Source organism: Streptomyces sp. B15 (genome assembly GCF_018070605.1).
GTDB lineage: Bacteria > Actinomycetota > Actinomycetes > Streptomycetales > Streptomycetaceae > Streptomyces > Streptomyces smyrnaeus.
Genome location: NZ_JAGPXJ010000043.1, coordinates 1 through 57,671, shown reverse-complemented (window position 1 = coordinate 57,671; position 57,671 = coordinate 1). Strand labels below are relative to the sequence as shown.

42 protein-coding genes, 2 tRNA genes and 1 pseudogene are annotated in these 57,671 nt (G+C 70.9%); 14 read left to right on the top strand and 31 right to left on the bottom strand.

Annotated elements, in window-relative coordinates; all coding sequences use genetic code 11:
* Positions 1-88 precede the first annotated feature (88 nt).
* Entirely contained in the window at positions 89-1,237 is a 1,149-nt protein-coding gene (gene proB / locus KBY19_RS20025; RefSeq protein ID WP_099886491.1) for a glutamate 5-kinase, read from the bottom strand.
* 438 nt (positions 1,238-1,675) lie between these two features.
* Between proB and KBY19_RS20020 the strand changes: the two genes are divergently transcribed.
* Together KBY19_RS20020 and KBY19_RS20015 are read left to right on the top strand one after the other, a co-directional pair.
* Positions 1,676-3,769 (top strand): hypothetical protein, encoded by a 2,094-nt coding sequence (locus KBY19_RS20020; protein ID WP_185016835.1) that lies wholly within the window; start codon positions 1,676-1,678, stop codon positions 3,767-3,769.
* A gap of 275 nt (positions 3,770-4,044) precedes the next feature.
* Entirely contained in the window at positions 4,045-5,295 is a 1,251-nt protein-coding gene (locus tag KBY19_RS20015; RefSeq protein ID WP_210966336.1) for a phospholipase D-like domain-containing protein, read from the top strand.
* 72 nt (positions 5,296-5,367) lie between these two features.
* On the opposite strand, the gene obgE is transcribed toward KBY19_RS20015, so the two are convergent.
* From obgE to KBY19_RS19935, 16 genes are all read right to left on the bottom strand, one after another.
* Positions 5,368-6,807 carry a GTPase ObgE gene (obgE, locus tag KBY19_RS20010; RefSeq protein WP_099880748.1) on the bottom strand — a complete coding sequence of 480 codons (1,440 nt, stop codon included), beginning with the start codon at positions 6,805-6,807 and terminating at the stop codon, positions 5,368-5,370.
* 138 nt (positions 6,808-6,945) lie between these two features.
* Positions 6,946-7,203 carry a 50S ribosomal protein L27 gene (gene rpmA, locus KBY19_RS20005; RefSeq protein WP_099880750.1) on the bottom strand — a complete coding sequence of 86 codons (258 nt, stop codon included), beginning with the start codon at positions 7,201-7,203 and terminating at the stop codon, positions 6,946-6,948.
* A gap of 13 nt (positions 7,204-7,216) precedes the next feature.
* A complete protein-coding gene (gene rplU, locus KBY19_RS20000; RefSeq protein ID WP_099880752.1) occupies positions 7,217-7,540 on the bottom strand; it encodes a 50S ribosomal protein L21 in 324 nt (107 codons plus the stop codon).
* Positions 7,541-7,810: 270 nt separating this feature from the next.
* Positions 7,811-12,481, bottom strand: coding sequence for a ribonuclease E/G (locus KBY19_RS19995; protein WP_210966335.1), 4,671 nt, complete (start codon positions 12,479-12,481; stop codon positions 7,811-7,813).
* 250 nt (positions 12,482-12,731) lie between these two features.
* Positions 12,732-13,571 (bottom strand): TIGR03936 family radical SAM-associated protein, encoded by an 840-nt coding sequence (locus KBY19_RS19990; protein ID WP_307843568.1) that lies wholly within the window; start codon positions 13,569-13,571, stop codon positions 12,732-12,734.
* A 171-nt stretch (positions 13,572-13,742) separates the two neighbouring features.
* The gene (locus KBY19_RS19985; RefSeq protein WP_210955333.1) at positions 13,743-15,026 is read right to left on the bottom strand and encodes a hypothetical protein; all 1,284 of its coding nucleotides are present in this window, start codon (positions 15,024-15,026) and stop codon (positions 13,743-13,745) included.
* A gap of 78 nt (positions 15,027-15,104) precedes the next feature.
* Complete coding sequence (locus KBY19_RS19980; protein WP_185016840.1) at positions 15,105-17,030, bottom strand: TIGR03960 family B12-binding radical SAM protein; 1,926 nt, start codon at positions 17,028-17,030, stop codon at positions 15,105-15,107.
* Positions 17,031-17,179: 149 nt separating this feature from the next.
* Complete coding sequence (gene rodA, locus KBY19_RS19975; RefSeq protein ID WP_099880788.1) at positions 17,180-18,379, bottom strand: rod shape-determining protein RodA; 1,200 nt, start codon at positions 18,377-18,379, stop codon at positions 17,180-17,182.
* The gene (gene mrdA, locus KBY19_RS19970) at positions 18,376-20,685 is read right to left on the bottom strand and encodes a penicillin-binding protein 2 (protein WP_185016841.1); all 2,310 of its coding nucleotides are present in this window, start codon (positions 20,683-20,685) and stop codon (positions 18,376-18,378) included. Before mrdA ends, rodA begins: the two co-directional genes overlap by 4 nt.
* 79 nt (positions 20,686-20,764) lie before the next feature.
* On the bottom strand, positions 20,765-21,487 hold the full coding sequence (mreD, locus tag KBY19_RS19965) for a rod shape-determining protein MreD (protein ID WP_210955332.1): 723 nt from the start codon (positions 21,485-21,487) through the stop codon (positions 20,765-20,767).
* Positions 21,488-21,492: 5 nt separating this feature from the next.
* On the bottom strand, positions 21,493-22,428 hold the full coding sequence (gene mreC / locus KBY19_RS19960) for a rod shape-determining protein MreC (RefSeq protein WP_099886492.1): 936 nt from the start codon (positions 22,426-22,428) through the stop codon (positions 21,493-21,495).
* Positions 22,429-22,553: 125 nt separating this feature from the next.
* Positions 22,554-23,573: a rod shape-determining protein gene (locus tag KBY19_RS19955; protein ID WP_099886493.1), complete on the bottom strand. Its 1,020-nt coding sequence runs from the start codon at positions 23,571-23,573 to the stop codon at positions 22,554-22,556.
* Positions 23,574-23,830: 257 nt separating this feature from the next.
* Complete coding sequence (ndk, locus tag KBY19_RS19950; RefSeq protein WP_099880794.1) at positions 23,831-24,244, bottom strand: nucleoside-diphosphate kinase; 414 nt, start codon at positions 24,242-24,244, stop codon at positions 23,831-23,833.
* 142 nt (positions 24,245-24,386) lie between these two features.
* The gene (locus KBY19_RS19945; RefSeq protein WP_210966334.1) at positions 24,387-24,749 is read right to left on the bottom strand and encodes a DUF4233 domain-containing protein; all 363 of its coding nucleotides are present in this window, start codon (positions 24,747-24,749) and stop codon (positions 24,387-24,389) included.
* Positions 24,750-26,279, bottom strand: coding sequence for a folylpolyglutamate synthase/dihydrofolate synthase family protein (locus tag KBY19_RS19940; RefSeq protein WP_099880798.1), 1,530 nt, complete (start codon positions 26,277-26,279; stop codon positions 24,750-24,752). It abuts the gene before it with no gap.
* 186 nt (positions 26,280-26,465) lie between these two features.
* Positions 26,466-29,096 (bottom strand): valine--tRNA ligase, encoded by a 2,631-nt coding sequence (locus KBY19_RS19935; RefSeq protein ID WP_099886494.1) that lies wholly within the window; start codon positions 29,094-29,096, stop codon positions 26,466-26,468.
* Between the two features lie 132 nt (positions 29,097-29,228).
* Here KBY19_RS19935 and KBY19_RS19930 point away from each other — a divergent pair, with 132 nt between their 5' ends.
* Positions 29,229-30,299: a hypothetical protein gene (locus tag KBY19_RS19930; protein ID WP_099880800.1), complete on the top strand. Its 1,071-nt coding sequence runs from the start codon at positions 29,229-29,231 to the stop codon at positions 30,297-30,299.
* A gap of 128 nt (positions 30,300-30,427) precedes the next feature.
* On the opposite strand, the gene KBY19_RS37550 is transcribed toward KBY19_RS19930, so the two are convergent.
* Positions 30,428-30,820 carry a hypothetical protein gene (locus tag KBY19_RS37550; protein WP_307843567.1) on the bottom strand — a complete coding sequence of 131 codons (393 nt, stop codon included), beginning with the start codon at positions 30,818-30,820 and terminating at the stop codon, positions 30,428-30,430.
* A gap of 12 nt (positions 30,821-30,832) precedes the next feature.
* On the opposite strand from KBY19_RS37550, the gene KBY19_RS19925 reads away from it, so the two are divergent.
* Positions 30,833-31,447, top strand: coding sequence for a hypothetical protein (locus KBY19_RS19925; RefSeq protein ID WP_307843566.1), 615 nt, complete (start codon positions 30,833-30,835; stop codon positions 31,445-31,447).
* A gap of 7 nt (positions 31,448-31,454) precedes the next feature.
* Positions 31,455-32,249 carry a hypothetical protein gene (locus KBY19_RS19920; RefSeq protein ID WP_143674866.1) on the top strand — a complete coding sequence of 265 codons (795 nt, stop codon included), beginning with the start codon at positions 31,455-31,457 and terminating at the stop codon, positions 32,247-32,249.
* Between the two features lie 132 nt (positions 32,250-32,381).
* Here the strand turns inward: KBY19_RS19920 and clpX are convergent, their stop codons facing one another.
* From clpX to KBY19_RS19895, 5 genes are all read right to left on the bottom strand, one after another.
* Positions 32,382-33,665, bottom strand: a complete 1,284-nt coding sequence (gene clpX / locus KBY19_RS19915) for an ATP-dependent Clp protease ATP-binding subunit ClpX (protein WP_099880806.1) — start codon at positions 33,663-33,665, stop codon at positions 32,382-32,384.
* A 160-nt stretch (positions 33,666-33,825) separates the two neighbouring features.
* The gene (locus KBY19_RS19910; RefSeq protein ID WP_099880808.1) at positions 33,826-34,485 is read right to left on the bottom strand and encodes an ATP-dependent Clp protease proteolytic subunit; all 660 of its coding nucleotides are present in this window, start codon (positions 34,483-34,485) and stop codon (positions 33,826-33,828) included.
* Positions 34,486-34,555: 70 nt separating this feature from the next.
* Positions 34,556-35,161, bottom strand: coding sequence for an ATP-dependent Clp protease proteolytic subunit (locus tag KBY19_RS19905; protein ID WP_099886495.1), 606 nt, complete (start codon positions 35,159-35,161; stop codon positions 34,556-34,558).
* Positions 35,162-35,408: 247 nt separating this feature from the next.
* On the bottom strand, positions 35,409-36,833 hold the full coding sequence (gene tig / locus KBY19_RS19900; protein ID WP_180289635.1) for a trigger factor: 1,425 nt from the start codon (positions 36,831-36,833) through the stop codon (positions 35,409-35,411).
* A 101-nt stretch (positions 36,834-36,934) separates the two neighbouring features.
* Positions 36,935-37,011: transfer RNA gene (locus KBY19_RS19895), tRNA-Pro, on the bottom strand.
* Between the two features lie 57 nt (positions 37,012-37,068).
* Between KBY19_RS19895 and KBY19_RS19890 the strand changes: the two genes are divergently transcribed.
* A tRNA-Gly gene (locus tag KBY19_RS19890) sits at positions 37,069-37,139 on the top strand.
* A 224-nt stretch (positions 37,140-37,363) separates the two neighbouring features.
* On the opposite strand, the gene KBY19_RS19885 is transcribed toward KBY19_RS19890, so the two are convergent.
* Positions 37,364-37,558, bottom strand: a complete 195-nt coding sequence (locus tag KBY19_RS19885) for a hypothetical protein (RefSeq protein WP_099880812.1) — start codon at positions 37,556-37,558, stop codon at positions 37,364-37,366.
* A gap of 609 nt (positions 37,559-38,167) precedes the next feature.
* Between KBY19_RS19885 and KBY19_RS19880 the strand changes: the two genes are divergently transcribed.
* Positions 38,168-39,364, top strand: a complete 1,197-nt coding sequence (locus tag KBY19_RS19880; protein ID WP_099880814.1) for an acyltransferase family protein — start codon at positions 38,168-38,170, stop codon at positions 39,362-39,364.
* 219 nt (positions 39,365-39,583) lie between these two features.
* Here the strand turns inward: KBY19_RS19880 and KBY19_RS19875 are convergent, their stop codons facing one another.
* Positions 39,584-40,747: a PP2C family protein-serine/threonine phosphatase gene (locus KBY19_RS19875; RefSeq protein WP_099886496.1), complete on the bottom strand. Its 1,164-nt coding sequence runs from the start codon at positions 40,745-40,747 to the stop codon at positions 39,584-39,586.
* A 146-nt stretch (positions 40,748-40,893) separates the two neighbouring features.
* On the opposite strand from KBY19_RS19875, the gene KBY19_RS19870 reads away from it, so the two are divergent.
* Positions 40,894-42,147: a GNAT family N-acetyltransferase gene (locus KBY19_RS19870; RefSeq protein ID WP_210966333.1), complete on the top strand. Its 1,254-nt coding sequence runs from the start codon at positions 40,894-40,896 to the stop codon at positions 42,145-42,147.
* A gap of 4 nt (positions 42,148-42,151) precedes the next feature.
* Here KBY19_RS19870 and KBY19_RS19865 read toward each other — a convergent pair whose 3' ends face one another.
* Both KBY19_RS19865 and KBY19_RS19860 read right to left on the bottom strand, forming a co-directional pair.
* Positions 42,152-43,003 (bottom strand): DNA-formamidopyrimidine glycosylase family protein, encoded by an 852-nt coding sequence (locus KBY19_RS19865; protein ID WP_210955327.1) that lies wholly within the window; start codon positions 43,001-43,003, stop codon positions 42,152-42,154.
* 3 nt (positions 43,004-43,006) lie between these two features.
* Positions 43,007-43,492, bottom strand: coding sequence for a ribose-5-phosphate isomerase (locus KBY19_RS19860; RefSeq protein WP_099886497.1), 486 nt, complete (start codon positions 43,490-43,492; stop codon positions 43,007-43,009).
* 240 nt (positions 43,493-43,732) lie between these two features.
* Here KBY19_RS19860 and KBY19_RS19855 point away from each other — a divergent pair, with 240 nt between their 5' ends.
* The gene (locus KBY19_RS19855) at positions 43,733-45,301 is read left to right on the top strand and encodes an amino acid permease (RefSeq protein WP_210966332.1); all 1,569 of its coding nucleotides are present in this window, start codon (positions 43,733-43,735) and stop codon (positions 45,299-45,301) included.
* A gap of 68 nt (positions 45,302-45,369) precedes the next feature.
* On the opposite strand, the gene KBY19_RS19850 is transcribed toward KBY19_RS19855, so the two are convergent.
* Complete coding sequence (locus tag KBY19_RS19850) at positions 45,370-45,975, bottom strand: biotin transporter BioY (RefSeq protein ID WP_185016847.1); 606 nt, start codon at positions 45,973-45,975, stop codon at positions 45,370-45,372.
* Positions 45,976-46,327: 352 nt separating this feature from the next.
* Here KBY19_RS19850 and KBY19_RS19845 point away from each other — a divergent pair, with 352 nt between their 5' ends.
* A complete protein-coding gene (locus KBY19_RS19845) occupies positions 46,328-47,785 on the top strand; it encodes an amino acid permease (RefSeq protein WP_210966331.1) in 1,458 nt (485 codons plus the stop codon).
* A 155-nt stretch (positions 47,786-47,940) separates the two neighbouring features.
* Entirely contained in the window at positions 47,941-48,588 is a 648-nt protein-coding gene (locus KBY19_RS19840; RefSeq protein WP_099880827.1) for a superoxide dismutase, read from the top strand.
* A gap of 125 nt (positions 48,589-48,713) precedes the next feature.
* Here KBY19_RS19840 and KBY19_RS19835 read toward each other — a convergent pair whose 3' ends face one another.
* Positions 48,714-49,343 (bottom strand): DsbA family protein, encoded by a 630-nt coding sequence (locus KBY19_RS19835; protein ID WP_210966330.1) that lies wholly within the window; start codon positions 49,341-49,343, stop codon positions 48,714-48,716.
* A gap of 170 nt (positions 49,344-49,513) precedes the next feature.
* Here KBY19_RS19835 and pepN (KBY19_RS19830) point away from each other — a divergent pair, with 170 nt between their 5' ends.
* On the top strand, positions 49,514-52,150 hold the full coding sequence (gene pepN, locus KBY19_RS19830; protein WP_210955325.1) for an aminopeptidase N: 2,637 nt from the start codon (positions 49,514-49,516) through the stop codon (positions 52,148-52,150).
* Positions 52,151-52,242: 92 nt separating this feature from the next.
* On the opposite strand, the gene KBY19_RS19825 is transcribed toward pepN (KBY19_RS19830), so the two are convergent.
* Positions 52,243-53,217, bottom strand: a complete 975-nt coding sequence (locus KBY19_RS19825; RefSeq protein ID WP_307843565.1) for a LysR family transcriptional regulator — start codon at positions 53,215-53,217, stop codon at positions 52,243-52,245.
* A 244-nt stretch (positions 53,218-53,461) separates the two neighbouring features.
* Here KBY19_RS19825 and snpA point away from each other — a divergent pair, with 244 nt between their 5' ends.
* Positions 53,462-54,145 (top strand): snapalysin, encoded by a 684-nt coding sequence (gene snpA / locus KBY19_RS19820; RefSeq protein WP_185016850.1) that lies wholly within the window; start codon positions 53,462-53,464, stop codon positions 54,143-54,145.
* Positions 54,146-54,259: 114 nt separating this feature from the next.
* On the opposite strand, the gene pepN (KBY19_RS19815) is transcribed toward snpA, so the two are convergent.
* Positions 54,260-56,890 carry an aminopeptidase N gene (gene pepN / locus KBY19_RS19815; protein ID WP_210966337.1) on the bottom strand — a complete coding sequence of 877 codons (2,631 nt, stop codon included), beginning with the start codon at positions 56,888-56,890 and terminating at the stop codon, positions 54,260-54,262.
* A 179-nt stretch (positions 56,891-57,069) separates the two neighbouring features.
* On the opposite strand from pepN (KBY19_RS19815), the pseudogene KBY19_RS19810 reads away from it, so the two are divergent.
* Positions 57,070-57,671, top strand: a pseudogene (locus KBY19_RS19810) (hypothetical protein); the annotation flags it as partial.

The following is a 57,671-nucleotide window of genomic DNA, read 5'->3' as shown; positions in this document are numbered from 1 at the left end:
CTGGACTTTTTCCTGTCCGGCTTCCTGTCCGGCCCGAATCAGAAGCGCAGCAGACAGCACCGATCAGCCGCGGAGCAGGCTGCGTCGTTCAGCCGCTCAGCAGCACGAGGTCGTCCCGGTGGACGACCTCGCGCTCGTAGGCCGGGCCCAGCTCCTTGGCCAGCTCGTGCGTGGTGCGGCCGAGCAGCCGCGGCAGCTCCCTGGCGTCGAAGTTCACCAGTCCGCGTGCCACCGCCCGCCCCGCGGTGTCCCGCAGCTCCACCGGGTCGCCCGCCGAGAAGTCGCCCTCCACCCCGGCGATACCGGCGGGCAGCAGCGAGGTACGGCGGTCCACGACGGCCCGCACGGCGCCGTCGTCCAGCGTGAGCGCGCCGGTGGGCGTGGAGGCGTGCGCGAGCCACAGCAGACGCCCGGCGGCGCGCCGCCCGGTCGGGTGGAAGTACGTGCCCGTCTCCCGGCCCGCCAGCGCGTCGGCCGCGTGCACGGCGGAGGTCAGCACGACGGGCACTCCGGCGCCGGCCGCGATCCGGGCCGCCTCGACCTTGGTGACCATCCCGCCGGTGCCCACCCCCGCGCTGCCCGCGCTGCCGATGTCGACGCCCTCCAGATCCGCGGGGCCGCGCACCTCGGCGATGCGGCGGGTGCCGGGGGTGGCGGGGTTGCCGTCGTAGAGGCCGTCCACATCGGAGAGCAGGACCAGCAGGTCGGCGCGGACCAGGTGGGCGACGAGCGCGGCGAGCCGGTCGTTGTCGCCGAAGCGGATCTCGTCGGTGGCCACCGTGTCGTTCTCGTTGACGACCGGGACGGTGCCCATGGCCAGCAGCTGGTCCAGGGTGCGGTAGGCGTTGCGGTAGTGGGCACGGCGGCTGGTGTCGTCCGAGGTCAGCAGCACCTGGCCGACGCGGCGCCCGTAGCGCGCGAAGGAGGCCGTGTAGCGGGCCACCAGCAGCCCCTGGCCGACGCTCGCCGCTGCCTGCTGGCGGGCCAGGTCCCGGGGGCGCTTGGCCAGCCCCAGCGGCGCCAGCCCGGCGGCGATGGCGCCGGAGGAGACCAGCACTGTCTCGCGGCCGGGGAGCGCGGTCTGCTCGGTGCCGGCGCGCGTGTCGGCGTGCCGGGCGTCGATGTGCTTGGCGAGGACGTCGACGAGGGCGTCCACCCGGTCGGCGTCCAGCCCGCCGGTCGCGGTGGTCAGCGAGGAGGAGCCGACCTTGACGACGACGCGGCGCGCCTCCCGCACGGCCTGACGGGCCACCTGTGCACTCTCCGTGACCGAATCGGTGTTGCTGCCTCTGCCGCCCTCCGGATGCGCACCCTGCCCCACGGCGTCGGCCACGCGGCCTGCTCCCCTGTCTCCTGTCACGCCCGTACGTACCCCTCGCGCCTGTCCCGCCGCGGCCGGCCGAGGGGCGCCGCTGTGCGCCCGTGACCCGTGACCCGCCGTCTGTCCTGTGTCGCAATCTACGTCAGCGCCGGTCCGCTCCGCTCATCCGTTTCGCGCAACGGACGGGTGCGGATGGGTACCTTTGACCAGGTAAGCACGTATCCGGGGGCGACGAAGATTGTCACTTGACCCACGGGCGTCATACGGTCAGTGGTCGACCACTGGCCACCGCCACCGGCCATCCCTCAAGCCCTGTTCCTTCGAACCACGATCTCCATGCCAGGAGCCCAGCCCGTGCCCTCTGCCGGACTCTCCACACGACGCGCCGTGCAGCTCGCGGCCCTGCTCGCGCTCGCGGTGTTCTACACCGTGCAGCTCGCGGGCGCGCTGCTACCGAACGTGCCCGTCTTCGTCGCCGCCTCGCTGGCGGGACTCGCCCTCGACCTGTACCTGACGCACAAGCAGCCCGGGCTGCTGGCGCTGCTCGGGAAGGTCCGCTTCGACGTCACCACGCGGCAGCTGCTGCGCGACATGCTGGTCGTCATCGGCCTGGTGCGCATCCCCGAGGTCCCGCCGGACATCGAGCGCCCGCTCACCCTGCTGCTGCTGGCCGCGTACGCCGCGCACTTCCTGTGCCAGGCGGTGGCCCAGCTGGTGCGCCGCACCCGCACCCTGCCGGTCGTCACGCGCAACATCGACACCTCGGCGCTGCACCTCACCAACGCGCCGTCCCGGCTGCTGGCCCGCCAGCCCAGCCGCAGGCTGCTGCGCTTCTCGGTTCCCGGCACCCTGGGGCTGATGCTCAGCGCCGGGCTGTCGGCGCAGGAGTGGGGTCTGATCGGCGTCAGCTGCACCCTGCTGCTGTCGCTGAGCAGCGCTGTGTATCTGGGCACCTGGCTGCTGCCGAAGAAGCGCTCCAAGAGCGAGCAGGACGTGCTGGCGTGGCTGGACAAGTGGCTGACGCAGTACAGGCCGACCATCGGGATGTACTTCTCGGGCGGCGCCACCTCCGCGTACCAGGCGAACATGTGGCTGAGCACCCTGGCCCAGCTTGACGGCAGGCCGCTGATCGTGCTGCGGGAGCGGTTCATGGTGCAGAAGATCGATGCCACCGACATCCCGATCGTCTGCATCCCCAAGGTCGCCCACCTGATGCGGCTGGAGCACTCCACGCTCAAGGTGCTGCTGCACCCGGCCAACTCCGGCAAGACCTCTCAGGTGCTGCGCATCCCCACCCTCAAGCACGCCTTCATCAACCACGGCGAGTCCGACAAGCTCTCCTCCTGCAACCCCTACGCCAAGGCGTACGACCAGGTGTGGGTCGCCGGAGAAGCAGCACGTGAGCGGTACCAGCTCGCCGAGGTCGGGGTCGACGACAAGGACGTGGTGGAGGTGGGCCGCCCGCAGCTGAGCCCTATCCAGCACGCCGACGAGCGCGCCGCGGCGCCGAAGAGCGACTACACGACGGTGCTGTACGCGCCCACCTGGGAGGGCTGGGACGGCAACCCGGGCAACACCTCGGTCCGGCTGGCCGGCGAGAACATCGTCAAGGCCCTGCTGGCGGACCCGAAGGTACGGCTGCTCTACAAGCCGCACCCGATGACCGGCTCCGTCGACCCCCGCGCGGGCGCCGCCGACCAGCGCATCCGCGCACTGATCACGCAGGCCAACGCGGCTCGCGGCGGTGCGCGGCGCAGCGCGGAGGCGGTCGCGGAGCTGGAGCGCCGCACCACGGAGCTGGACCGGGTCTCCACCACCGCGTTCCGCCGCAGCGCGGACGAGATGGAGCGGATGAAGATCCAGGGCACGCCCGAGGAGGGCAACGCCGAACGGGTGCGGGCCGCGACAGAGGCGTGGGAGGCGGCCTACTGGGCGTCGTTCCCGGAGTGGGAGCACCAGATCATCGACGGCCCGCGGCCGGCGATCTTCACCTGCTTCAACCAGGCCGATCTGCTGATCTCGGACGTCTCCTCCGTCGTCTCCGACTACCTCAGCAGCGAGAAGCCGTACGCGGTGGCGAACACCAGCGGCATGAGCGAGGAGGAGTTCCGGGCCACCTTCCCGACCGTGCGGGCCGGCATCGTGCTCTCCCCTGACGCACAGCAGATCCCGGCGCTGCTGGAGTCGGTGCGTAACCCGGAGAAGGACGCCCTGGTGCGGGCCCGCAAGGAGCTCAAGACGCACCTGCTGGGCCCCTCCGATCCTCCTTCGCTCGTCCGCTTCAACGCGGCCGGGCTGGAGCTGGCGGCCGAGGCCGAGGCCCGCAACACCCGTGTCGCACGGCGTACGGCCGAGATCCCCGGCCAGCGGGAGCTGGAAGAGGCCGCCGAGGAGGCCGAGATGGAGGCGCCGACCACGGCGGATCCGGAGGACGCGGTGCCGACATAGGCAGCAACGCCCTCGTGTGACCACCGTTTTGGCGGGGGCCACTCGTTCGGGCGGCGCATGCGCGGCACACCGGCGCGCGGAAGCATATGACGGTGCGGGGCCCCGGGAGGAATTCACCTCCCGGGGCCCTTCCGTATGCCTGCGTCACTTCCGTCCCACCCGTCCCAGGACCTGAGGCATACGGCTGAAAGCCCGGCGCCACGTCCTTACGCTCGCTGGCGACCCGGTACGCACCATCCGCCGGGTCCCGCACCACCAGCCAGGAGGGGACGCACGTGACACGCCTGAGAACCGCCGCAACACCACTCGCTCTGCTCCTGGTGGCGGGAGTCCACCTCGCCACCCCCTCTCCCGCCACGGCCGCCTCTCCCGGCACCGGCCCCGTCTTCAACCTGCCCAACGGCACCCCCTCCCAGCAGCGCGCCATCCGCAGCGATCTGCTGGCCCGGATCAAGGCGGCGGCGCCCCGTTCCACGATCAAGCTGGCCCTCTACCACTTCTGGGACGCCGAGGTGGCCCGCGCACTGGCCAAGGCCCACACCTCGGCCAAGCGGCGCGTGAACGTGCGGGTGCTGCTGGACGAGTCGAGCGTGAGCACGATGCCCTCCAGCAGCTCGTACAAGATCCTGCGCAAGGCCCTCGGCACCGACCGGGCGAAACGGTCCTTCGTCGGGCTCTGCCCGAAGGGGAAGTCCTGTCTGGGCAACCCCGGTTCGGGAGCGTCCATCGCGCACAACAAGTTCTGGCTCTTCTCCCGTACCGGCGGCTTACGAAACGTCGTGGTGCAGACGTCCTCGAACCTGTCCACCGGCAACTACACCAAGTTCTGGAACGACGCGATGGTCGTCTCCCAGGCCCGCACCTACCAGGCCTACAGCCGGTACTTCGACAAGATGGCCGCGGCGAACTGGCGCACCTGGCGCTACACCCGGGCCGCCGCGGGCCCCTACACCGGCTACTTCTTCCCCCGGCCGAGCGGCGGCGACACCGTACGAGGCATCCTGGACAACGTGACCTGCCGCTGGAAGGACGCGCGCGGCAGCCACCGCACCAGCGTCCGGCTGGCGATGTTCAAGCTCACCCGACAGGGCGTCGCCGACGAACTCGCCGCGCTGCGCCGGCAAGGCTGCGCCGTCGACATCGTCTACGCCGAGACCGACAGCAAGGACAGCACCGGCTCCCCCGGCACCTGGGAGACGCTGCACACGCCCGGCGGCCCGACCCTCAGCTGTCTGCACCACGACGACGACGGCAACGCCAAGACCGCCCGCGAGGTCGTTCATTCCAAGACGCTGATGATCTCCGGCCGCTACGCGGGCGCCCTCAACAAACTGGTGTGGACCGGCAGCCACAACTACTCGGGCCCTGCTCTCACCAAGAACGACGAAGCCCTGCTGAAGATCGACAACTCCGCGGTCCACAACGCCTATGTGCGCCGCTTCGACCACCTACGGGCCTCCGCCCGGCCCGGCCTCGCCGACGACACCCCCCGCTGCAAGGGAGTGAGTCCCCAGCCGGAGCACTAGCCCGCCCACGCCGCCCGCAGGCACGAGCCCGCACGCACGAGCGCGCACGCACCAGCCCGCGCAGGCGAGTCCTCAGTCGAACGGGTCGAAGTCCTCGTACTCGCCCAGGGCTTCGTCGCGCTCCGCCTCGCGGTCGCGGCGGCGCTGGGCTGCCGGACGGGGGGCGTCCATACGGTGGTCCTCGCCCCGGCGGCCGAGCATCTCGGCACCGGTGACCATGGTGGGCTCCCAGTCGAAGACGACGGCGTTGTCCTCGTCGCCGATGGCGACGCCGTCGCCCTCGCGGGCGCCCGCCTTCAGCAGCTCCTCCTCGACGCCGAGGCGAGCGAGGCGGTCGGCGAGGTATCCGACGGCTTCGTCGTTGTTGAAGTCGGTCTGCCGCACCCAGCGTTCGGGCTTCTCGCCGCGCACCCGGAAGAAGCCCTCCTCGATGCGGGTCACCGTGAAGCCCGCGTCGTCGACGGCCTTGGGGCGGATGACGACGCGGGTGGACTCCTGCGCGGGACGGGCGGCGCGGGCCTGGTCCACCAGACCCGCCAGCGCGTAGGACAGCTCCTTGAGGCCCTGCCGGGAGACGGCGGAGACCTCGAAGACGGGAAAGCCGCGCTCCTCCAGGTCGGGCCGGATGATGTCGGCCAGGTCCTTGCCCTCGGGGATGTCCGTCTTGTTGAGGACGACGACGCGCGGCCGGTCCTCCAGGCCGCCGTAGCGGGCCAGCTCGGCCTCGATGACGTCCAGGTCGGAGACGGGGTCGCGCTCCGTCTCCAGCGTGGCGCAGTCCAGCACATGGACCAGCACGGAGCAGCGCTCGACGTGCCGCAGGAACTCCAGCCCGAGCCCCTTGCCCTCGCTGGCGCCGGGGATCAGCCCCGGCACGTCCGCGATGGTGTAGACGGAACTCCCGGCCGTGACCACGCCGAGGTTGGGCACCAGCGTGGTGAAGGGGTAGTCGGCGATCTTCGGTTTGGCGGCGGAGAGCACCGAGATGAGCGAGGACTTGCCCGCACTCGGGTAGCCGACGAGCGCGACATCGGCGACGGTCTTCAGCTCCAGGACGACGTCCCGTTCCTCACCGGGCTCGCCCAGCAGCGCGAAGCCGGGAGCCTTGCGCCGTGCGGAGGCCAGCGCCGCGTTGCCGAGGCCGCCGCGGCCGCCCCGCCCCGCGATGAAGGTGGTGCCGGCGCCGACCATGTCGGCCAGCACCTCGCCGCGCTTGTTCAGGACGACGGTACCGTCCGGCACCGCCAGCACCAGGTCCGTGCCGTCCTGCCCGGACCGGTGCCCACCCTCGCCGGGCCGGCCGTTGGTGGCCTTGCGGTGCGGGCTGTGGTGGTAGTCGAGCAGCGTGGTCACGTCCGGGTCGACGACGAAGATCACGTCGCCGCCGCGCCCGCCGTTGCCGCCGTCGGGGCCGCCGAGCGGCTTGAACTTCTCCCGGTGCACGGAGGCGCAACCGTGCCCACCGTTACCCGCGGCGACATGCAGCTCGACGCGGTCCACGAAGGTGGTCATAGGGGTGTGCCTCCAAGGCGTGCTGAGGGGGGTGTACTACGCACCGAGGGCGGACCCGTTTCCCGTACGCAGGCATACGCCGAACATACGGGAGAAGGAGGTCCGCCCTCGGGTGTGGAGAGTGTGCCGTCCGGCTGCTTACTTGGCAGCGGGGACGACGTTGACGACCTTGCGGCCGCGGTGGGTGCCGAACTGCACCGCACCCGCGTCCAGCGCGAACAGGGTGTCGTCGCCGCCGCGGCCGACGCCCTTGCCCGGGTGGAAGTGGGTGCCGCGCTGGCGGACCAGGATCTCACCCGCGTTAACGACCTGACCGCCGAAGCGCTTCACGCCGAGATACTGCGGGTTGGAGTCGCGACCGTTCCGGGTGGACGATGCGCCCTTCTTGTGTGCCATCTCTCCTCAGTCCTTACTTCTTGGCCGGGGCGGGGATGTCGGTGACCTTCAGCGCGGTGTGCAGCTGGCGGTGGCCGATGCGCTTCTTGTACCCGGTCTTGTTCTTGTACTTCTGGATCCGGATCTTGTCGCCCTTGTGGTGGTCCACCACCTCGGCCTGGACCTTCACGCCCGCCAGGACCCAGGGGTCGCTGGTGACCGCGTCACCGTCGACGACGAGCAGGGTCGAGAGCTCGACGCTGTCGCCGACCTTGCTGTCAGAAATACGGTCAACCTCGATGACGTCGCCCACAGAAACCTTCTGCTGGCGACCGCCGGTGCGCACGATCGCGTACACGCGGAACTCTCTCTCGCTCGTATCGGAGCTCCTGACGCCAGCCGCCCGCCCGCGCGAGAGCGCGGATCTGATCCGGAAGGATTGAGCGGCCTCTCCCGGGAACCGGGAGGGATTTGCTCAGGAGCGGCGCGCCCGGGTGAGGACACGCCGACGGTCAAGGGTACCCCATACGGACCTGGGGTTCTTTCGGAGGCCCCGTAGGCCGGGCCCGAGCCGGGCGGGGAGGGACGGGCCCTCCCCGCCTGACGGGTCACTGCCCGGAGGTGCGGGTCACTCCTCGGGGGTGGCGGCGGACACCGAGGTTCCGGCTCCACCCTCCTGCTCGGCGGCGGCCGTCTTCTTGGCCGCGAACTTCTTGGCGGTCTTCTTCGCCGCCGTCTTTCCCGCCGTCTTTCCCGCCGCCTTCGTCGCCGACTTCGCCGCCGTCTTCTTGGCGGCGGTCTTCTTCGCGGCCGTCTTCTTGGCCGGGGCCTTCTTCGCCGCCTTCTTCGCGGCGGTCTTCTTCGCCGGGGCGACGGCTTCGCCCTCCTCCGCCGGAGCGGTGGTGGTGATGGTCCGCGTCACCCGCCGCCGCGGCCGGACCGGCGCGACATCGGTGACGACCTCGCCGACCACCGGCTCGGGCTCGGCGGCCGCAGCCGGAGCGGCCGCCTCGTCCGACGGGACGACCAGCACGGCGGCGGTGTCTTCCCCGGTACGCGGCGCCCCGGCCGGAGCGCTGACCTTGCGCGTCACCCGACGGCGACGCCGGGCGCCGGTGGCGGGTTCGGTGGCCGCCTCGGCCTGCTCCGCGCTCGGTTCGGCAACCGGCGCGGCCACGTCGGCCGCGGGCCCGGCCGGTGCCGGGGCGGTGGGCTCGACCGCAGCGGGCTCGGCGGTGACGGCCTCCGGGACCGCGGGCTCCGACACTGCGGGCTCCGAAGCGGCGGGCTCCGGTGTCGCCGGCTCGACCACCTCGGCGGTCTCACCCGCCGTCGCCCTCGGCGAGCCCGCGGGCGCACTCGCCTTGCGGCTGCCCCGCCGGCGGCCACGTCCACCACGCGCGGCAGCCGCTGCTGCCTCCGCCTCGGCGGCGCTGTTGAACAGCTCGTCGTCCGGTACGAACTCCACCGGCGCGGGGGCCGCCGTCGAGACGTCGGCGGACTCGGCCGCCATCTCGGAGGGCTCCACCGCGGCAGCCGCCGGCGCGGTCGCGGGCGAGGGCTCGGGCTCCGCCGGGACGGGCTCGGCAGGAGCCGGGTGCGGCTGTGCGACCTGCTGGCCGCCGCCCTTCGCCTCGCCCTTGTCCGCCTTGCCCTTGCCCTTCTTGCCCTTCTTGCCGCCGCCACCCGCACCGGCGGCCACGGCCTGGTCCATGTGCACGATGACGCCGCGCCCGTTGCAGTGCACGCACTGCTCGGAGAACGACTCCAGCAGCCCCTGTCCGACCCGCTTACGGGTCATCTGCACGAGGCCCAGCGAGGTGACCTCCGCCACCTGGTGCTTGGTACGGTCCCGGCCCAGGCACTCCAGCAGGCGGCGCAGCACCAGGTCCCGGTTGGACTCCAGGACCATGTCGATGAAGTCGATCACGATGATGCCGCCGAGGTCGCGCAGCCGCAGCTGGCGCACGATCTCCTCGGCCGCCTCCAGGTTGTTCCTGGTGACCGTCTCCTCCAGGTTGCCGCCCTGGCCGGTGAACTTGCCGGTGTTGACGTCGACGACGATCATCGCCTCGGTCCTGTCGATCACCAGCGAACCGCCGCTGGGCAGCCACACCTTGCGGTCCAGCGCCTTGGCCAGCTGCTCGTCGATGCGGTACGTGGCGAAGACGTCCACGTCCGAGGTCCACTTCTGGAGCCGGTCGCCCAGATCGGGAGCCACGTGCGAGACATAGCCGTGGATGGTCTCCCAGGCCTCGTCACCGCTGATGATGACCTTGGAGAAGTCCTCGTTGAAGATGTCGCGCACCACGCGGACGGTCATGTCCGGCTCGCCGTACAGCAGCGTGGGCGCGTTGCCCTTCTGGGCCTTCTTCTGGATGTCCTCCCACTGCGCCTGCAGCCGCTCGACGTCGCGGCGCAGCTCGTCCTCGCTGGCGCCCTCGGCCGCCGTACGGACGATCACGCCGGCGCCCTCGGGCACCACCCGCTTGAGGATCTGCTTGAGCCGCGAGCGCTCGGTGTCCGGGAGCTTGCGGCTGATGCCCGTCATGGAGCCCTCGGGCACATAGACCAGGTAGCGGCCCGGCAGCGAGACCTGGCTGGTCAGCCGGGCGCCCTTGTGGCCGATCGGGTCCTTGGTGACCTGCACCAGCACCGACTGGCCGGACTTGAGCGCGGTCTCGATCCGGCGCGGGCCGTTGCCCATGCCCAGCGACTCGAAGTTGACCTCGCCCGCGTACAGCACGGCGTTGCGGCCCTTGCCGATGTCGACGAAGGCGGCCTCCATCGACGGCAGGACGTTCTGCACCTTGCCGAGATAGACATTGCCGACGTACGAGGTCGACTGCTCCTTGTTGACGAAGTGCTCGACCAGCACATCGTCCTCCAGGACGGCGATCTGCGTACGCTCACCGCTCTGCCGCACGATCATCTCGCGCTTGACGGCCTCGCGACGGGCGAGGAACTCCGCCTCGGTGATGATCGGAACCCGGCGACGGCCCTGCTCGCGGCCCTCGCGGCGGCGCTGCTTCTTGGCCTCCAGCCGGGTGGAGCCCTTGATGGCCTGCACCTCGTCGGAGGGCTCGTCCTTCTTCTTGCGGGGCTCACGGACCTTGACGACGGTGCGCTCGGGGTCCTCCGAGGCGACCGTCTCACCGGCCGGGGCCTCCGTGTCACCGGAGCGGCGGCGGCGACGGCGGCGACGGCGCGAGCTGCTGGAGGAGGTGCCACCGGTGGCCTCGCCCTCGTCCTCGCCGGCCCCCGCTGCGTCCGCTGCGTCCGCAGCGGCCCGCCCGGCGGCCTCGGTCTCCTCGGCGGCCTCGGGGCGCTCCTCCGGCTCGTCGGCCTCGTCGGACTCGGCGCCCTCGGCCTGCTCGGCGCTCTCGCCGCGGCGCCGACGGCGGCCGCCCCGACGGCGGCGGCGTGCGGGACGCTCGTCCGCCTGGGCGCCCTCCTGCTCCTCGCCCTCGGTGTCCTGGTCGCCGCCCTCGCGGTCCTCGCGGTCCTCCCGCTCGTCCCGACTCTCGTCGCGGGCGGCGGGCTGCTGCTCGGCGGCGTGCTGCTCGGCCGACTCCGCGCGGCGGCGACGGCGACGGCGCGGAGTGGCGGCCTCCTCCTCGATCGCGGCCCCGGTCTCGGTCTCCGGCTCCGGCTCGGTCTCCGCCTCGGCCTCGGCCTCGGCCCGGCGCTCGGCCTCGGCGGCAGCGGCGGCGGACTGCGGGGTCTGGAAGGCCGGCTCGGTGAAGACGGGCGGCTGGAACATCGCCACGGGCGGCGCGGGACGCTTACGCCGTCCGCCACGCGTCTCGGACTTCTCGCCCTGCTCGCCGGTCCGGGGTGTCCCGGTCGGGGGGGCTTCGAAGCCCCTGGCGACCTTCGGCTCGGCCTCCTGCGGCGCCTCGGCCGTCCCGGCTTCCTCGGTCGCCTTGGCGGCCTTGGCAGCCTTGCCCTTCGAGCCGGTCCTGGCGGCCTTGCCGCTGTCGGAGGCGGGGCGGTCGGAATCGGCGGTTCCGGCCGACTCCGCGGCCTCGGTGCCCTTACGGGTCGCCCGGCGACGCGTACGGGCAGGAGCCGACGTCTCGGTGGCCGCACCCTGCTCGGGGGCCGCTGCGGCCTCGGTGGTCTCGGCGGGCGCGGAGGCCTCGACGGTCTCCGTCGCCTCGGTGGCGGCGGGCGCGGAACCCGCACGGGTCGCACGGCGCCGCGTACGTCCGCCGGAGGCGGGTTCGGCGGAGGTCTCGGTCCCCGTCCCGGTCCCGGTCTCCGGATCGGCCGCTGCGTCGGCGGCAGCGGCGGCCTTGCGGGTGGCGGTACGGCGACGACCGCGCGTCTTCGGCGCCTCGGCGCTCTCGGCGGCCTCAGCCGTCCCGGCGGACGCGGAGGCCTCAGCGGTCTCGGGGGACGCGGAGGTCTCAGCGGGTGCGGAGGTCTCACGAGTGCTGCGACGACGCGCAGCCGCGGGCTTCTGCTCCTCGGGCGACTGCGCCGTCTCCTCGGCCGGGGCGGCGTCGGCGGCCTTGCGGCTGGTGGCACGACGGCGGGTACGGGCCTTCGGCGCCTCGGGCGTCGCCGCCTCGGACTCGGCCGCCTCGGGCTCGGGGGTGGACTCCGCCGGAGCGGGCGAGCCCGCGGGAGCGGTGGCCTTACGGGTGGCGCGGCGGCGGCTGCCGGTCTTCGGCGGCTCGGTGCCCACCTCGACGGTGCCACCGGCGGTCTCCGGCTGCGGGGCGGCCTCGGTCTGTTCGGCGGCCCGGGTCTGTTCGGCTGCCTCGGCCTGTTCGGCGGGCTGGGCCGGCGGCGGTGAGCCGGCCGGGGCGGTCGCCTTGCGGGTGGCGCGGCGGCGGGTGCGGGCGGCGGGCGCCGGAGCGATGTCGGCGGGGGCCTGAGGAGCGGTGTCGCTCCCCGAGTCGTCCGGGGCCGGGCCGTTCTGGGCTCCGGCCTCCCCCGAGGTGTCCTCGGCGCTGTCGCGCACGGTCGGCGTTCCGGCCCCGGCGGTCGCCGAGCTTCCGGTCCCACCGGTGTCCGTGCTGCTCACCGGCTCCCCGGTGTCCGCCGTGGACGGCGGTCCCGCGGGACGGCTGGCGGCGCGGCGGCGGCGCGGGGGCAGGTTGTCGCTCGGCGTGCTGAGCGCACCACCGGCGGTCTCGGGCGCTCCGGCGGCTCCGCCGCCGACAGTGGTTCCACTGCCGACGACCGACCCGCCGGACGCGGTGGATCCGCCGGAGGCGGGGGCTTCCGCGGAAGCGGCGGAACCGGCTGCGGCTGCCTCGGCTTCGTTGGATTCAGTTGGTTCGAGCATGCGGGCGGTTCTCCCGTCACGCTCCCGGGCGCCGCGCTCGTGAGGTCCGGGGCGGCCCGCCCTTGCGGGCGGATCGCTCTCCGGGGCGCGGGCGCCGCGCGGGAGCTTGTCGTCTCACTCGCCGGTTCCGGCCCTTGTCCGGCCCGGCTACGGCGAAAGTCTGCTTGGTCTGTGCGCTCGCCTGGCCTACGGCTGCCCGGGTGGCTCCCTGGCGTGCGTCGTCGGCGGCGGCGCGGCTTCGGCGGCTGTCCTACGCGGCGCCGCCCGGCACCGTCGCGGCGCTGGAGATCCCTGAGCCGATGGGCTCCGGAAGCGCGTCGCGGTCAGGTGCGAACGGGTCGGTCACCGTGCCGCTCTCCTCATCGAGCGGCCCCTGCGCCAGCCTGGTCACCGCTGCGGGGACCGGCGGCGCCAGGTCGGCCGTAGCGCGGAGACCGGACAGGACGTCGTCGGGTCGTACGGCAGGTGTCACGTGCCGTACTACCAGGCGCAGTATCGCACAGGCCCCCTTGCCCGGCCTATCGGTGCCGGTGGAGCCGGCCGCATCGGCGGCGGTGTCCGCCTCGGCGTGCTGCCCGGTCGGCTGTCCGTCGTCCTGGCCCGCGACCGTCAGTGAGCGGACGGCAGCCCGGGCGTCGAAGGAGCGGAGGCCCTTCTTGGTCTGCCGCTGCACCTCGACGGACTCGGCCGCCAAGAACGCGTCCGCCGCCTGCTGCGCCTGCTGCGGGGTGACGCCGTCGAGCCGCAGCTCCCATACGGACGCCTCCAGCCGGTCGCTGAAGTCGGAACCGCGTGCCTCGACCGCGTCGACGATGTCGAGGCCGTCCGGCATACAGCTGTCGAGCAGCGCCCGCAGCTGTTCGGGGTCGCGCTGCTGGACGAGGGCGATCTCCAGGTACTCGGCCTCGCTGCCGGTGCCGGTGGGGGCGGCGTTGGCGTAGCTGACCTTGGGGTGCGGGGTGAAACCGGCGGAGTACGCCATGGGGACCTCGGCCCGGCGCAGTGCTCTTTCGAACGCGCGCTGGAAGTCGCGGTGGCTGGTGAACCGAAGGCGGCCTCGCTTCGTGTAGCGCAGGCGGAGGCGCTGCACGGTGGGTGCGGGCGGCGGGCCTTCGGGCTGTCGCTTGCCCAGTGGTTCTCTCCTCGGTGCCGGGCGGTGCGCGAAGGCGCGACCGTCCATGTCTGATGGGTTCGGCTATGCGTCGTGTACGAAGGCGGAAGTCCGCACCGACCAGGCCGACGCCCTCCGTGTCGAGGCGCCTCACCTGCGGCCTTCGCGACCGGGCGGCACCCCGGCGGACGGCCGGGAAGCCCGGGTTCGTGCGGATGATCCTGGTGCCCAGGGTACGCGGCTGCCCTGGGGCAGCGGCTCCCGCTCCTTCGAGCGGGGCACTCCCTGGGCCTCGGGCCGGGGGGCTCCCCGCAGGGCACGCCGTATCTCTGCCCGTGTCGCGCGCATCGATTCCCGCGCCGAGCGAAGCGCGTCCCGCACCGGCCGTCCGGCAGCCCTCAGGCCGCGGCCCGCCGTACGCCCCACCGCACGTGCCGCGGTGGCGAGCGGGCGCCACAGCCGGTCGCGCAGCGCCCGTCCGAGGGGGGCCAGCAGGTAGCGCCACAACCCCACGAAAGGGGCCACCAGCAGCACGTACGCCATCCGTCCGAGGAACCGGAAGACCACCACCGTCACCCGGCCGGCCACCTGCCAGGCGATGACGAGGGCGGCGGCGATCTCCCGTACGACCAGCGCGACGCCCCGCCCGAAGGGGGCGAGGACCCAGCTGTGGAGGGCCAGAGCGGGCACCACGAGCAGATACCGGCCCAGCCACGCCAGCGCGGCACCGGTTCCGCGCACCACGGCCACCGCCGCGTGCCCGAGAGGGGTCAGCACCCAGCGGTAGAGGCCCACCACCGGCGCCACCACCAGCCACCGCCACAGCCAGGCGGCGGCCGCGGCCACGCCCCGCCCCACCGGGGCCAGCACATACCGCCACAGCAGCACCAGCGGCAGCAGCACCAGCTGCCGCCCCAGCCAGGACAGCCCGCCGCCGAGCCCGCGCAGCACGGCCAGCAGCGCGTGGCCGAGCGGGGTGAGCAGGCAGGCGTACGCCCAGGCCGACGGGGCGACGATCAGCGCCCGGACCACGAAAGCGACGGCGGCGGCGACACCACGTCCGGCCGGAGCGACCGCGTACCGCCACAGGGCGACCCACGGCCACACGAAGAGGGCCTTGCCCGTCCATACCAGCGCGATCCCGACGCCCCGGCACACCGGCGCGAGGACGGCACGCCACAGGCTGCTCGCCGGGGCGACGACGAGTGTGCGCCACAGCCACGCCAGCGCGCGCCCGGCCGGAACCAGCACTCCGCGCCGCAGGGCCCGTCCCACCAGCACCAGCCCGTCCCACACCATCCTCACGGGCAGGACCAGCACGAACATCACGATGCGCACCGGCAGCCGCACCGCGGCCGTCAGGCACCCTTCGGGTTGCTTCGTGTCCGCGGCGGCGCCGTGGCGCGGCCGATATCCGTGCTGGTACCCGTTCACGCTGGTGGGGACGGGCCGAGCCCGCCGGGCGGTTCGGCCGGGGGTGTGGCGATCCGGTAACGGCCGCGGCGCGGCCGGCTACTTCACCACGGTCAGCGGCAGCAGCTTCTTGCCCGTGGGCCCGATCTGGATCTCGGTGTCCATCTGCGGGCACACGCCACAGTCGAAGCAGGGGTCCCAGCGGCAGTCGGGGACCTCGGTCTCGTCGAGGGCGTCCTGCCAGTCCTCCCAGAGCCAGTCCTTGTCGAGCCCCGAGTCGAGGTGGTCCCAGGGGAGCACCTCCTCGTAGGAGCGCTCGCGGGTGGTGTACCAGTCGACATCGACGCCGGTGCCCTCCAGCGCCTTGGCGGCCGACTCCATCCACAGGTCGTAGGAGAAGTACTCGCGCCAGCCGTCGAACCGGCCGCCGCGCTCGTAGACCTCGCGGATCACCGCGCCGATGCGGCGGTCACCGCGGGAGAGCAGCCCCTCGACGATGCCGGGCTTGCCGTCGTGGTAGCGGAAACCGATCGAGCGGCCGTACTTCTTGTCACCGCGGATCTTGTCGCGCAGCTTGGCCAGCCGGGCGTCGGTCTCCTCGGCGGACAGCTGCGGTGCCCACTGGAAGGGGGTGTGCGGCTTGGGGACGAAGCCGCCGATGGAGACCGTGCAGCGGATGTCGTTGGATTTGGCGACCTCGCGGCCCTTGGCGATGACGTTGACCGCCATGTCGCCGATCTGCAGCACGTCCTCGTCGGTCTCCGTGGGCAGCCCGCACATGAAGTACAGCTTCACCTGGCGCCAGCCGTTGCCGTAGGCGGTGGCGACGGTGCGGATCAGGTCCTCTTCGGAGACCATCTTGTTGATGACCTTGCGGATGCGCTCGCTGCCGCCCTCGGGGGCGAAGGTGAGGCCGGAGCGGCGGCCGTTGCGGGTCAGCTCGTTGGCCAGGTCGATGTTGAAGGCGTCCACGCGGGTGGAGGGCAGGGACAGCCCGACCTTGTCCTCCTCGTAGCGGTCGGCCAGGCCCTTGGCGATGTCACCGATCTCGCTGTGGTCGGCGGAGGAGAGGGAGAGCAGACCGACCTCCTCGAAGCCGGTGTTCTTCAGCCCCTTGTCGACCATGTCGCCGATGCCGGTGATGGACCGCTCCCGCACCGGACGGGTGATCATGCCCGCCTGGCAGAAGCGGCAGCCACGGGTGCAGCCGCGGAAGATCTCCACCGACATCCGCTCGTGCACCGTCTCCGCGAGGGGGACCAGCGGCTGCTTGGGGTAGGGCCACTCGTCCAGGTCCATCACGGTGTGCTTGCTCACCCGCCACGGGACGCCGGAGCGGTTGGGCACGACGCGGGAGATCCGGCCGTCGGCCAGGTATTCGACGTCGTAGAAGCGCGGTACGTAAACGCCGCCGGTCTTGGCCAGCCGCAGCAGCAACTCGTCGCGGCCGCCCGGGCGGCCCTCTGCCTTCCAGGCCCGGATGATCCCGGTGACCTCCAGCACGGCCTGCTCGCCGTCGCCGATCACCGCGACATCGAGGAAGTCGGCGATCGGCTCCGGGTTGAACGCCGCGTGTCCGCCCGCCATCACGATCGGGTGGTCCTCGGTGCGGTCCTTGGCCTCCAGCGGGATACCGGACAACTCGAGAGCGGTCAGCAGGTTGGTGTAGCCCAGCTCGGTGGAGAAGGAGACCCCGAACACGTCGAAGGCGCCGACCGGGCGGTGCGCGTCGACGGTGAACTGTGGGACCTGGTGCTCCCGCATCAGCTTCTCCAGGTCCGGCCAGACGCTGTAGGTGCGCTCGGCCAGGACGCCCTGGCGCTCGTTGAGCACCTCGTAGAGGATCATGACGCCCTGGTTGGGGAGGCCCACCTCGTAGGCGTCCGGATACATCAGAGCCCAGCGGACGTCCGCCTCGTCCCATTCCTTGACGGTGGAGTTCAGCTCGCCGCCCACGTACTGGATCGGCTTCTGAACGTGCGGGAGGAGGGCCTCTAGCTGGGGGAAGACCGATTCGACGGGCATGTGGGGCGCGCTTTCTGCGGGTGCCCCGGCCGGAGCCGGGGAGGGGGACAGGGCCAGTCGTCCAGAGTAACGGTTGGTCACGCCCGCCCTGTCGGCTGCTCGGCGGCCGGGGGGCCGCGCACCGCCCCCCGGCCCCGGCAGACCGGGACTTATGCCGCTATCGGCCGCTGCGTCCGGATCGACTGCAGCAGCCCCACCGCGATCCACACCGCGAACATCGAGGTACCGCCGTAGGAGACGAACGGCAGCGGCAGACCGGCCACCGGCATGATGCCGAGCGTCATTCCGATGTTCTCGAACGCCTGGAAGGCGAACCAGGCGATCACCCCGGCCGCGACGATGGTGCTGTACAGCTCGGTCGACTCGCGGGCGATCCGGCAGGCCCGCCAGATCAGGATGCCGAGCAGGACGAGGATCAGCCCGCCGCCCACGAAGCCCAGCTCCTCGCCGGCGACCGTGAAGACGAAGTCGGTCTGCTGCTCGGGGACGAACTGGCCGGTCGTCTGGGTGCCCTCGAAGAGGCCCTTGCCGGTGAGGCCGCCGGAGCCGATGGCGATGCGGGCCTGGTTGGTGTTGTAGCCGACGCCGGCCGGGTCGAGCGCCGGGTTGGCGAAGGCGGCGAACCGGTTGATCTGGTACTCGTCGAGCAGCCCCAGCGCCCACACCAGCACCGCTCCCCCGGCACCCGCCAGGCACAGCCCGATGATCCAGCGGTTGGAGGCGCCGGAGGCGAGCAGCACGGCCAGCACGATGATGACCAGCACCATCACGGAGCCGAGGTCGGGCATCATCAGGATGATCGCGATCGGCAGCGCCGCCATGGCGAGCGCGTGCAGCACGGTCCGGTGGTCGGGGTGCTCCCGGTCGCCGGCGTCGACCTTGGCGGCGAGCAGCATCGCCATGCCGAGGATCACCGTGATCTTGATGAACTCGGCGGGCTGGACCGTGAAGCCGCCGCCGAGGTTCAGCCAGGCCCGCGAGCCGTTGATCGTGGCGCCGAGCGGGGTGAGGACGCAGACGGCGAGCAGCACGGTGATGCCGTAGAGCACCGGTACGACGCTGCGCAGTCTGCGGTGGCCCAGCCAGACGGTGCCGATCATCAGCGCGATACCGATACCCAGGCTGATGACGTGCCGCACCAGGAAGTACTGCGGGTCGCCCTGGTTGAGCTCGGTGCGGTTGCGGGTGGCGGAGTAGACCAGGAGCGAGCCGATGACCGCGAGCGCGACACCCGACAGCAGGATCATCCAGTCCATCCGCCACACGATCGAGTCACGTGCGGTCAACCGGTCCCAGGCCGAGCGGCGGCGTGGGCCGTAGCCGCCGAGGGCGAACGTCCTAGCGCTCATGGGCGCTCACCTCCGGCCAGTTCACGGGCGTCGCTGACCTGCCGGGCCCCGTCTCTGCGGCGCTGCTGCTGCTCGCCCTCGTTGCGTGCGACCGCGGCCTCGCCGCGGGCCCGTGGCGTCTCCCCCGGGGGTGAGGCGGTGGGGCTGCGGTCGGTGGGCGAGGCGGACGGGCTCGCGGACTTCTTGTCCGCGGGCCGCTTGTCGCGCTCGGCGACGATGGTGCCGTTTTTGTCGATCTTCGGCAGACCGGTCTCGGGCTTGGGCAGCAGCGCCTTGCTCTTGTCGATGCCGCCGTCCTTCCCGACGCCGTACATGGCGTCGTAGATGTTGCGCACGGCGGGCCCGGAGGCGCCGGAGCCGGTACCACCCTGGGAGATGGTCATCACGATGGTGAAGTCGTCGGTGTAGGTGGCCAGCCAGGAGGTGGTCTGCTTGCCCGCCACCTCGGCGGTACCGGTCTTGGCGCGCAGCTTGATCTTGTCCTGCGGCCAGCCCGCCTCGCCGAACCGCCAGGCGGCCGAACCCCGGGTGGCCACCCCCTGGAGGGCCTTGTCCATCTGGCGGAGCGTCTTGTCGCCCAGCGGCAGCTTCCCGTGGGGGTTCGGCTTGATCTCCTTGACGGACTTGCCGTCGGCACTGACGACGGCCTTGCCGAGGGTGGGGTCGTACATGGTGCCGCCGTTGCCGAGCGCCGCGTAGATGGTGGCCATCTGGATCGGGGTGACGAGGGTGTCGCCCTGCCCGATGGAGTAGTTCACGCTGTCACCGGCGCGCATCTTCATACCGGAGACGCAGTTCTCCTTGGCGATCTTCTCGGCGTAGCTGGGCGTGCCCTTGGCGTTGTCGGCCTGCTTGCACCAGGCGTCCTTGTTGGCCTCCCAGTAGTTCTTCTTCCACTCCCGGTCCGGGACCCGGCCCTTGACCTCGTTGGGGATGTCGATCCCGGTCTTCTTGCCGAGACCGAACTGGTGTGCGGCCTTGTAGAACCAGTCCTTGGCGCCCTTCTTGGGCAGGTTCCCGCCGTCCTTCTTCCACTCCTTGTAGGCGAGGCGGTAGAAGACGGTGTCGCAGGAGACCTCCAGGGCGCGGCCGAGGTCGATGTTGCCGTAGCCCTTGGACTCGTAGTTCTTGAAGACCTGGCCGCCCACCTCGAAGTCCGAGGAGCAGTTGTACTTGCCGTTGAACGGGTAGCCGGCCTTGACCGCGGCGGTGGTGGAGATGACCTTGAAGATGGAGCCCGGCGCCGCCAGGCCCTGGATGGCGCGGTTCAGCAGCGGATAGTTGGACTTCTTCCCGGTGAGCTTGGCGTACTCCTTGCCGGAGATGCCGCCGACCCAGGCGTTGGGGTCGTACTCGGGGTTGGAGGCCATGGAGACGACACGGCCTGTCTTGTTCTCCATCACCACGACGGCACCGGCGTCCGCCTTGTAGTTGCGGCCGGTGTTCTTGTCGAACTCCTTGCGGGCGTTCTTCATCGCCTGGTCGAGCTGCTTCTCGGCCACGGCCTGGACCCGTGAGTCGATCGAGGTGACCAGGTTGGAGCCGGGGCGCGCCTTGTCGCTCTCGGCCTCGCCCATGACCCGCCCGAGGTTGTCCACCTCGTAGCGGGTGACGCCCGAGGAGCCGCGCAGCTCGCTGTCGTAGGCCCGCTCCAGGCCGTTGCGGCCGATCTCGTCGGAGGGGAGGAAGGGCGAATCGGTGTCCTTGGCCTTCTCGATCTCCTCGTCGGTGACGGGCGAGAGGTAGCCGAGCGCCTGCGAGGTGTCGGCCCCGTACGGTGCCGGATAGCGGCGGACGGCCTCCGGCTCGGCGGTGATCCCGGGAAAGTCCTCCGAACGCTCCCGGATCTGCAGCGCCTGCTGGGGCTTGGCGTCGTCGGTGACCGGGATCGGCTGGTAGGGCGACCCGTTCCAGCACGGCTGCGAGGTGTCCGCGTCGCAGAGACGGACCTTCTCCTTGACGGTCTTGGGCGACATGTCCAGGACCTTGGCGAGCCGTTCGAGGACGGCCTTGCCGTCGTCGTCCTGCTTCATCAGCTCGGTGCGGGAGGCGGAGACCACCAGCCGGGTCTCGTTGTCGGCGATGGGCACACCGCGCGCGTCCAGGATGGCGCCGCGCGTCGCGGGCTGGACCACCTGCTGGACGTGGTTGCCCTTGGCCTCCTTCTGGTATTCGTCGCCGTTGCGGATCTGCATGTACCACAGCCGGCCACCGAGGGTCAGCAGCAGCGACACCACCAGGATCTGGATGACGACCAGCCGAATGGTGACGCGGGAGGAACGACCGGTCTCGGGGATATTCGTCACGGCGCGTAGCGCCTCCTTGTGGGGCGGTGGTCGGGCTGGGGGCACCCCCGGCCGGAGGCTGGGGGAGGGTGGGCATTCGTCACAGCCGCTTGACCCCCTTGATCTTGCCCGCCTTGCTGCGGCCGCCCAGGCTCACCGTCTTGTTGCGGGGGGTGCGCTTCCCGGCCTTGACGCCCTTGCCGCCCTTACTGAGCAGGCTGCCGCCGGCCGAGGCGCTGAAGCCGGCGCCCGAGGTGAGCCACCCGTAGGCGCGCATACCGCCGTCCGCGCTGCCGCCGCCGGGCTCGGCCCCGATCGGGTCCTTCTCGCCGCGCCGCGCCAGCGACATGATCAGCGGCACCACGAACGGCGCCAGCAGCAGGTCGTAGATGGTGGCGGTGATCAGCAGCCCGCTGAGCCCGACCTGACGGGCCACGGTGTCCCCGACCAGCGCACCGACGCCCGCGTACAGCAGTGTGGAGCCGATGGCGGCGGAGGCGACCACCAGCATGGGCACGGTGGCCGAGCGGTGCTGGCCGGCCTCCGGCTTGGTCAGCCCGGCGGCGTAGCCGATGAGGCAGAGCACCAGCGCGTAGCGGCCAACGGCGTGGTCGGCGGGCGGGGCGATGTCGGCCAGCAGCCCGGCGCAGAAGCCGACGAGCGCGCCCGCGGTGTGGCCGTACACCAGGGCGAGGGCGAGCACGACCAGCAGCAGCAGGTCCGGTACGGCCCCGGGGAGTTGGAGTCTGGCCAAAACGGTGACCTGGAGCATCAGGGCGACGACCACGAGAGCGGCCGAGAGCAGCATCCGGTTGAGGTACACGGGGATCAGCTCCTGGGCGAGGGCGTACCGCTGGGCGTCTTGGTCACGGTCACCGTGGGGGCGGGCTTGGGTTTGGGCGGGTTCTTGGTTTCGAGAACCTTGTCGCGCGGGTCCTTGCGCGGCGGTTTGACGACGACGCCGACCACGTCGAGCCGGGTGAAGCCGACGTAGGGCCGCACCCGGACCGTACGGGTGAGGTCGCCCTTGTTCCGGTTGACCTTGGTGACCTCGCCCACCGGGACGCCCGGTACGAACGGCTTGTCGTTGCTGGAGCCGAAGGTGACCAGCCGGTCGCCCTTCTTGACCTTGGCCTTGCCGTTGAGCAGCTGGACATTGAGCGCGTTGCCGCCGCGTCCGGTGGCGAAGCCCAGCTCGTTGCTCTTCTCCAGCCGGGTACCGACGGTGAAGTCGGGGTCGTTGGCGAGCAGCACCGTGGAGGTGCTGGGGCCGACGGTGGTGAGGCGGCCGACCAGCCCGTCGCCGTTGAGGACGGTCATGTCGCGGCGCAGCCCGTCCTCCCGGCCGGCGTCGATGGTGACGGTCCAGGAGAAGCCCTGGGCCGCCCCGATCGCGATGACCTGGGCGCCCTTGACGCCGTAGCCGCCCGCGCCGGCGGTCTTGAGGAGCTTGTCGAGCTCGTTGGCCCGTGAGCGGTTGCGGTCGGTGGAGCCGAGCTTCTGCCGCAGCGCCGCGTTCTCCTGCTCCAGACGGCTGAGTCTGTCGTGGCGGGCACCCGAGTCACGGACAGCGGCAATGGCGTTGCCGACCGGGTCGACCGCCGTGGCCATGCCGTTCTCTACCGGGCCAAAGACGGAGGCGGCCGACCGCCGCGCTCCGTCGAGCGGAGACTGCTCGCCCCCTCTGAGATCCACCGTGATCAGTGCGAACGCGATGGCGATCAGCAGGACGAGCAGCAGCCGACTTTCTCGGGTGTCCCTCACGTGCGGCGGCCGTGCCTTTCTCTGGGGCAGCCCCGCGTCCGCGGGGTGCATTGGCGGGGGCCGCCACTGCGTTCGAACGACCCGCCGCTGAACGGTCAGTTATTGCGAGCAGATGCCCGTGGCGCTCAGCGGCGCGGCTGGGCGTCGAGCACCTGCTGGAGCGCCTCGAACTCCTCCACGCACTTGCCGGAGCCCAGCGCGACCGAGTCCAGCGGGTCCTCGGCGATGTGGATGGGCATGCCCGTCTCGCGGCGCAGCCGCTCGTCCAGGCCGCGCAGCAGGGCGCCACCACCGGTGAGCACGATGCCGCGGTCCATCACATCGCCGGACAGCTCCGGCGGACACTTGTCGAGGGTGGTCTTGACCGCGTCGACGATCGCGTTGACCGGCTCCTCGATGGCCTTGCGGACCTCGCCCGCGGAGATCACCACCGTCTTGGGAAGCCCGCTGACCAGGTCACGGCCGCGGATCTCGGTGTGCTCGTCCTTGTCGAGGTCGTGCGCCGAACCGATGGTGATCTTGATGCTCTCGGCGGTGCGCTCGCCGAGCAGGAGGCTGTACTCCTTCTTGATGTGCTGGATGATCGCGTTGTCGAGCTCGTCGCCCGCCACCCGGATCGACTGCGCGGTGACGATGCCGCCCAGCGAGATCACAGCGACCTCGGTGGTGCCGCCACCGATGTCCACCACCATGTTGCCGGTGGCCTCGTGGACCGGCAGTCCGGAGCCGATCGCCGCGGCCATCGGCTCCTCGATGATGTGCACCTGACGGGCACCCGCCTGAGTGGACGCCTCGATGACGGCGCGGCGCTCGACTCCGGTGATACCGGAGGGCACACACACCACCACGCGGGGCCGGGCGAGATAGCGCCGCTTGTGGATCTTCAGGATGAAGTAGCGGAGCATCCGCTCGGTGATCTCGAAGTCGGCGATGACGCCGTCCTTCAGGGGCCTTACGGCCACGATGTTGCCAGGGGTGCGGCCGATCATTTTCTTCGCCTCGGCGCCGACCGCCAGGATTCCGCCTGTGTTGGTGTTGATCGCGACGACGGACGGCTCGTTGAGGACGATCCCGCGACCCCTGACGTACACCAGCGTGTTGGCGGTCCCGAGGTCGACAGCCATATCACGGCCGATGAACGACATGTTGGTTCCCATGGATGCGTCTGGCCTTCCAAGTGGGGCGATGTGGTGTGCGGCTACGGAAGGAGGTGGACTACCGCGCTGGCATGCTCAAAGCGCGAGGCTTCCATCGTAGACGCGCTTGCTCGAACACGTGGAGACGGTTCCTCCGCCATTGTCGGCGGAAGTCCGAACGGCCACCGTAATGGTGACGTCGTGTCGGAGCCGAGCCCCGATCCATTCCGCCTCGGGCGGTCGATCCGGCGTCGGGCGAGGTCGGCTCAGGAAAAAGCGGGGAAGAAAATCTTCATCTCCCGCTCGGCGGACTCCTCCGAGTCCGAGGCGTGAATCAGGTTCTCCCGCACGATGGTCCCGAAATCGCCGCGCACCGAGCCGGGAGCGGCCGCGATCGGGTCGGTCGGACCCGCCAGCGCGCGGATTCCCTCGATCACCCGTTCGCCCTCGACGACCATGACGACGGACGGGCCCGAGGCCATGAACTCCATCAGCGGCTCGTAGAAGGGGCGGCCCTCGTGCTCCGCGTAGTGCTGCTCCAGCGTGGCGCGATCCAGCGTGCGCAGCTCCATGGCCGCGATGGACCAGCCCGCCTTGCGCTCGATACGGCCGATGATCTCGCCTACCAGGCCACGGCGGACCGCGTCGGGCTTGAGGAGGACGAGGGTGCGCTGGCTCATGTGTGCGGCTCCTTGGCTGCGGTCATACGGTGAGCAGAGGCTACCTGCGGCCAGCGGCCGCACTGACGGCGGGGATCACTTTTCCGCCGCTCTGCGCCGCACCTCGCGCCCCTTTTCACGCCCCTGCCGCGCGCCTTCGGCGTCAGGCCGTCGGTTCGGCCTCGGCCGCGGGTCCGGTTTCGGCCGCGAAGCGCGCCTTCGCCTCGTCGACCTTCTTGCCGAAGTGCACCGAGGCCCACCACAGCCCCGCGAAACAGGCGCCGAGGAAGAACATCGCCGGGACCACGAATCCACTGGCGATCAGCCCGATCTGCAGCGCCCAGCCGAGCTGGACGCCACCCGGTCGGGCGATGAAGCCGCACAGCAGTACGCACAGCGCCATGGCGATTCCGCTGACCGTCCAGACGGTCGCCGCCGAAAGGTCACTCGTTTGCATCGCGACCAATCCGGCGAACCCGATCACGAAGAACTCACCGATCAGCGTGGACGCGCACAGCGTTCGCATCTACTGCCTCCCTCCCAGCAGCAGCCGGGCCTCGCCGACAGTGATGACCGAGCCGGTGACCAGCACCCCGGCCCCCGCGTACTCGCCCTCCTCCTCGGCGAGGGTGACGGCCTCCTCCAGCGCCGCGTCCAACCGCGGCTCGACCTGCACCCGCTCGTCGCCGAAGACCTCGACGGCGACGGCGGCCAGCTCGTCCACGTCCATCGCGCGATGGCTGGAGTTCCGGGTGACGACGACCTCGGCGAAGATCGGCTCGAACGCCTCCAGCAGCCCGCGTACGTCCTTGCCCGCGCTGGCCCCGACCACGCCGACGAGCCGGCTGAAGTCGAACGCCTCGCTGACGGCCTGCGCCGTGGCCTGCGCCCCGCCCGGGTTGTGCGCCGCGTCCAGCAGCACCGACGGGCTGGTGCGCACCAGCTCCAGCCGGCCCGGCGAGGAGACCGAGGCGAACGCCTGACGCACCACATCGATGTCCAGGGTGCGGGCCTGCTGCTGGCCGATACCGAAGAACGCCTCGACGGCGGCGAGCGCCACACAGGCGTTGTGCGCCATGTGCGCGCCGTGCAGGGGCAGGAAGATGTCCGGGTACTCGCCGCCCAGCCCCCGCAGGGTGAGCTGCTGTCCGCCGACGGCCAGCTGCCGGTCCGCGACGCCGAACTCCATGCCTTCACGGGCGACGGTGGCGTCCACCTCGACGGCCTTCTTCAGCACCACGGACGCGGCTTCCACCGGCTGCTGGGCCAGCACCACGGTGGCGTCCGGCTTGACGATCCCGGCCTTCTCCACCGCGATCCGCTCGGGCGTGTCGCCGAGCCGGTCGGTGTGGTCGAGGGAGATGGGGGTGATGACGGCGACGCCCGCGTCGATGACGTTGGTCGCGTCCCAGGTGCCGCCCATCCCGACCTCGACGACGGCCACATCCACCGGCGCGTCGGCGAACGCGGCGTACGCCATACCGGTGAGCACCTCGAAGAAGGAGAGCCGGTACTCCTGCTGCGCGTCGACCATCTCGACGTACGGCTTGATGTCCTGGTACGTCTCGATGAAGCGCTCGGCGGAGACCGGCGCGCCGTCGACGCTGATGCGTTCGGTGACCGACTGCACATGCGGCGAGCTGTAGCGCCCGGTGCGCAGCTCGAAGGCGCCGAGCAGCGCCTCGATCATGCGGGCCGTGGTGGTCTTGCCGTTGGTGCCGGTGATGTGGATGGACGGGTAGGAGCGCTGCGGCTCGCCCAGCACGTCCACCAGCGCGGCGATACGCTGCACCGAGGGGTCCAGCTTGGTCTCGCCCCAGCGGGTGGCCAGCTCCTCCTCGACCTGGCGCAGTGCCCGGTCGACCTCGGGGTCCTCGGGCCTGGCCGGCACCACCTCCGGCTGCGGGGGCCCCGCCTGGGCGCGCAGGGTGCGGCTGCCCGCCTCGATCACCGCCAGATCGGGGTCGCGGTCGGTCTCCGCACCGACGATCTCCTCGAAGGAGGAGGGATCGGGCGAGTCGGGCTCGGGTTCGTGGGGCTGGGACGCGTCGCTCACGCACCCCAGTCTACGGAAGAGCTCCGCATGGTTTCCCGGCCGTAAGGGGAGACCTCCGCATGGATTTCCCGCCGCAACGGCGACCCACCGCGTACGACCTGACCGGCGGATGCCCGACCGGCTCAGGCCGGTCCGGCACCGCCGGTCACCTCGGCAGTGGTGCTCGCCATCACGGCGGGAAAAAGGTCAGAGCCGCTCCAGCTGCTGGGTCAGCCGCGCGATGTCGGCCTCCGCCGCCTCCTTGCGGCCGCGGATCTTGTCGACCACATGGTCCGGCGCCTTTGCCAGAAACGCCTCGTTGGCCAGCTTCGCCCCCGTCTGCGCCAGTTCCTTCTCGGCGGCGGCCAAGTCCTTGGCGAGCCGCTTGCGTTCGGCCTCCACGTCGATGGCGCCCGACAGGTCGAGGCCGACCGTCGCACCGGCGACCGACAGCGAGGCCGTGGCCTGGAAGCCCTCCCCGGCGGGCTGCAGCCGCAGCAGCTGGCGGATGGCGTCCTCGTGGTCCACCAGGTCGGTGCCGTCCAGCACGAGCTGGGCCGGGACCTTCTGGCCCGGCTGCAGGCCCTGGTCGGCGCGGAAGCGGCGTACCTCGGTCACCGCCTGCTGGACCGTGGCGATCTCCTGCTCGGCGGCGGCGTCCCGGAAGCCGGAGTCCTGCGGCCAGGGTGCGACGACGACGGACTCACCGCCCGTCAGCGTCGTCCACAGGGTCTCGGTGACGAACGGGACCACGGGGTGCAGCAGCCGCAGCGTCACATCCAGCACCTCGCCCAGGACGCGGCGGGAGACCTCGGCGGGCCTGCCGCCCTTGGCGAAGGTGGTCTTGGACAGCTCGACGTACCAGTCGAAGACCTCGTCCCAGGCGAAGTGCCGCAGCGCGTCGGAGAGCTTCGCGAACTGGTAGTCGTCGTAGTAGCCGTCGACCTCGGCCAGCACCTCGTTCAGCCGGGAGAGGATCCAGCGGTCGGTGGCCGCCATCTCACTCGCCTCCGGGAGCGGGCCCTGGACGGTGGCGCCGTTCATCAGCGCGAACCGGGTGGCGTTCCACAGCTTGTTGGCGAAGTTGCGGGACGCCTTGACCCAGTCCTCGCCGATCGGCACATCGGTGCCCGGGTTGGCGCCGGAGGCCAGGGTGAAGCGGAGCGCGTCGGAGCCGTACGCGTCCATCCAGTCCAGCGGGTCGACGACGTTCCCGAAGGACTTCGACATCTTCTTGCCGTGCTCGTCGCGGACCAGGCCGGTCAGCGCGATGGTGTGGAAGGGCGGCTCCTCCATCACGTACATGCCGAACATCATCATCCTCGCGACCCAGAAGAAGATGATGTCGTAGCCGGTGACCAGGACGTCGGTGCCGTAGAACTTCTCCAGGTCGGGCGTGCTGTCCGGCCAGCCGAGCGTGGAGAACGGCCACAGCCCGGAGGAGAACCAGGTGTCCAGGACGTCCGGGTCCTGGTGCCAGCCCTCGCCGGTGGGCGGCTCCTCGTCGGGGCCGACGCAGACGACCTCGCCCTCGGGCCCGTACCAGACCGGGATGCGGTGGCCCCACCACAGCTGGCGGGAAATCGTCCAGTCGTGCATGTTGTCGACCCAGTCGAAGTACCGGGACGACATGTCGGCGGGGTGGATGGTGACCCGGCCGTCGCGGACGGCGTCACCCGCGGCCTGCGCGAGCGGGGCGACCTTGACCCACCACTGCATGGACAGCCGCGGCTCGATCGTCGTCTTGCAGCGGGAGCAGTGCCCGACGCTGTGCACGTAGGGGCGCTTCTCCTCCAGCACCCGGCCCTGCTCGCGCAGCGCGGCCACGATGGCCGAGCGCGCCTCGAACCGGTCCAGGCCCTGGTAGGGCCCGTGCGCGGTGATCACACCGCGCTCGTCCATCACCGTGAGCATGGGCAGCCCGTGGCGGCGCCCGATCTCGAAGTCGTTGGGGTCGTGCGCCGGGGTGACCTTGACCTGGCCGGTGCCGAACTCGGGGTCGACATGGCTGTCGGCGACGACGGGGATGGAGCGGTCGGTCAGCGGCAGCTTGATCAGCTTGCCGATCAGATGCTGGTAGCGCTCGTCGTCGGGGTGGACGGCGATGGCGGTGTCGCCCAGCATCGTCTCGGCACGCGTGGTGGCGACGACGACGCTCTCCTCACCCTCGCCGTACTTGAGCTGCACCAGCTCGCCGTCGTCCTCCTGGTACTCCACCTCGATGTCGGAGATGGCGGTCAGACAGCGCGGGCACCAGTTGATGATCCGCTCGGCGCGGTAGATCAGCCCGTCGTCGTACATCTTCTTGAAGACGGTCTGGACGGCGCGCGAGAGGCCCTCGTCCATGGTGAAGCGCTCGCGGGACCAGTCGACGCCGTCACCGAGGCGCCGCATCTGGCCGAGGATCTTGCCGCCGTACTCCTCCTTCCACCGCCACACGCGGTCGACGAAGGCCTCCCGGCCGAGGTCCTGGCGGGACTTGCCCTCCTCGCCGAGTTGCTGCTCGACCTTGTTCTGGGTGGCGATGCCCGCGTGATCCATGCCGGGCAGCCACAGCGCCTCGTAGCCCTGCATCCGCTTACGGCGGGTGAGCGCGTCCATGAGGGTGTGCTGGAAGGCGTGTCCGAGGTGGAGAGATCCTGTGACGTTCGGGGGTGGGATGACGATGGTGTACGGCTGCTTGCCGCTCTTGGCGTCCGCCTCGAAATAGCCCCGCTCCACCCAGCGCTCGTACAGCTTCCCCTCTACCTCGGCCGGCGCGTACTGGGTCGGCAGATCTGCGGGAATGGCGCTGTTCGGCCCGTTGGCGTCCGGGCTCTGCTGAGTGTTGTCGGTCACGACGGCCAGTGTACGGGCGCCGATGTCCCGGTCTCGAATCGGTTTGTGGACCGGTGCAGCGGGCGCGCGCGGCATCCGTCACTATGAGCGGAGCGCATTCGACTACTTGTTCACGGAGGGGAAGCGCCGCTCATGAGTAACAACCAGCCCGGCCCTTACGGCCAACAGCCAGGGCAGCCCGGTCCTTACGGCCAACAGCCGGGTCCGTACGGGCAGCCGCCGCAGCAGGGCGGCGCCAACCCGTACGGCGGCGCCCCCGGTCAGCCGGGTTACGGCTACCCGCAGCAGGGCGCGCCGCAGCAGCCCCCCGGACCGCCGCCGCAGCAGGGATACGGCTTCCCCCAGCAGCAGGGCATGCCCGGCCAGCCCGGTCCTTACGGCCAGCCGGGGCAGCCGGGTCAGCCCGGGCAGCCCGGCCCCTACGGCCAGCCGGGGCCGCCGATGCCGCCGCAGGGCGGTGGCGGCAAGGGCAAGACCATCGGCATCGTCGTCGGCGCCCTGGTCGTTGTGGCGGCCGTCATAGGCGGCGTCCTCGTCTTCACCGGCGGGGACGACGACAACGGGGGCGGCGGCGGCAAGAAGGGCGGCGGCAAGGACGACTCCGTGGTCGCCGACGACGGCAAGAAGTACAAGCTGATCACGCCCGCCACGGTCGCCGAGGAGTACGACAAGAAGCCGGGCTCGGAGAACAGCTCCTCCAGCGGCTTCAGCGAGTCCGACAAGCAGAAGTTCGAGCAGTTCGGCGTCAAGGACCCGAAGAACGTCTCCGCCGCCTACAAGAGCGGCACCGGGCTCGAGACCAAGCAGCTCAACTTCGGTGGCGTCTACGGGGAGATCGAGAACCCGGAGGCGGTCGTCAACGCGGCGCTGCTGATGGTGGCCAAGGAGGCCAAGGAGGACCCCAACACCGGAGGCGGCGGCAAGGCGGAACTGGACGGCGAACCGCAGGAGGTCCACCCCAGCGGGCTGGGCGACGACGCGGTGATGAAGTGCCAGAAGGTCAAGTACAGCGCGCCCCCCGGTGACAGCTCGGGCATCAAGGGCTTCACCATGCCGTTCTGCATGTGGGGCGACCACAGCACCATCGGCTTCGTGGTGACCGCCTCCTCCGCCGATGTGCTCAGCGGCAAGGACACCCCGGTCTCCGAGGCCGGCGAGACGACGGCCAAGGTCCGCAAGGACGTCCGCGTCCCGATCGAGTGACGCCCTGCGCGCCTGGGGCGGAAGCGGGCCGACGACGGCGCCCGGTGGAGATCCACCGGGCGCCGTCGCGGCTGTGCGCTGGTGACTTCCGGAGCATATCCGGACAACTCGCCGAGATTTTTTCACGATTAGGTTCCTAGCCGGCCCCGATTCGGCGCCCGGTGCGGCGCTCTCGTCGTGCATCCGTCAAGATGTGCGAGCGCGTTCAGCACATCAACGGAGGGGAAAGCGCCGCCATGAGTCACAACCAGCCAGGCCCGTACGGTGAGCCGGGGCCGTACGGTCAGCAGCCGCAGCAGCCGGGCCAGCCCGGCCCTTACGGTGGCGCTCCGGGCCAGTCGCAGCAGCCGCAGCAGCAGCCGGGGTACGGCTACCCCCAGCAGGGCCAGCCGCAGCAGCCGCAGCCCGGTTACGGCTACCCGCAGCAGGGTCAGCCGCAGGGCGGCGCTCCCTACGGCCAGCCCGGACAGCCGGGGATGCCGGGAGCGCCGGCGCAGCCGGGGATGCAGGGGCCGGCACACCCGGGTATGCCCATGCCTCCCCAGGGTGGCGGGGGCAAGGGCAAGACCATCGGCATCGTGGTCGGCGCCCTGGTCGTCGTCGGCGCCATCATCGGCGGCCTGTTCATGTTCGGCGTCATCGGTGGCGGCCCCGCCTACAAGCTGACGACTCCGAACACCGTGGCGGGCGAGTACCAGCGCGACGGTGAGGGGAAGACCTTCAAGGGCAAGAAGGGCGCCTTCGGCCAGAGCAAGGACAAGATCCCGGGCATGTCGGCCGATGAGGGCGTGCAGGCCCGCTACAAGTCCGGCGCCACCAAGCAGCTCCAGTTCACCGGCGCCTACGGCTCGGTGGACGACCCGGAGAAGGCCGTCGACTGGGTTTTCCAGGAGTCCGAGAAGAACATGGGCTCCACCGGCAGCAAGTCCCCGGGCGACCCCAAGGAGGTCTCCCCCTCCGGCTTCGACGGCGACTCGATGAAGTGCAAGTCCTACTCGGTGCTGACCCAGAAGGCCGACCTGTGCGTCTGGGCGGATGGCAGCACGATCGGCCAGGTCGTCCTGATGGACAAGAACGGCGGCGGCGACATCGACAAGGCCGCCGAGACGACCGCGAAGGTCTTCGAGGACTCCCGCAGCGAGAAGTGAGCTGACGATGAGCCACCCTCCCGGTCCTCCCGGGCCCTACGGGGCCGGTGCCGGTGGGTACGGGCAGCAGCCGCCGGGTCCCGGTGGCGGTCCCTACGGGCCGCCGCCGGGACCCGGTTACGGCGCTCCCGGCCCGTACGGTGCCTGGCCGCCCCCGCCCCCTCCCCCGCCACCGCGTCGTCGGCTGGGCGGGGGCGCGATCACGGCCATCGTGCTGGGCAGTCTGGCATTGGTGGGCGTGCTCGTCTTCTCCCTCGCCGCGGTGGTCAGCGTCAGCCGGCCGGGCGGCACCGAGAAGATCGCGTTCCCGGCCACGCTGGAGTCCGGCAAGTACCACCGCATGGACGGCAACGCCCAGGTGGAGGCGCAGGAGCGGCAGCTCCAGGACAAGTTGCCCAGCGACGGCACCGCCAGGATCGCCACCTACTCCGTCAGCTCGTCGGGGGATCCGACGGCGGGCGGGCTGGCCATCGCCGGCGCGTACGGCGACATCGACGTCTCCTCCTCGAAGATGCGCGACGACATGCTCGACGGCATGCGGCAGAGCCAGAGCGGTGAGGTCGTCGGCGAGCGCCGGGAGTTCACCCCGGGCTCGGGCGATGTGGAGGTCTCCTGCCAGCTGACGCGGATCAGCCGCGGCAGCGCCTCGGTGTACGCGCCCGCCTGCGCCTGGGCGGACAACTCGACGGCGGCCACCGTGCTGGAGATCAACATCGCCAACACCACGCCCGGGAGCGTCGATCTGGAGGAGTTCGCGAGCGTCACCGCGCGCGTCAAGGACAAGGTGACCGTGCCGAAATAGCCCCCCGGCGTCAACAGTGTGAAAGGCCCGCCCCCTCGAAAGGGGACGGGCCTTTCACACTGTCAGGACTCGGTCCGCCACGTGTCGGGACTCGGGACTCCGAACTCGGGGCTCGCGTCTCGGCGGTGGTGCTCAGGCGCTCTTCTCGTGGCGCTGCTGCTCGCCGTTGCCCCGGGCACGCGGCACCAGGGTCGGGTTCACATTGGAGTGCACGACCTCCTCGGTGATCACGACGCGCTCGACGTCCTTGCGTGAGGGCACCTCGTACATCACCGACTGGAGGACCTCCTCCATGATGGCGCGCAGCCCGCGGGCCCCGGTGCCGCGCAGGATGGCCTGGTCGGCGATGGCCTCCAGCGCCGGACGGTCGAAGTCCAGCTCGACGCCGTCGAGTTCGAAGAGCCGCTGGTACTGCTTGACCAGCGCGTTCCGGGGCTCCATCAGGATCTGCAGCAACGCCTCGCGGTCGAGGTTGTGCACGGAGGTGATGACCGGCAGCCGGCCGATGAACTCCGGGATCATCCCGAATTTCACCAAATCCTCCGGCATGACCTCCTCGAACTGGTTGGTCGCCTCGATCTCCCGCTTGGAGCGGATGTCGGCGCCGAAGCCGATGCCCTTGGCGCCGGCCCGGGACTCGATGATCTTCTCCAGACCGGCGAAGGCACCGCCCACGATGAACAGCACATTCGTCGTGTCGATCTGGATGAACTCCTGGTGCGGGTGCTTGCGTCCGCCCTGCGGCGGCACCGAGGCCGTCGTGCCCTCCAGGATCTTCAGCAGCGCCTGCTGCACACCCTCGCCGGACACGTCCCGGGTGATCGAGGGGTTCTCGCTCTTGCGGGCCACCTTGTCGATCTCGTCGATGTAGATGATCCCGGTCTCGGCCTTCTTGACGTCGTAGTCGGCCGCCTGAATCAGCTTCAGCAGGATGTTCTCGACGTCCTCGCCGACGTAGCCCGCCTCGGTGAGCGCCGTGGCGTCGGCGATGGCGAAGGGGACGTTCAGCATCCGGGCGAGGGTCTGCGCCAGCAGCGTCTTGCCGGAGCCGGTGGGGCCCAGCAGCAGGATGTTGGACTTGGACAGCTCGATGCCGTCGTCCCGCCCCTGACCGTTCTCGCCCGCCTGCACCCGCTTGTAGTGGTTGTAGACGGCCACCGAGAGGGCCTTCTTGGCGGACTCCTGCCCGACGACGTAGCCCTCGAGGAACTCGTAGATCTCCCGAGGCTTGGGCAGCTCGTCCCACCGGACCTCGGAGGACTCCGCGAGCTCCTCCTCAATGATCTCGTTGCAGAGATCGATGCACTCGTCGCAGATGTACACACCTGGACCCGCGATGAGCTTCTTCACCTGCTTCTGGCTCTTGCCGCAGAACGAGCACTTGAGCAGATCGCCGCCATCACCGATGCGTGCCACGAGGAGCTTCCCCTTCGCCTGGGATCCGTCAGGGATACGGACCGAGGTACGTGCTCTCCGACGGTACCTTGCCGGACCGCCGGAATGGGCCCCCCTTGGAACGACCCGACCGACACTTCTCGTGCCGTCCCAAGGGGGCGCGGGGCGCGTGCGCGCCCCGTCAGAGTCCGACGGAGGTCTTCCGCGTGGAGACGATCTGGTCGATCAGGCCGTACTCCAGCGACTCCTCAGCGGTGAGGATCTTGTCCCGCTCGATGTCGTTCGAGATGATCTCGCGGTCCTTGGTGGAGTGCTTGGTCAGCATCTCCTCCAGCTGCTCGCGCATCCGCTGGATCTCGTTGGCCGCGATCTCCAGGTCGGAGACCTGACCGCGCCCGGTCTCGCTGTAGGGCTGGTGGATCAGGATGCGGGCGTTGGGCAGCGCCATCCGCTTGCCGGGCGTACCGGCGGCCAGCAGCACGGCCGCCGCGGAGGCCGCCTGGCCCATGCAGACCGTCTGGATGTCGGGCTTGACGAACTGCATCGTGTCGTAGATCGCGGTCAGCGCCGTGAAGGAGCCGCCGGGCGAGTTGATGTAGACCGAGATGTCGCGGTCGGGGTCCATCGACTCCAGGCACAGCAGCTGCGCCATGACGTCGTTGGCCGAGGCGTCGTCGATCTGCACGCCGAGGAAGATCACGCGCTCTTCGAAGAGCTTCGCGTACGGGTCGTACTCCCGCACGCCCTGCGAGGTGCGCTCGACGAAGCGCGGCACGACGTAGCGGGACTCGGGCGCGACGCCGGTGAACTCGGCCCGGGGGCCCGTCTGGAATGAGGTCATCGGGAGGTTCTCCTGAAGATGAGCTGGTGGCTGCGGTAGGGGCGTGTGCCGTACGGCGCTGTGGCGGGGCTCACGCACCCGTGCCGCCGCCGCCGGGGAGCTGCGCGGCGTTGCCGTAGACCTCGTCGATGAGGCCGTACTCGCGCGCCTCCTCGGCGGTGAACCAGCGGTCGCGGTCCGCGTCGCGGGTCCACTGCTCGACGGTCTGGCCGCTGTGCGCGGCCGACAGCTCCGCCAGCCTCTTCTTGGTACGCAGCAGCTGCTCGGCGTGGATCTTGATGTCCGTGGCCGAGCCCGCCAGGCCCGCGGAGGGCTGGTGGATGAGGATGTCGGCGTTGGGCAGCGCGAACCGCTTGCCGGGCGTCCCCGCGGTCAGCAGGAACTGCCCCATGGAGGCGGCCAGGCCCATGGCGATGGTGACGACATCGTTCTTGATGTACTGCATGGTGTCGTAGATCGCCATGCCCGCCTGGACCGAACCACCCGGGCTGTTGATGTACAGATAGATGTCCTTGTCCGGGTCGGCGGCAAGGAGCAGAAGCTGGGCGGTGATCTTGTTGGCGATATCGTCGTCCACCGGCTGGCCGAGGAAAATGATGCGCTCGTCGAGCAGCCGGTTGTAGACCTGGTCGCCGAGGCCACCACCGAAGTTGGGCTCGCCGGCGGCGGAAGGCATCGGAAGCGTCACGTGTCCACCTGCTCGTGTCCGGACGGCCACGCGAAGCTGGCCGTCACTGGGGTCTTCGTCTACTGGGGACCCTAACGCGCCGGTCGTCGGCCGCCATCCCGGGCCGAGCGCATTTCGCTGTGAGCGCAGGTGCCCCGGATGACCACGGACGTCGCGGTCAACAGCCGAACGGGGGGCGCCCGGGCGTGCACTCGCGCGCCCCGGCGCCCCCCGTTCGCGGGTCAGGCGGGCCGGATCAGCCCTCGGTCTTGTCGGCGGCCCCGGCGCCGGTCTCCGCGGCCGTCTCGGGGGCGGCGGCGGTCTGCTCGGCCGCCTCCTCCTCGGAGGCCTGTGCGGCGCTCTCGTCGTCCTCGTCGCTCAGGTCGACGACCTCGCCGTTGGTGTCCTTGACGGTGACGGCCTCGACCACGGTGGCCAGGGCCTTGCCGCGGGCCACCTCACCGACGAGGACCGGCACCTGGCCGCCCTCGACGACGGCCTGCGCGAACTGGTCGGGGCTCATACCGGAGGACTGCGCACGGCGCATCAGGTGCTCGGTCAGCTCTTCCTGGCTGACGTTGAGCTTCTCCTTGCCGACCAGCTCGTCGAGGACGAACTGGGTCTTGATGCCCTTCTCCGCCTGCTCCTTGAGCTCGGCGTCGAACTCTTCCTCGCTCTTGTCCTGCATCTTCAGGTAGGAGCCGAGGTCCAGGCCGAGCTGGGAGAGCTGGTGGTTGACCAGGTTGTGCTTGCGGGACTCGATCTCGTCCGCGAGCAGCTTCTCGGGCACGGGGACCTCGGTGAGCTCCAGAAGGGCGTCGAGCACCTTCTCCTGGGCCTGGGTCGCCTGCTCCTGGGTCTTCTGGTCGGTCAGTCGCTTGCGGCTGTCCTCGCGCAGCTCCTCCAGCGTGTCGAACTCGCTGGCGAGCTGGGCGAACTCGTCGTCCAGCTCGGGCAGTTCACGGGCGGAGACGGACTGGACGGTGACGGTGACCTCGGCTTCCCGGCCGGCACCGGAGCCGCCCTTGAGCTCGGAGGTGAAGGTGGCGGTGCCACCCGCCTCCAGACCGGTGACGGCCTCGTCGATCCCGTCGAGCAGCTCACCGGAGCCGATGGTGTAGTCGACACCCTGGGCGACGCCGTCCTCCAGGACCTCGCCGTCGATCCGCGCCTCGAGGTCGACCTTGACGACGTCGCCCTCGGCGGCCGGACGCTCGACGGCCGAGGTGGAGGCGAACCGCTCGCGCAGCTGCTCGACGGCCGAGTCGACGTCCTCGTCGGAGACCTCGGCGGCGTCGACCTCGACCTCGATTCCGGAGTAGTCCGGGATCTCGATCTCGGGGCGGACGTCCACCTCGGCGGTGAAGGCCAGCAGCTCGTTGTCCTTCAGCTCGGTGATGTCCACCTCGGGCTGGCCGAGCACATTGAGCTCACCCTCCTCGACGGCGGACTGGTAGAGCTTCGGAAGCGCGTCGTTGACGGCCTCCTCCAGGACGGCACCGCGACCGAAGCGCTGGTCGATCAGGCGCGCAGGGATCTTTCCCTTGCGGAACCCGGGCACGGTGACCTGCTGGTTGATCTTCTTGTACGCCGCGTCGAGGCTGTCCTTGAGCTCCTCGAAGGGCACCTCGACAGTGAGCCGAACCCTGGTGGGGTTCAAAGTCTCCACGGCGCTCTTCACGGTCGGTCTCCTTGGGGCTGGCATTGGGGGTCTTGCTGATTCTTGGCTGCGCCCCGTATGCATGCAGACACGACACAGGCACGCGCGTCTTTCATAGTACGTGGTCGGGGTGGCCGGATTCGAACCGACGACCTTCCGCTCCCAAAGCGGACGCGCTACCAAGCTGCGCCACACCCCGTTGGTGCGACACGTAGAGTACATGTCGTAGGATGCGGTTCGTGCCGATCCGGCCTACGCGGGCGTAGCTCAATGGTAGAGCCCTGGTCTTCCAAACCAGCTACGCGGGTTCGATTCCCGTCGCCCGCTCCGCGAGCACGAAGGCCCGGCCCCGGGAGGGGCCGGGCCTTCGTCGTCGCCCGGCGGCGCGGTCGCCGCACGGCCCAGGGGCGTCCGTATGGCGGCACTCCGGTACGCCTGCGGGCGGTCGCACCGGGTGTCCGCCGCCGGAGGGACCGGGTGCCGGCCGCACCGGAAGGGAGCGCCGGAAAGAGATCGCCTGGAGGGATCGCCGAAGCGGCGCGGACGGGGACCTAGAAGCTGATGCCGTTGATCGTCTCGGCGACCGAGGTCAGGAACCGGTTGATGGAGGGGGCCATCCCGGTGGAGGCGAGGAAGAACCCGAAGAGTATGGCCACGATGGCGGGACCCGGCTTGATGGACTTGCTCCGGATCATCACGACCAGGATGACCGCCAACAGCACGACTACGGACAGCGAGATGGCCACAACTGCTCACACCCTCATGGTCGGAACGCCTCACCCGGCCTTGGGGGTCTGCCACCGTGGCCGCACCCCCCGCGCGCACCCATCGTGCCACCAACTCCGGTGCGGGAGGACCCGACTGAGGGCCCGCCGGGCTCATCATCGGGTAAATACTGATCGACGGGCGACGGACAGTCCGGGACAGTCGGTGCGTAGACGGCGTAGCCGACAAGCCACCGGGTGCTCAAAATTCCGGCCATCAATTCGGCTTGATCAATGCGTGGCGGCTTGACGAATGTGCCGAATACACCAGGCGATCACCGGTACAACTTGTGCACCTGGTGCAAAGAGATCGGCACGCGGTGCCGCCCCCCCCCCACTCACAGGTGGCGGAATTCATGCACCGCTCCTGCGAATTGTGGCCTCGCTCACAGCCGGTACGGGCAGCGCCGCGAGGGCTCGCATCTGGCGTCACAGGAGTCTCATACGCCCCCTTTAGATGGGACATCGTCCGTCAACCGAACATTCACGTCACGCCCCGTGAGCTCCGTCCGGTAAGCGGGAGGAATAGCGCCCGCGGAGGGTGGGAAGGAGGAACGAGGCGAGAATTTACGGCTCACATGTTCAACCGCTATGGTGCGGCAGATGTTGCACGCTGGTTATGAGCGGGCGCCGCTCCCCCCCGTCCGCCAGGAGTCCCCCTCCGAGACGCCACCGGCGTCCGCGGAGCAGCCTGCGCAGTCGCAGTCTGCCAAGGCGCAGAAGAAGCCAGCAGCCAAGCAGCGGGACCCGTTCTTCGACAACGCGAAGTACCTGACGATCGTGCTCGTCGGGATCGGCCACGCGTGGGATCCGCTGCGCCACGACAGCCGTACGGCCGAGGCGCTCTACTTCGTCCTCTACACGTTCCACATGCCGGCCTTCATCATCATCTCCGGCTATCTGTCGAGGAGCTTCGAGGGCAAGCCGAAGCAGGTCCAGCGACTGGTCACCGGGGTCGTCGTCCCCTATCTGGCGATCCAGTTCGCCTACACCTACTTCATGCGGTGGGCCAACGACGACCCGGACCGCGAGTTCCACTTCCAGGAGCCCGGGTTCGCGCTGTGGTTCCTGTGCGCGCTGTTCATCTGGCGGCTGACGACACCGCTGTGGAAGAGCCTGCGCTGGCCCATGCCGGTCGCTCTGGTGATCGGGGCGGCGGCGAGCGTGACGCCGAGCATCGGCGGCGACCTGAACCTGATGCGGGTGGCGCAGTTCCTGCCGTTCTTCGTCCTCGGCCTCCAGCTGCGCCCCCACCACTTCCAGCTGGTCAAGCGCAAGCAGGCGCGGTACCTCGCGGTGCCGGTGACGCTGGTCGCGATGGTCTTCGCGTACTGGGCCGTGCCCCGGATGTCCAAGGCGTGGTTCCTGCACGACAAGGCGGCTGCCGACATGGGCGTCCCCTCCTGGGCGGGCGCGGTGATGTACCTCGCACTGTTCGGCTGCGGCCTGGTGATGACGGCCTGCTTCCTGTCCTGGGTGCCGCGGCGGCACATGTGGTTCACGGCACTGGGCGCCGGCACGCTGTACGCCTATCTGCTGCACATCTTCTTCATCCAAAGCTCGCGGCAGTTCGACTGGTACGAGATGGACTGGGTCGACCACCCACTGAGCCGGGTCGTCATCACGGTGCTGGCCGCGGTGATGATGACGGTGCTGTGCACACCGTGGGTGACGCGGCTGTTCAGGTTCGTCATCGAGCCGAGGATGGACTGGTTCTTCAAGCGGGACCCCGGCGCCATGGCCCGCCGCAGGGAGTCCGGCAAGCCCGCCTCCCACCGCAGGAAGTAGCCCCGCTCTCCGGCGACATTCCGGCCCCCACTCCGCAACGGCGGGTGGGGGCCGTTGTGTTGGCGCACCCATTGCCGGCCGCCGCCCTCGCTCGGTGTGCGGCGCGGCGCCCTCGCACATACGGACAGAGGGTGATCCGAAACCGCCCCGTTTGCCGGAGTCACCATGGCCGCCGCAGCCACCGCGGCCATCCATAGCGGACTGCCGGGTGCGCAGCGGTCAGTCGCGGCAGATCAGCAGCAGCGCCCGGTCGTCGTTGACGTCCCGCGCCACGGACTCGATGAGGTGCCAGGCCGCGCCGTGGAAGCTGGAGGCGACATAGCGGTCGGCCTCGCCCGCGAGGCGGTCCATGCCCTCGGTCAGGTCGCGGTCGGCGGTCTCCACCAGCCCGTCGGTGAAGAGCATCAGCACGTCCCCGCGCCGCAGCGTTCCCTTGACCGGGTCGAACTCGGCACCGTCGTAGACGCCCAGCAGCGGCCCCTCGGCGGCCTTCTCCTCCCACTTGCCCGAGCCCGCGTTGAGCTGCATCGCGGGTACGTGCCCCGCCGACAGCAGCTCGTAGTCGCCGCTGTCCAGATCGAGGACCAGATGCACGGAAGTGGCGAAGCCCTCCTCCCAGGACTGGCGCAGCAGATAGCCGTTGGCGGCCGGCAGGAAGGCGTGCGGCGGCAGCGAGCCCAGCAGCCCGCCGAAGGCGCCGGACAGCAGCAGCGCCCGGGAGGCGGCGTCCATGCCCTTGCCGGAGACGTCGGTGAGGACCAGCTCCAGGGTGCGGCGCTCCGGGCCGGTCCGCGCCGCGACCACGAAGTCCCCGGAGAAGGACTGCCCGCCCGCCGGACGCAGGGCCATCTCGTGGTGCCATCCGGCGGGCAGCTTGGGCAACTTGCTCTGTACCCGGATGCGTTCCCGCAGGTCGAAAAGCATGGTGCCGCCGCGCCGCCAGGGCACGCCCACCCGGCTGCGGAACTGCGCGATGAGCAGCCCGGACAGCCCGGCCGCGGCCACGACCAGGATGGTGCCCGGCGTCACCCGCCCCGCTCCGTCCGCCAGCTCCCAGGGCCTCAACAGCAGCGACTCGACCATGAGCGCTACCGCGGCGGCGGCGTACAGCGCCAGCAGACTGGCGGGCCGCAGCAGCAGCCCGCCCGCGATGAGCGGGAGCACCAGCGCCTCGGGGGCGCACCACAGCGGGGTGAGGATCGTGCCGCAGGCCAGCGCGGGGACGGTGAGCAGCAGACCGGCCAGCGCCACCCAGTCGGAGGCGCCGCCCCTGAAGTAGTCGACGGCGGACTTGCGCAGGTTGTTACGGACCCGGTGCCAGGCTTTGTACGCCTGGTGCGACCGGGCCGTCGCTGCTGAGAGTCTCCTGCGGCGTTCCGCCATGCTCACGGAGCCTAGCCACCCCGTCGGCGGCCCGTCGATTCCCGGCCCTGGTCGGGGGGCGTACGCGCGGTGGGCGCGCACAGGGGTGGCGCGCCCGCGGACAAAAGCGTTCGCCCGTGTTCGAACCGCCTGCTAGTGATGGCGGTATGACACTTGAGCCACGGGTTCTTCAGCCCTCGGAGTGGGACGACTGGTACGGCGCGCTGCTGAGCGCGTTCGCCTCCGAAGACTCCTCGCAGGAGCGGAAGGTCTACCGTTCGCTGACCGAGGTCGAGCGGTCGATCGGGGTCTGGGACGAGGGCCGCCCGGTGGCCACGGCGGGGCTGTTCTCCTTCCGGATGGCGGTGCCCGGCGGCGCCGTCGTCCCCACCGCCGGGGTGACGATGGTGAGCGTGGCGCCCACCCACCGCAGGCGCGGCCTGCTGCGCACGATGATGCGGCGGCAGTTGGACGACCTGCGGGCGGCGGGCGAGGAGCCGCTCGCCGTGCTGACCGCCTCCGAGCCGGCGATCTACGGCCGCTTCGGATACGGCCTGGCGACACACTCCCTCTCCGCCCGGATCGACACCAGCAGGGTCGCGCTGCAACTGCCGGCTCCACCGGCCGCCGAGGCGGACGGGCTGCGGCTGCGCCAGTCGGACGAGGCCGCTTCGCTGCTCGCGGAGTGCGAGGCCGTCTACGCTCAGGTGGTCTCCCGGCGTCCGGGGATGCTGCAGCGGCGCCCCGGATGGGAGCGGGAGCCGCTGCTGGATCCCGAGCGCAACCGCGAGGGCGCCTCGCCGCTGCGCTGTGTGGTGGCGCTGCGGGACGGCGAACCGGTGGCGTACGCGCGTTACGCGGTCAAGATGTGCTGGAGCCGGACGGACGCGGCGGACGGCGAGGTCCGGCTGCGGGAGCTGGAGGCGCTCGACCCTGCCGGTTACGCGGCGCTCTGGCGCTTCTTGTGGGGTATCGACCTGACGACGACGATCGTCGCCGACAACCGGCCCGTGGACGATCCGTGGCAGCACCTGGTGAGCGACCCGCGCCGGTGCGGGACAGCGGTCGGGGACTCGCTGTATCTGCGCCCGGTGGATGTCGGCGCCGCGCTGGCCGCCCGCTGCTACGCCACTCCGGTGGAGATCGTGCTGGAGGTGGAGGACACGTTCTGCCCGTGGAACACGGGGCGTTGGCGGCTGTCCGGCGACGAGAAGGGGGCGGTGTGCGAGCCCACCAGGGACGCGGCGGACCTGTCGCTCGCCGTACGGGAACTGGGCAGCGCCTATCTGGGCGGGACCTCGCTGACAGCGCTGGCGGGAGCCGGACTGGTGCGTGAGCAGCGGCCCGGTTCGGGGGCGCTGCGGGCGGCGGCGGCGGCCTTCGCGAACGACGTCCAGCCGTGGCTGCCCCACGGGTTCTGAGGGCTCACACGCGCTGGCAGGTGGGGCACCAGAACAGGTTGCGGGCCGCGAGCTCGGCGGTGGCGACGGGTCCGCCGCACACCAGGCAGGGCTGGGCGGCCCGGCGGTAGACGTAGACCTCGCCGCCGTGGTCGTCCACCCGCGGTGGGCGTCCCATGGCCTCGGGGGTGTGCTCGTCGCGCACGGTGTCGATCCGGTTCTTGCGGACCCCGTCGGTCATCAGATCGACCAGGTCGGACCAGATGGCTTCCCATTCGGACCGGGTGAGATCGCGTCCGGCACGGTACGGGTCGATACCCTGCCGGAAGAGGACCTCGGCACGGTAGACGTTGCCGACGCCGGCGACGATCTTCTGGTCCATGAGCAGCGCGGCGATGCTGGTGCGGCTGCGTGAGATGCGCACCCAGGCGGCTTCCGGGTCCGAGGCGGGGCGCAGCGGGTCCGGTCCGAGCCGGTCGCTGATCGCCTGCTTCTCCGGCTCGGTCAGCAGTTCGCACCGGGTGGGGCCGCGCAGATCGGCGTAGTGCAGCGGACCGGCGTGGGGCAGCGGCCCGGCGGGGTGCTCGCCGGGCCGGGTGGCCAGGCGCAGCCGCACCTGGCCCACGGGTGCCGGGGGCGGGCCCTCACCGAAGCGCAGGGTCCCGTACAGGCCCAGGTGTACATGCACCCAGCCGAGCGGGCCGAAGCCGAGGAACAGATGCTTGCCGTGTGCCTCGGTGGCGGTCAGCGCCGCGCCGTCCAGCAGCGCGGCGCCGTCGGCGAACTTGCCCTGCGGGCTGGAGGCGTCCAGCGGGTGCCCTGCGAACCGGTCCGCGACATCGCGCGCGAGCCGGTGGATGGTGTGGCCCTCGGGCACGGCTCAGGGCTGCGGGTGGTGCGCGGGCACGGGCGGCAGCTCACCGGTGCGCTCGTAATCGGCGAGCATCCCGATGCGGCGCTTGTGGCGCTCGCCCTCGGAGAAGGGGGTGTTCAAGAACGTCTCCACGAAGGAGACGGCCTCCTCGGTGGTGTGCATCCGCGCGCCCACGCTGACCAGGTTGGCGTCGTTGTGCTCGCGGGCCAGCGCTGCCGTCTCGGTGCTCCACGCCAGGGCGCAGCGGGCGCCGGGGACCTTGTTGGCGGCCATCTGCTCGCCGTTGCCGGAGCCGCCGATGACGACGCCGAGGGAGCCGGCGTCCGCGACGGTGCGCTCCGCCGCGCGGAGGCAGAAGGGCGGGTAGTCGTCCTCGGCGTCGTGGATGTGGGGGCCGCAGTCGACGGGCTCGTGGCCCGCGGCCTTGAGCCACTCGACGAGGTGGTTCTTCAGTTCGAAACCGGCATGGTCGGAGCCGAGGTACACGCGCATGACGCAGAGTGTGCCATCCCCGTCCGCCCGGACGCCGCCCAGGGCGGCCGAGAAGGGTGCGGAGTCGCTCCCGGCGCGCCCACGGCGCACGGGCCGGCGCGTTTCCGTGGAAGTACCAGGTCGTCACCGCAATGTTCCGTAGACAACAATCCGGATTCGACTCTTCCGTTGTGGGCAGTACGAGCTCTTACATGTGAGCGCTCGTTTGAAACACCACCCTCATTAGGAGCCGGCTGCCCCATGAGTTCCCAGCACACCCCGCGCAAGCCGGGGGAGCCGCCACAGAGCCCGCCGTCGACCCAGGGCGGCGGCGACGGCCTCCAGGCGGGCCTCAAGAACCGCCATCTGTCCATGATCGCCATCGGCGGTGTCATCGGCGCCGGACTCTTCATCGGGTCCAAGGCAGGCATCGCGGACGCGGGCCCCGGCATTCTGCTGTCCTACGCGCTGGCCGGGCTGCTCGTCGTCCTGGTGATGCGGATGCTCGGTGAGATGGCCGCCGCCCACCCGACCTCCGGGTCGTTCTCCACCTACGCCGATCGCGCGCTGGGCCGCTGGGCCGGGTTCACCATCGGCTGGCTGTACTGGTTCTTCTGGTCCGTGGTGCTCGCCGTGGAGGCGACGGCCGCCGCGGAGATCCTGGAGGGCTGGCTGCCCACCGTGCCCCAGTGGGGCTGGGCCCTGCTGGTGATGGTGGTGCTGACCGGCACCAACCTGATCTCCGTCGGGTCCTACGGCGAGTTCGAGTTCTGGTTCGCGGGGATCAAGGTCGTCGCGATCATCGCGTTCATCGTCGTCGGCGTGATCGCCTTCGCGGGGCTGCCGCCCGCCGACCACTTCGCCGGAGCGGAGAATCTGACCGGCCACGGCGGGTTCCTGCCCCACGGCCCCGGAGCGATCCTCTCGGGCATGCTGCTGGTGGTCTTCTCGTTCATGGGCAGCGAGATCGTCACGCTGGCCGCCGCCGAGTCGCCGAACCCGGTCAACGCCGTGCGCAAGGCCGTCAACAGCGTGATCTGGCGGATCGGCCTGTTCTACATCGGCTCGATCTTCGTGATCGTCTCGCTGCTGCCATGGGACTCCAAGGCGATCGCCGCCGACGGCCCCTACGTGGCCGTGCTGGACGCGCTGGACATCCCGTACGCGGGCACCGTGATGGACGTCGTCGTGCTGACCGCCGTGCTGTCCTGCCTGAACTCGGGCCTCTACACCGCCTCGCGGATGGCCTACTCGCTGGGTGAGCGCAAGGACGCCCCGGCCTCCTTCGGCCGCACCAACTCCAGGGGCGTGCCCACCGCAGCGATCCTGGCGTCCGTGGCCTTCGGCTTCGTCGCGGTCTTCTTCAACTACATCGCCAAGGACACCGTCTTCGAGTTCCTGCTGAACTCCTCCGGCGCGGTCGCGCTCTTCGTCTGGCTGGTCATCTGCGCCTCGCAGCTGCGGATGCGGCGCCGGATCGAGCGGGAGACCCCGGAGCGGCTGACCGTGCGGATGTGGCTGTACCCGTATCTGACGTGGGCGACCATCGGCCTGATCGTCTTCGTGATCGGCTACATGTTCACCGACGACGACGGGCGCACCCAGATGGTGCTGTCCCTGGCCGTCGCCGCCGTGGTGCTGGTGGCCTCGCTGGTCACCGACCGGGTCCGGCAGCGGCCCGCCCCGAAGGCGGGCGCGCCGGGCACCTCCCCGGCCGGCTCGGCGGCGGCCGACGCGGCCGGGGACGCCCCAGCGGCCGCCCGGGTGCCGAAGCCCACCGTCGAAGCCGACTCCGAAGCGCAGGCCGACGCCACCGGCACCACGCGCTGAGGCCGGCAGCACACGTGCGAGGGCCCGGCGCCGTGCGACGCCGGGCCCTCGTTCACGGTGCGGGGATGTCAGCCCTTGCGGCCCGCGAGCTTCCAGGCGGTGGGCAGCGCCCCCATCGCCAGGGCCGCCTTGACGGCGTCACCGACCAGGAACGGCACCAGCCCGGCGGCGACGGCCTCGCCGGCCGACATACCGGTGGAGACCGCCAGGTAGGGGACGCCGATCGCGTAGGTCAGCGCCATACCGACGGCCATCGTCCCCGCCGTGCGCAGCGCGCCGCGGTCACCGCCGCGGCGGGCGAGGGCGCCCACGGCCGCGGCGGCCAGCAGCATGCCGAACACATAGCCGAGGGAGGGCATCCCGACTCCGGCGGAGGCTTCGGCGAACCACGGCACCCCGGCCATGCCCGCCACCGCGTACAGGGCCAGGGCCAGGAAGCCGCGCCCGGCGCCCAGTCCGGCGCCGACCAGCAGGGCGGCGAAGGTCTGACCGGTGACCGGCACCGGCGAGCCCGGGATCGGCACCGCGAGCTGGGCGGCCATCCCGGTCAGCGCGGCGCCGCCGACGACAAGTGCGACGTCCCTGACCCGGGCACGCGCTGAGCTGGAGGCGGGCAGCAGATCCGCGAGCACGGCTCCCGGACGCGGTACGGCTGCGGAAGTGAGGGCACTCATCTGGCATCTCCGTCTGGTGCGAGCTGGTAGAAGCAGGCACGGGCGCGCAGGACGACGACCTCGTGCCCGTCGACGCTAGCCGAATCCACTCGTGCGCCGAGCGTGAGCGGAGCGTGAGGTTGATGACAGTGCGGGCCCGCGAGGCCCCGCTCAACCCCCGTGCACCACGGGTCGGCCCGGGTCACCGGCGAAAAGGGACTGTCCGCAATGCGGAAACCGTTGCACGATTATTGCTGTGCCGGGGCAGCCTCCCGAAGACTGTCGGAGCAGCACTTCCCCGCAAGCTGTGGGAACGCACGTACCGCTCTGTTCCCGCGTTCACCACCTCACACACCCCCAGGAACGGCTACTGATGACGCGCACCGAGACCTCCGACGCGCCACACTCCCCCGGAGAGCCCGCCCCGCCCTCCGGACCGCCGGAGGAGGGGACCGGCCCCTCCCGCCGCACCCTCGCCCACGGCCTCAAACAGCGCCACCTGTCCATGATCGCGCTGGGCGGCGTGATCGGGGCCGGGCTCTTCGTCGGCTCCGGCGCGGGCATCGCCGCCGCCGGCCCCGCGATCGTCCTCGCCTACGCGGCCTCCGGCGCGCTGGTGATGCTGGTGATGCGGATGCTGGGCGAGATGTCCGCGGCCCGCCCGGCCTCCGGCTCCTTCTCCGTCCACGCCGAGCGGGCCCTGGGTCCTTGGGCCGGTTTCACGGCCGGATGGATCTACTGGACGCTGCTGTGCGTGGCCATCGCCACCGAGGCGACCGCCGCCGCGAAGATCATGACCGGCTGGCTGCCCGCGACCGACCAGTGGATATGGGTCGCGCTGTTCATGCTCGTCTTCTGCGCCACCAACCTGGCGGCGGTGCGCAACTTCGGCGAGTACGAGTTCTGGTTCGCCGCGATCAAGGTGCTGGCCATCACCGCCTTCCTGGTGCTGGGCGTACTCGCGATAGCCGGCGTGCTGCCGGGCACCGACTCTCCGGGCGCCGGCCATCTGACGGGGGACGGCGGCTTCTTCCCCACCGGCGCCGACGGACTCATCGTGGGGCTGCTGGCCTCGGTGTTCGCGTTCGGCGGCCTGGAGACGGTGACGATCGCGGCGGCCGAGTCGGAGAAGCCGGTCTCCGGCGTCGCCAAGGCAGTGCGCACCGCGGTGTGGCGGATCGCGCTCTTCTACGTCGGCTCGATGCTGGTGATCGTCACGTTGATCCCGTGGCACGACAAGTCCGTGCTCTCCGGCCCGTACGCGGCCGTGCTGGACTACATCGGCATTCCGGCCGCCGCGCAGATCATGAACGTGGTGGTGCTCATCGCGCTGCTGTCGGCGATGAACGCCAACATCTACGGCGCCTCGCGGATGTCCTACTCCCTGGTGGAGCGGGGTGAGGGCCCGGCGTTCCTCAACCGGGTGAGTGCGCGCGGGGTGCCGCGCTACGCCGTGATCGCCTCGTCCCTCTTCGGCTTCGTCGCGGTGCTGCTCAACATCCTGTGGGAGAAGACGGTCTTCCAGTGGCTGCTGAACATGGTCGGTGCGGCCACGCTGGTGGTGTGGGGCTTCATCGCCGTCTCGCAGCTGATCACCCGCAGGCGGCTGGAGCGTCAGGCGCCGGAGAAGCTGGTGGTGCGCATGTGGCTGTTCCCCGGGCTGACCATCGTCGCGCTGCTGGGTATCGCGGCCGTACTGCTGCTGATGCTGCGTGAGGGGGACACCCGCACCCAGCTGGCGTTCACCGCCGGTCTGACGGTGGTGCTGGCCCTGGGCGGATATCTGCGCCAGCGCAGGCACCCGCGCACCCCGCTCCCCGAGGACGCCTGACGGAGCGTCGGCGACCCGGCCGGGCCCAGGACTTCGGACCGAGACGCACCGAGCGGAGCGCCCCCTGCATGCAGGGGGCGCTCCGCTGTTTTGCGCTCTCTTGCTGCTAGCTTCTTGTTGCAAGTAATATGCAATAGCGAGCGAAGGGCGAGAACATGTCGACAGCGACCTACACCTTGCCGGAGCTGCCGTACGACTACTCCGCGCTGGAGCCGGTCATCAGCGGCGAGATCATCGAGCTGCACCACGACAAGCACCACGCCGGGTATGTGAAGGGGGCGAACGACACCCTCGAACAGCTCGCGGAGGCCCGTGACAAGGACCAGTGGGCCACCATCAACGGACTGGAGAAGAACCTCGCCTTCCACCTGTCCGGGCACATCCTGCACACCATCTACTGGCAGAACATGACCGGTGACGGCGGCGGCGAACCGCTGGAGAAGGACGGCACCGGCCAGCTCGCGGACGCCATCGCCGAGTCCTTCGGCAGCTTCGCGAAGTTCAAGGCCCAGCTGTCCAAGGCGGCGGCCACCACCCAGGGCTCGGGCTGGGGCGTGCTGGCCTACGAGCCGGTCACCGGACGGCTCATCGTCGAACAGGTCTACGACCACCAGGGCAACGTCGGGCAGGGCTCGGTGCCGATCCTGGTCTTCGACGCCTGGGAGCACGCGTTCTATCTGCAGTACCGCAACCAGAAGGTCGACTTCGTCGAGGCGATGTGGCGCGTCGTCAACTGGCAGGACGTCGCGGCCCGCTACACCGCGGCGAAGGAGCGCGCCAACAACCTGCTGCTGGCGCCGTAGCGGCCCTGACGGCCCGGCAGTGCGGCTTCCGTCCTCGTGATCGTCTTCTCACCGTTCCGGGGCGGAGGACGGCGGGGCCCCTGGTGTGGACGTGACACACCAGGGGACCCGCACTCTTCGGGAGCTCAGTCGAAGACCGGGCCCACCTCACGGGTGCGCTTGATCTCGAAGAAGCCGGGGGTCGAGGCCACCATCAGGGTGCCGTCCCACAGCTTGGCGGCGGCCTCACCCTTGGGCGCCGGAGTGACCACCGGGCCGAAGAAGGCGATCTGCCCGCCGTCCGCACCCGGCACGGCGATCACGGGCGTGCCGACCTCCTGACCCACCAGGCCGATGCCCTGCTCGTGCGAGGCGCGCAGCTCGGCGTCGTAGCGGTCCGAATCGGCGGCGTCGGCCAGCGAGGCGGGCAGCCCGACCTCCTCCAGCGCCTCCACGAGGACCTCCCGGTCCAGCTCCCGCCCGCCCGGGTGGGCACGGGTGCCGAGCGCGGTGTACAGCGGGCCCAGCACCTCGTTGCCGTGCTCCTGCTCGGCGGCGATACAGACCCGCACCGGCCCCCAACCGCGCTCCAGCAGCTCGCGGTACTGCTCGGGCAGCTCGTCCACCCGCTTCTCGTTGAGCACGGACAGGCTCATCACATGCCACCGGACCTCGACCGGCCGCACCTTCTCCACCTCCAGCATCCAGCGGGAGGTCATCCAGGCCCAAGGGCACAGCGGGTCGAACCACAAATCAGCAGGCGTCTTGTCCGTCATACGTTCTCCTCGGCCAGTGCGATTGTGAGCTCGAACGCCGACAACGTACCGGGCGGTCGAGCGCATTCCCGGGTATGCCTCCCCAGCGGTGCATGCGATCCTGAGCAGGTTGTCGACCAGGCGATCCGACCTGCGGTGCAAGGGCCGCGGTCGAACGGAGAGGGAGCGGCGTGCCCGGAGAGAACCTGACCCGCACCGAGGCCCGGGAGCGGGCCGCGTTGCTGACCGTGAACGGGTACGACGTGGCGCTGGATCTGCGCTCGGCCATCGAGCCGCCGCCCGCCACCGGTCCGCGCACCTTCCGCTCGACGACGACGATCACGTTCGAGAGCGCCCAGGAGGGCGCCACCACCTTCGTCGACCTGGTGGCCGAGCACGTCCACTCCGTCACCCTCAACGGCGAGTCGCTGCGGGTCGAGGAGGTCTTCGACGGCGCCCGTGTCACCCTGCCGGGACTGCGCGCCTCGAACGAGGTGACGATCGACGCGCAGTGCGCGTACAGCCGCACCGGCGAGGGCCTGCACCATTTCCTCGACCCCGAGGACGGCGAGGTCTACCTCTACACCCAGTACGAGCCGGCCGACGCGCGCCGCGTCTTCGCCAACTTCGAACAGCCCGACCTCAAGGCCCCCTTCGACTTCACCGTCACCGCCCCCGCGAGCTGGACGGTGCTCAGCAACGGCGCCCAGGAGGGCGAGCCGCGGCCGGTGGACGACGGGACCTCGGCCCTGTGGCGCTTCGCCCGTACCCGGCCGATCTCGACGTACATCACCGCCGTCGTCGCGGGCCCGTACACCTACGTCACCGACACCTACCGCCGCACCTTCGGTGGGGGTACCTCCCATTCGAGCGAAGCCGGGAATGGGGGAGGCGGCGAGCTGGAGATCCCGCTGGGCGCCCTGTGCCGCAAGGGGCTGGCGCGCCACTTCGACCCCGAGGACATCTTCACCGTCACCAAGCAGGGGCTGGACTTCTTCCACGACCACTTCGACTACCCGTACCCCTTCGGGAAGTACGACCAGGCGTTCGTGCCGGAGTACAACATCGGCGCCATGGAGAACCCCGGCTGTGTGACCTTCCGTGAGGAGTTCATCTTCCGCGGCAAGGTCACCGACACGTCCTACGAGAGCCGGGCCAACGTCATCCTGCACGAGATGGCCCATATGTGGTTCGGCGACCTGGTCACCATGGAGTGGTGGGACGACCTGTGGCTCAAGGAGTCCTTCGCGGACTTCATGGGCGCCTTCTCGCTGGTGGAGTCCACCCGTTTCCGGGACGGCTGGATCACCTTCGCCAACCGCCGCAAGTCCTGGGCCTACCGCGCCGACCAGCTGCCCTCCACCCACCCGATCACCGCCGACATCCGGGACCTGGAGGACGCCAAGCTCAACTTCGACGGCATCACCTACGCCAAGGGCGCCTCCGTCCTCAAACAGCTGGTCGCCTATGTGGGCGAGGACGCCTTCCTGGAGGGCGCCCGGCGCTACTTCAAGCGCCACCAGTGGAGCAACACCCGCCTGGAGGACCTGCTGTCCGCGCTGGAGGAGACCTCCGGCCGCGACATGGCCGAGTGGTCCAAGGCATGGCTCCAGACCGCCGGGGTCAACACCCTCACCCCGCAGCTGACCTACGACGCCAACGGCCGCGTCACCGAGCTCGCCGTCCTCCAGGAAGCCACCGACGCGCACCCCACCCTGCGCCCCCATCGCGTCGCCGTCGGCCTCTACCGCCGCGACCCGGCCCACGGCACGCTGGAGCGGTACGCCCGCGCGGAGGTCGACGTCGCAGGCGTCCGCACCCCGGTCGCCGAGCTGGCCGGTGCAGAGCGCCCCGACCTGGTACTGGTCAACGACGACGATCTGACCTACTGCAAGGTCCGGTTCGACGAGGTCTCCCTGGCGACACTGCGCGACCACCTCGGCGGGCTCACCGACCCCCTGGCCCGGGCCCTGTGCTGGTCCGCCGCCTGGAACCTCACCCGGGACGGGCTGATGCCGGCCCGGGACTTCATCGCCCTGGTGCTGCGGTTCGCCGGGCGGGAGACCGAGATCGGTGTCCTGCAGATGCTGCACGGCCAGGCCAAGCTGGCCCTCGACAGCTACACGGCGCCCCAATGGCGCGCCGAGGGCTCACGGCTGCTGTCCGAGGGCGCCGTCACCCAGCTGAGGCAGGCCGAACCCGGCAGCGGACACCAGCTGGCCTGGGCACGCTTCCTGGCCGCCGTCGCCTCCGGCGAACACGAACTGCGCCTCTTGCAGGGGCTGCTGGACGGCACCGCTCGGATCGACGGCCTGGAGGTGGACCAGGAGCTGCGCTGGGCCTTCCTGCAACCGCTCGCCGCCGAGGGCCTGGCGGACGAGGCGGCCGTCAACGCCGAGCTGGCGCGGGACGACACCGCCTCCGGCAAGCGGCACCAGGTGCGGTGCCTGGCCGCGCGGCCCTCCGCCGCCGTCAAGGCCCAGGCGTGGGCCGGTGTCGTGGAGTCCGACGCACTGTCCAACGCCCTCGTCGAAGCGACGATCTCCGGCTTCGACCAGCCCGGGCAGACCGAGCTGACCGCGCCGTACGCGCCCCGGTACTTCGAGGTGCTGGAGTCCGTCTGGGCCTCGCGGTCGATCGAGATCGCCATGGCCATCGTGCGGGGCCTCTTCCCGGCCTCGCAGGGGAACCAGGCCACGCTCGACGCCGCCGACGCGTGGCTGACCGGACATCCGGACGCCGCACCCGCCCTGCGACGCCTCGTCGCCGAGTCCCGCGACGACCTCGCCCGGGCCCTGCGCGCCCAGCGGGTGGACGCCGGCGCCTAGGGCGCACTGCGGCGGGCCCGGACAGGCGACTGCCCGGGCGCGCTGCGGCGGGCCCGGGCAGTCGGTGGGGCCGCAGCGCGCCGTCGGGCCCGTCAGACCATCACCGGGGGCCCGGGGGCGCGCCGGGTGGACAGCCAGCGGGCGTAGGCGGGGCTGCTGCGGGCCCCCTCCTCGTAGGAGGCCCGCAGATCGTCGAAGACGGCGTCCGCCTCGGCGCCCGGCCCCCACCCCGTCCGCACTCCCACCACCAGCCGGACCCCGAGGGGGTCACCCGCCAGGGGGACGATGGACATGCCAGGACGCGGCTGGGACGTCGGCTGGCACGGGGTGACGACCTCGCCCGCGGCGACCAGATCGCCCGCGGACAGATAGTCGCCGTACACCACCCGCGGATCGATGCCCGCCGCGGCGAACACCCGCCGCAGCCCGTCCCAGTCGCCGTCGACCGAGGGATCGACCATCCACCGCTCCTCGGCGAGCTCGGCGACGGCGACGGCCCGCCCGGCCCGCGCCGCGGGATGCGTGGCGGGCACGGCGACGAACTGCGGTTCGCGCCGCACCAGGACGCGCAGTTCGACACCGTCGGGCACCCGTAGCGGCGAGCCCTCGACCTCGTGCACGAAGGCGGCGTCGAGCTGATTGCCCGCGACCATCCGCAGCAGCGTGTTCGCGGAGACATCGGCCTGGAAGGTGATGTCGGTGTCCGGCAGCCGGTTCTGCAGACGGCGCAGCCAGCCGGGGACGGCCCTGCTGCCGGTGCTGCCGAGCCGCAGCCGCGCCCCGGGCCCGGCCCCGGCGAGCCCGGCGGCGTCCTTGGCCTCGCGGATCAGCTCGGTCATCTCCGCGATGATCGGCCGGGCGCGGGTGAGGACGGTGCGGCCGAGCGGAGTGGGCCTGCTGCCGGTACGCTCCCGGTTGAAGAGCTGGCCCCCGACGGCCTGTTCGATCCGCCTGAGCTGGGTCGTCAGCGAGGGTTGCGTCATACCGAGTTGTCGGGCCGCCTTGTGCACGCTGCCCGTGTCGGCAATCGCACACAGTGCACGAAGATGCCTCACTTCGAGCTCCACACGCGGAGCATAACGGCGGTGTCGCGCCTCCCACCAGAGAGCGGCGTGCTGGTGAACGTCCCACGAACCCCTCTGCCGCTCCAGGTGATTCACCGGCCCTATCGGCAGGTGACATCATTCCGGAACGCCGCGCGCTCGAACAAACTCTCCCGCAGCAGGAATCCGTCCGGAGGGACCGGCGGCGCCCCCCACGCCAACATCCCAGAGCGGCGCCGGTCTCTCGGAACACGAGGAGAGACCCCCCATGAGATACCGCAGATCTGCTCTGTCGACGGCGCTCGGCCTGGGCGTCACCGTCGCTCTCGGCCTCGGTGCCGCACCGGCCACGGCTTCCGCCGACGGTGCCTCCACCTCCCCCACCAGCTCCACCGGCTCCGCCACCGCCTCCAGCACCCAGGGCTTCACCGGCGAGAACCAGCGCAACAACGACAAGTTCTTCAAGTTCATCGTCAAGGAAGCGCTCAAGAAGCAGGCCGCCAAGCCCGGCATCCAGCAGGTCACCATCAACTACGACGCCAGCCGCGCGCCCAGCTTCCGCAACGAGATAGCCAACAGCACCGCCGTGTGGAATTCGGCCGTCTCCAACGTGAAGCTGGCCGAGGGCGGCGGCGCCAGCTTCGACTACCGCGAGGGGAACGACCCGCGCGGCAGCTACGCCTACACCGACGGGCACGGCAACGGCTACATCTTCCTGGACTACGCGCAGAACCAGCAGTACGACTCGAACCGCGTGGTCGCCCACGAGACCGGCCATGTGCTCGGCCTGCCGGACAACTACTCCGGTCCCTGCAGCGAGCTCATGTCCGGTGGCGGCCCCGGCCCCTCCTGCACCAACGACCAGCCCAACGCCGCCGAGCGCGCCCGGGTCGAGCAGCTGTGGGCGAACGGCCTCGCCGACGTGGTCTTCGAGCAGGCCGCCTTCAAGTGAGCCGCACCGCCGACTGAACCACCGCACCACCGCCCGCGACTCGGCCCCCGGTCCGCACGGACCGGGGGCCTGGTTGCGTGACTGCGGGCAAGCTCGGCTCACCCGCGCACCGCGTCAGCCCGCGGCGCCCGCCGCCTCGTCGGCGGCCTGGGCACGCAGCGCCCGCTCCACGCCCGCCCGGGACTCGGTCACCAGGCGGCGCAGCGCGGCGCCGGGCTCGGCCGAGGCCAGCCAGGCGTCGGTGGCCTCAAGAGTCTCCGGGCGCACCTGGAGCGCCGGGTAGAGGCCGATGGCGACCTGCTGCGCCATCTCGTGGCTGCGCTGCTCCCACACGTCCTTGACGGCGGCGAAGTAGCGCTCGGTGTAGGGCGCCAGCAGATCGCGCTGGTCGGTCTGGACGAAGCCGGAGATGACGGCCTCCTGCACGGCGTTGGGCAGCGCGTCGCTCTCCACGACGGCCCGCCACGCCTCCGCCTTGGCCTCGGGCGTGGGGCGCGCGGCACGGGCCGCGGCAGCGTGCCGTTCGCCCGCCGAGGTGGCGTCCCGCTCCAGCTCGGCACCGATCCGGGCCTCGTCGGCCCGGCCGGTGGCGGCCAGCCGCCCCAGGAACGCCCAGCGCAGCTCGGTGTCCACCGTCAGCCCCTCAAGGGTCTCGCTGCCGTCCAGCAGCCCGGACACCAGGTCGAGCTGGGCGTCCGTACGGGCCGCGGCGGCGAAGGCGCGGGCCCAGGCGAGCTGGTGGTCGCTGCCGGGCGCCGCGGCCCGCAGCTGCTCCAGGGCGGCCTCGGCCCAGCGGGTGAGCCCGGTCTCCCGCCAGCCCGGTGCCGCGTACAGGTCGAGGGCGAGCTTGACCTGGCGCTGGAGGGACTGGACGACGCCGATGTCGGACTCCTTGCCGATACCGGACAGGACCAGGTCGAGGTAGGAGCGGGCGGGGAGTTCGGCGTCGCGGGTCATGTCCCAGGCGGAGGCCCAGCACAGCGCACGCGGCAGCGGGTCGGCGAAGTCACCCAGGTGCCGGGTGACGTTGTCCAGCGACTCCGGGTCCAGCCGGACCTTGGCGTAGGTGTGGTCCCCGTCGTTGAGCAGCAGCACATCGGGGCGCTTGCGCTGCCGGGGCAGCGGCACCTGGGTCAGCTCCCCGTCGACGTCGAGCTCCACGCTGTCCGTGCGGACCAGCTTGCCGTCCACCAGGTCGTAGAAGCCGACACCGACGCGGTGCGGGCGCAGCGTGCCACGCGGCGGAGCCGCATCATCGAACGCAGTACCGGCGGCGCCGGCGGGCAGGGCGGGGGCCTCCTGCCGGATGGCCAGCCCGGTCAGGGTGCCGTCCTCGGCGCAGGTCGGCTCGGGCCGCAGGACGTTGATGCCCGCGGTCTCCAGCCAGGCCTTGGACCATGCCTTCAGATCTCGTCCCGAGGTCTCCTCCAGGGCACCGAGCAGGTCGCTCAGCCGCGTGTTGCCCCACTCGTGGCGCTTGAAGTAGGCGCGTACGCCCTGGAAGAACTCGTCCATGCCGACGTAGGCGACGAGCTGCTTGAGGACGGAGGCGCCCTTGGCGTAGGTGATGCCGTCGAAGTTGACCAGGACGTCGTCCAGGTCCCGGATCGGGGCCATGATCGGGTGGGTGGAGGGGAGCTGGTCCTGGCGGTAGGCCCAGGTCTTCATCTGGTTGGCGAAGCTGGTCCACGCGTGCGGCCAGCGGCTGCCGGGGGCGTGCGCCTGGCAGGCGACGGAGGTGTAGGTGGCGAACGACTCGTTCAGCCACAGGTCGTTCCACCACTCCATGGTGACCAGGTCGCCGAACCACATGTGCGCCAGCTCGTGCAGGATGGTCTCGGCGCGACCCTCGTAGGCGGCGTCGGTGACCTTGGAGCGGAAGACGTACTGGTCGCGGATGGTGACCGCGCCGGCGTTCTCCATGGCGCCCGCGTTGAACTCGGGCACGAAGAGCTGGTCGTACTTCTCGAACGGATAGGGGTAGTCGAACTTCTCCTGGAACCAGTCGAAGCCCTGCCGGGTGACCTCGAAGATCGCGTCGGCGTCCAGGTGCTCGGCCAGCGAGGGGCGGCAGTAGATACCCAGTGGCACGCTGCGGCCCTCTCCCTCCCAACTGCTGTGGACCGAGTGGTACGGGCCGGCGATCAGTGCCGTGATGTAGGTGGAGATCCGCGGCGTGGGGGCGAAGCGCCACAGATTGTCCGACGGCTGCGGGGTGTGGGGGTCTCCCCGGACGAAGTCTCGGGGAGAATTGGAGATCACCGTCCAGCCTTCGGGGGCGCGGACGGTGAACTGGAAGGTGGCCTTGAGGTCCGGCTGCTCGAAGGTGGTGAACACCCGTCGCGCGTCCGGCACCTCGAACTGGGTGTAGAGGTACGCCTGGTCGTCGACCGGGTCCACGAAGCGGTGCAGCCCCTCGCCGGTGTTGGTATAGGCGCAGTCCGCGACGACGCGCAGCTCCTGCGGGCCCTGCGAGAGCCCGCGCAGGGCGATGCGGGAGTCGGCGAAGACGGCGGCCGGGTCGAGGGATTCACCGTTGAGGGTGACCTCGTGCACGGCGGGCGCGACCAGATCGGCGAAGGTGTCGCCCGCCTCGGCCGCCCGGAAGTGGACCGTCGTCACCGAGCGGAAGGTCGCCGCACCCTCCTGGGCACCGCTGATGTCCAGCTCGATCTCGTACGAGTCCACGGTGAGCAGCCGGGCCCGCTCCTGGGCCTCTTCGCGCGTCAGATTCGTGCCAGGCACTTGGTTGGTCTCCCCACTCTCGCGGATCTCGTCGCTGTCGTGCTGGAGCCATACTTGCACGCGGTTGCGACACCTGGTGGCGGGCGTTCCCACGCTGTTCAGACGGGGGTCATTCGCGCTGCCAATGCAACGGAGGAGGGGCTCCCCGCCCCTGGTGAACCTCCGTACCGGGAGACCGCATGTCCCGTCGCAGCCGCTCTCTGCCCGCCGACTCCGCTCCCCCCGCAGCTCCCTCCACGGCCCCCCGCGCAGCCTCTTCCGCAGCTCCCCGCACGGCGTCCTCCACGACTTCCCGCGCGGCGTCCTCCGCCGTCCACAGTGCCGCGTCCCTCGGCGAATCCGCCGCCGCCGTGGCCCGGCGCCGGCTGCCACCAGGCGGTCCCGGGCGTCGCCGGGTACTGCCGCTCGCCGGGTCGGCGGGGGCCGCCGCGGCGTTCGGGCTGGTGGCCGGCCCAGGGTCCGCGCCGTCCCCCGCCGCCGCGCCCGCCGCCGGCGCGCCCGTACGCCCCCGTCGTGCGGCGCACGACCCGGCCGGCGCCGGCCCGCCGCACACCGGCACCACCCTGTCGGGGGTCGCGGTGCCCTCCGGGGACGGGCCCTTCCGGCGGCTGGTGACCGGGCCCGGCTGGCGCCGGGTGGTGCGCACCGAGCTGGCTGATGCCGGGCGCCGGCGTGCGGCGAAGGCCGTACCCCTGGTGGCGTTCGCGCAGTTCACGGATCTGCACCTGGTCGATGTGCAGCACCCGCTGCGCTACGAGTTCCTGCGCGCCCGGACCGCCAG

Excerpts from the sequence above, each read along its gene's own strand:
- KBY19_RS19880 (WP_099880814.1), top strand. The coding sequence starts at position 38,168 with ATGGTGCGGCAGATGTTGCACGCTGGTTATGAGCGGGCGCCGCTCCCC.
- KBY19_RS19870 (WP_210966333.1), top strand. The coding sequence starts at position 40,894 with ATGACACTTGAGCCACGGGTTCTTCAGCCCTCGGAGTGGGACGACTGG.
- KBY19_RS19860 (WP_099886497.1), bottom strand. The coding sequence starts at position 43,492 with ATGCGCGTGTACCTCGGCTCCGACCATGCCGGTTTCGAACTGAAGAAC.
- KBY19_RS19840 (WP_099880827.1), top strand. The coding sequence starts at position 47,941 with ATGTCGACAGCGACCTACACCTTGCCGGAGCTGCCGTACGACTACTCC.
- KBY19_RS19910 (WP_099880808.1), bottom strand. The coding sequence starts at position 34,485 with ATGACCTCATTCCAGACGGGCCCCCGGGCCGAGTTCACCGGCGTCGCG.
- KBY19_RS19845 (WP_210966331.1), top strand. The coding sequence starts at position 46,328 with ATGACGCGCACCGAGACCTCCGACGCGCCACACTCCCCCGGAGAGCCC.
- rodA (WP_099880788.1), bottom strand. The coding sequence starts at position 18,379 with ATGAGCGCTAGGACGTTCGCCCTCGGCGGCTACGGCCCACGCCGCCGC.
- rpmA (WP_099880750.1), bottom strand. The coding sequence starts at position 7,203 with ATGGCACACAAGAAGGGCGCATCGTCCACCCGGAACGGTCGCGACTCC.
- KBY19_RS19875 (WP_099886496.1), bottom strand. The coding sequence starts at position 40,747 with ATGGCGGAACGCCGCAGGAGACTCTCAGCAGCGACGGCCCGGTCGCAC.
- KBY19_RS19955 (WP_099886493.1), bottom strand. The coding sequence starts at position 23,573 with ATGTCGTTCATCGGCCGTGATATGGCTGTCGACCTCGGGACCGCCAAC.
- KBY19_RS19980 (WP_185016840.1), bottom strand. The coding sequence starts at position 17,030 with ATGCCCGTCGAATCGGTCTTCCCCCAGCTAGAGGCCCTCCTCCCGCAC.
- KBY19_RS19930 (WP_099880800.1), top strand. The coding sequence starts at position 29,229 with ATGAGTAACAACCAGCCCGGCCCTTACGGCCAACAGCCAGGGCAGCCC.
- KBY19_RS19855 (WP_210966332.1), top strand. The coding sequence starts at position 43,733 with ATGAGTTCCCAGCACACCCCGCGCAAGCCGGGGGAGCCGCCACAGAGC.
- KBY19_RS19850 (WP_185016847.1), bottom strand. The coding sequence starts at position 45,975 with ATGAGTGCCCTCACTTCCGCAGCCGTACCGCGTCCGGGAGCCGTGCTC.
- ndk (WP_099880794.1), bottom strand. The coding sequence starts at position 24,244 with ATGAGCCAGCGCACCCTCGTCCTCCTCAAGCCCGACGCGGTCCGCCGT.
- KBY19_RS19835 (WP_210966330.1), bottom strand. The coding sequence starts at position 49,343 with ATGACGGACAAGACGCCTGCTGATTTGTGGTTCGACCCGCTGTGCCCT.
- KBY19_RS19995 (WP_210966335.1), bottom strand. The coding sequence starts at position 12,481 with ATGCTCGAACCAACTGAATCCAACGAAGCCGAGGCAGCCGCAGCCGGT.
- obgE (WP_099880748.1), bottom strand. The coding sequence starts at position 6,807 with ATGACCACCTTCGTGGACCGCGTCGAGCTGCATGTCGCCGCGGGTAAC.
- KBY19_RS19905 (WP_099886495.1), bottom strand. The coding sequence starts at position 35,161 with ATGCCTTCCGCCGCCGGCGAGCCCAACTTCGGTGGTGGCCTCGGCGAC.
- snpA (WP_185016850.1), top strand. The coding sequence starts at position 53,462 with ATGAGATACCGCAGATCTGCTCTGTCGACGGCGCTCGGCCTGGGCGTC.
- KBY19_RS19945 (WP_210966334.1), bottom strand. The coding sequence starts at position 24,749 with ATGCGAACGCTGTGCGCGTCCACGCTGATCGGTGAGTTCTTCGTGATC.
- KBY19_RS19920 (WP_143674866.1), top strand. The coding sequence starts at position 31,455 with ATGAGCCACCCTCCCGGTCCTCCCGGGCCCTACGGGGCCGGTGCCGGT.
- KBY19_RS19925 (WP_307843566.1), top strand. The coding sequence starts at position 30,833 with ATGCCTCCCCAGGGTGGCGGGGGCAAGGGCAAGACCATCGGCATCGTG.